We start from the raw sequence: 56059 nt of genomic DNA on the forward strand, positions 1-56059 counted from the left end.
ATGGCGCATTTCATAGCGCAAGCCGTTTCCAATGACTGGTGCGGCGGATCTGATTAACCTGCTTCTGAGGAGGGACACCCTTGAAAAAGCAACTTCTGAGCACCAGCGCGATTGCTCTCGGCGTGGCATTTGCCGCTCCCGCATCGGCACAAGAATGGAACATGGATTGGGGCGGGTTCTACGACTCGCACGTTGGCTATGTGACTGTCGACTCGAACACTGCTGCCCAAGCCGGCGCAGATTTCGACGGCGTTGACGTATTCACGGACGCTGAAATCCACTTCACCCCGTCGGTGACGCTGGACAACGGCCTGACCTTCGGTATCAACGTTCAGTATGAAGCACTGAACGCTGGCGGTGGTGCAGACGGTATCGACGAATCGTACCTCTCGATCTCCGGCGACACGCTGGGCCGTATCGACCTCGGCGCCGAAAACTCGGCTGGTTACAAAATGAGCATTGGCGCACCGCAAGTTTCTGGCGGTATCGACATCAACTCTCCGTGGGTTTCGGGCTTCGTTCCGATTTCGATCGCTGCTGGCGGCAACCTGCCCTTCGCATTCCGTGACTCCGGCATTTCGTCCTATGCTGAAGTTCTCGGCAACAACGACGTGCAGCGCATCACGTACTACACCCCGTCGTTCAACGGCCTGACACTCGGCGTGTCCTATGCAGCTAACGCTGCTGGTAATGCCGTGAACAACTTCGGTGTGAACCGCAATGCGGGCGTCACCGACGTGTTCGACATCGGTCTGGCCTACAGCCAGTCGTTCAACGGTGTTGACGTTGACTTCGCTGCTCGTTGGGGCACTGCAGAGTCCAACGTTGTTGGCACCAGCGATCCCGAAGTGTGGAACATCGGCCTGAACGTCGGCTTCAACGGCTTCGTCATCGGCGGTGGCTACGGCGAGAACGACAACGGCGGTCTGCGTGCATGGGACTCCGAAGGCTGGAGCCTCGGCGTGACCTATGACATCGCTGGTCCGTGGTCGGTTGGTTTCGACACCTACCAGGGTGAGTACAGCGGTATTGGCGCCGCATCCGGCGACAAAGCCGAATACGAAGCCTACCAGCTGGTCGGCAGCCGTTCGCTCGGCGCTGGCGTGACCTGGGCCGTGTACGCAGCCTATGTTGAAGGTTCTGTGAACGCAGACGTTGGCGCGACCTTCGGCAACGCAAACACCACTGTCGAAGGCACTGTCATCGGCACCTCGGTGAACCTGTCGTTCTAATCGACCGGTTAAAAGACAAGGGGCGGGGGGTGACATTTCCCCCCGCCTTTTTTATGTCTTGCGTCCAAGTAACAACGTTGTGGAGGCTGACAGGGCATGAAGCGAAGTATCATCTGGCTGGCCTCTTATCCGAAGTCTGGCAATACGTGGACGCGGCTTTTCCTTGCCAATTACCTGATGAATGCCCAAGAGCCGGTGCCGATCAATCAGGCGCATCGGTTCGCCGTGGGCGATGCCGTGGTCAAGATGTACAACCGCGTTGCAGGGCGCGAGATTGACCCCACGGACCTTTCGCTGTGCCTGCGGCTGCGTGAGGGTGTGCTGCGCGGGATCGTCGCCAACAATGCCGATGTGAATTTCGTCAAAACCCATAACGCGCGCGTGGCCCCGGAGCGGATCGATCTGATCCCCGATCGCTATACGCGCTCGGCCATTTATATCATCCGTAACCCGCTTGATATGGTGCTGTCCTACGCGCGCCATTACGGCATCACGCAAGAGGACGCGGCGCAGAAGATTTGTCATCCTGACAATGGCAATCTGCCGACCGAGACATCGGTCGCCCAATACCTCAGCACCTGGGACTTGCACGTCAAGAGTTGGATGGCCTATGCGCCGTGGAAGCGGCTGATCGTGCGCTATGAGGATTTGCTCGACGATCCCGAAACGCATTTCGCCAAGGTGCTGGATTTGGTTGGCGTGCCGGTGGACAAGACGCGTTTGCAGAGGGCCATCCGCTTTTCCAGCTTTGACGAATTGTCGCGTCAGGAAGAGGAACAGGGGTTCATCGAGCGGCCAGAGCAAAGCGAGAAATTCTTTGGCAAGGGCCAGAAGGATCAGTGGAAAACCGATCTCGACCCGGCGCTGGCGGAGATGATCCGATCCAAGATGGGCGAGACGATGAAGCGATACGGGTATCTGGAATGAGCGATCTGCGGCGGATTATCTGGCTGGCGAGCTATCCCAAATCGGGCAATACATGGATGCGCAGCCTCTTGGCGCATTACTTCATGCCGCTGGGAAAAGCCCCGGATATCAACAATTTGCGGCAGTTCACCACAGGTGACACGCGGCAGGATTTCTTTGATGCGGCCAATGGCGCGCCGTTTCGCGGGCAGGGGTTGGAGGATTGGATGCGGGTGCGTGGCCGCGCGCTACGGCTGATTGCGGCCTCGAAACCCGACCATCATTTCGTCAAGACTCATTGCCAGACGGTGCGGATTTTCGATCAGGATGTGATCCCGCCCGAACTGACCGCCGCGGCGATCTATATCATTCGCAATCCGTTCGACCTGGCCCCGTCCTTTGCCCGGCACCAGAATTGCGATCTGGATCTGGCGATCGAGCGGATGTGCAACCCCGATACGATCACCGGCACGCCGAGCGGCATCATCGACCTGTTGGGGCGGTGGGATGATCATATCCGGGTCTGGACCAACGCGCCGGGCCTGCCCATTCATGTGGTGCGTTACGAGGATCTGTTGCACAATCCCGGCCGCACCATGCGCGGGCTGCTGGAGAAATTCCTCAAGGTCAAGGTGGACGGGCCCAAGCTGGCGCGGGCGATCAAGGCCACGAGTTTCGAGGCGATGAAGCGGCAGGAAGAGACGCTAGGCTTTGCGGAAAGGCCCAAGGGCATGACCGCGTTCTTTGCCAAGGGGCAGGCGGGGGTCTGGCGCGAGGATCTGACACCGGCGCAGGTGGCCAAGCTGCGCACGGCGTTCCTGCCGACGCTGGAGCGGTGGTATCCCGAGATGCTCAAGGATACGGGGGCCGTGGCCGCACAGGTCTGAGGCCATGCTGGCAATCGCGGGCCGGAGGGCTATGCTGAGCGTTATGAAGGCGCAATCGGAGGGCCGGAGATGACACGCAAGGGAATGATGCTGGCCGCGCTGGTCGTGGCAGGCTGCACGGCGACGGGGCCGCAGACGGTGGCGCGGTTGGGCGCGGAACCGGTGGTTTCGGGCGGAAGCTATGATTCCGGCGGTGGGCTGAGCGTGGCGGTGGACATTCGCGAGGCGCAGGGCCGGGTTCTGCTCTGCGGGGTCTGGGCGCAGAGCCATCAGCAATCGGTGCTGACCAAGGGCAAGGCCGTCGATGTGATGGGCACGGGCGCGGTGTATCTGGGGGATCGGGCGCTGGTGCGTGGGCTGGTGTTCATGCGCGAGGTGCCGCCCGCGCATGACTATGCGGGCCAGGAAGCGGGCTGTGTGCTGACCGACCGGGCCTGGCAGGCAAGCTATGCCGAGGCCAGGCCGGTGATCCGCCTGCCGCGTCAGGTGGTGCATGTCGAGGGGGATCTGGGGCATTTTGTCGTGACTTTCCGTCAGACTGGCCCCGGCGCCGGGGCACCCAAAACCGCGAAGTAGACGGGAAACAGAGAGTTTCGTCGGGAAAGAAATTGACAGGGTGCGGTTATGTCATACCATCGCGCCAATAATGTCCTTGTTTTTTCGAGAGGTTTCCCATGTCCCTGCGCATATCGACCCTGATTTCCGCCCTGGCCCTTGCAGCCCTTGCAGCCCCGGCCATGGCCCAAAGCGCCAAGGTCTATGCCTATGAGAGCAAAGCCAATTACTGCCCAGCCGGATTGCAGCCGGTGACGCTGAACGGGGTGATTTGCTGTGGCCAGCCCAACCAGACGCAGACCTATCAGCAGGTGATGCGCCATCCGGTCGCCAAGGTGCGGCACCGGTCCTATACGGCCACGTCGCATCTCAACTGCCCTGAGGGTGCGAAGGGCTGTTACTGAGGCGAAAGCCTCTGAAACAGGGCGCGGCGTGGCGCCCTGTTTTGTGTTGACTGTGATCTTGGTTCAACCTGCGGCGCAGTCGCGCCACGGGGCTAACGCCGAAGCTGACGCGTCAGAGCAAACGCAGATCCGAGGCCATTTGTCGGCCGTCGCGCCCTTCCTGAAGCTCGAACCCGACCTTTTGATTGTCGGCGAGCCCTGTGAGCCCTGAGCGTTCGACCGCAGAGATGTGAACGAACACATCCTTGCCGCCGCCATCAGGGGCGATAAATCCATAACCTTTGGTGGTATTAAACCATTTCACGGTGCCGGTCGGCATGCCGCTTCTCCTTTTGCGTCGCTTCCCCGGGAATATGCCGGGCCATGTCATGCCGAGCCCTCAGGGACCGGCCAAGCGTTGCAAAGGCGGCTTCTGAATGCCCATCGTGACGGGCGTCATGATTGCATTGCCATTGTAAAAATCAAGCGAAACTCCGTGACGCGCGGGATTTTGCCCGATAAAAGCGCAGAAATGACGGAGTATGCGATGATCCTTTACGGTATCAAGACCTGTGACACCTGCCGCAAGGCGTTGAAAGCATTGGGTAATGTGACGTTTCACGATGTTCGGGCCGAGGGGCTGCCCAAGGATTTGGCACAGGCGGCATGGGTGCAGTTTGGCGAGGCGCTGGTGAATCGGCAGTCTACCACCTGGCGCGGGCTGAGCGAGGAAGAGCGTGCGCAGGATCCTCTGACGCTCTTGGCCGCGCATCCGACGCTGATGAAACGGCCGCTGATTGACGCGGGCGGCACGCTCTATCTGGGATGGGGCAAGGATACGCAAGACGCGCTGCTTGGATAAGCAGGCAAGAGGCCCCATATCGGGCAGAAGTTCAGGAGGCGGGCATATGCGCAGCGCGGCAATGGTATTGGGTGTGATCGGCGGCTGCCTGGCGGTGCTGGTCGGGTTTTTCAGCTATGGCTATACCGAGGTGGTCAACCGGGTTGGCGAGGTGGATGGCCTGCTGACGCAGGTGAGTGACCCCGCGCTGATCCGCAGCGCGAGCTTTCTGGCCCCGCTTCTGGCGATTGCCGGGGGGGCGATGGCCAAGATGCGCGCGTTGTGGGGAGGGGTGTTGTTGCTCGTTTCCGCGGGGCTGATGTATTACGCCTTCGGCTTCAACGTCTTTACCATGTTCCCGTTGGGCTTTACCGGGCTGGCCGGGGTGTTGGCCATCGCGGCGGGCAAGCCGGATGAGCCAAAGGCGCATTTCTGAGGGCGGTCACAGCGCGGGCAGGCGATACATGCCGGAGCTGGAAAAGGCGATGGAACTGCCGTCTGATATGTCTTCGGCAAAGCGTTGGGCGATGACGCGCAGGGCGGTTTGACGGCCCTTGACCACCAACGCACGGCGCGAGGGCAGCGCGGGCGTCAGACCGGGGCTGAGCAGGGTTTGCGACCAGATCAGCGGGTGCAGTTCCTGCAGATGGTTTTCCAAGAGCCAATCCAGACAGTCGTGGATGCGGCGGCGGGCAGCGTCCAGGGACGGCGAAAGCCGGTCCTTGCCGGTCTTGGGTGCCATGACGATGCCGCAAAAGGCCGAAAGCTGGTTGATCACATGCTGGTCACGGCGGCGGGTCACGATGTCGCGCAACCCGTCCACGAAGAATTCGGCGTCAAGCCGCGTCATCGCGCCGGGGTCGAGCGCGAGGGCGTCGAAATAGACCCAAGCATAGGCCCCTGCGCCCCAGATTTCGCCGGTGCGCGCAGCGGTGCGGCGCGCTTCGAGATCGAGCATCTCGTAGCTGCCATAGCGCGCGGGCAAGAGCGCCTCGCCAAGCGCGCGCATGTGGCGGGGGCTGTCGGGATCAAGGTCGATCAGCCGTTCGTAATCATCGGCAACCCGCATCCGGGGCTGTTGCCGCGCCGCCAGAAGGGCGCATTGCGCCGCCGCCAGCGAGGGCGCATCGAGATCGACGCCATCGAAGGGGGCAAGAATATCGTCGGCGCGTTTGAAATGTTCGAGAAAGCGTAGTTCATGCGCCGCGCGGGTGCGGTCGGTGGCGGTGGCACGCCACGCCCAGCCGATGTCGATATGCGCGAGCGCGGCGATCAGCGCGCAGGGGTAGCTGTCGGGGTATTCCGCCCGCATCTCTTCCAGCGCGTCGATGCCGAAGGGGTCCGGTTCTGCGCCGTCATGGAGCGCGTCTTCGGCGGCGGCCACGACATCGGCGCGTGCGCCGACAGCCAGCAGGGTGGTCGCAGTCTCGCCCCCCGGTGTGCGCAGCCGCGCGGCATCGGTGTATTCGATCACCTGCGCCAGTTCGGCCCACATTTCCTGGCGGGCAAGTTTCTGACCCCGGTCCTGATGCATGGCCCGGGCCATTTCCTCGTCCGTCACCGGCAGAGACGGGAGCAGGATACGTTTGGAGAGGCTGTCGATATCCGTTTCGGGCTTGCGCCGCAGGAGGCCGAGCAGATCGGGCCAGAGGCGTGTCGCCTGCGCCCGACGCTTGCGCGGGGCCGGGTCGGTGGGTTCAGGTGTGGCGAGCGGTTCAAACGGCATGGTGGCTCCGGCAGTGCTGGTGCATCCAAGGGTGCCGCCGGATTTCGACCAAAAGAGGGCGATGCTTGGGTGAAGGCAGGGAATATGCTCGGCACCATCTGGGGCGTTGCCATACCCCGGGCCTTGCGTCAGAATTGCCGGATGAAGGGATTATTGTGCATTGTTTTTATTTTGTTTTTTTCTCTTCCGGCGGCAGCGCAGGACGGGGAGAGCGGGGATTTGACCCTTAGCCCGCCTTCCAGAGACGGCAATATTCCGCGCACGCGGTGGGAACATCGCACGGAGTCTGCACTCTGGACGCGCGCCGCGCTCTCGGCGCTCAAGGCGCATGGCGCGCCGCTTGTGCAGAGCGTTCCGCGCGATATTGCGCGCTGGTGCCCCTCTTATGCCACGGGAGGAGAGGCGCGACGGCGCGCGTTCTGGGTTGGGTTCCTGTCGGCGCTGGCCAAGCATGAAAGCACCTATAATCCGAGGGCCATCGGCGGCGGCGGGCAGTGGCACGGGCTATTGCAGATCCTACCTGCCACCGCGCGCGGCTACAAATGCCGGGCGGGCAGCGGCGAGGCCTTGCGCCACGGGCCTGACAATCTGTCCTGTGCGATCCGGATCATGGCCCATACCGTGCCGCGCGACGGCGTGGTGTCGGAGGGGCGGCGCGGGGTGGCGGCCGATTGGGGGCCTTTGTCGAGCGCCGCCAAGCTGGAAGACATGCAGCGCTGGACGCGGGCGCAGAGCTATTGCAAGCCGCTATCCTCGGTGCGGCCAAGGGCGCGACCTGTGCAGGTCGCGCGGGCGGCGGAGTAGGGCCGCGCGACCTCGGCGATGTCCCGGGGCAAGCCCGGGATGGGCGTGGTTTTGATGGGGCGCACCACGTTCAGGCCCCGCGTATGCGGCCCACCATTTCCGTCGTGTCGCGGCTGAGGTTCGGGGTGGCAAGGATCCGGTCCAGTTCTGCCGCGATCATGCCCTGGCGCACCGGATCGTAACGCCGCCATGTCTCGAAGGCCGAGCACATCCGCGCCGTGGTCTGCGGGTTGAGCGGATCGAGCCGGATGAGCATATCCGCAAGCAGCCGATAGCCGCGCCCCGACGCGTGGTGAAAGCCCGCGGGCGACATGGTGAGCGCGCCCAGCGTGGCGCGAAAGCGGTTGGGATTGCGCAGGGTGAAATCGGGGTGGTGTGTCAATGTCTCGGCCACCTCAGCCGCCCGTTCGGGCGCGGCGTGCATGATCTGCAGGCTGAACCATTTGTCGATGACCAGCCGGTCGTGTTGCCATTGGGTATAGAAGGCCTCGGTCACGCGGTCGCCCGTTCCCGCCTGCAAGAGGCAGGACCAGGCCGTCAATTGCTGCGTCATGTTATCGGCAGAATCATATTGGGCCTGCGCGCGCGTGCCGCCATCGCGGCGGCTGAGCATCGCCAGTGCGGCATTGGCCAGCGCCCGCGCGCCCGTCTGATCGGGGTCGGGGCGGTAGGGGGCCGTGACCTGATGGCGGGTGTAGAGATCCTGGGCGATGCTATCGAGCGCCTCTGCGCGGGTGTCGCGGAGGGTTTCGAGCGCCTCCCATATTGCTTGCGGGTCGGGGGTATGGCCCGCGTCAAAGAGCGCCTGCGCCAGATCATCCTCGCTGGGCAGGCCAAGCGCCAGCGCGCGAAAGGCGGGGTCGAGCGTTTCATCGCGCGCCACGCGGGCGATGGCATCGAGATAGGCGGCATCGGGGGCCGCGCCCTCGGTGATCATGGCGATGAGGCCGGCACGGGCCAGTGCGCGCCCCGCCTCCCATTTGTTGAACGGGTCGGTGTCATGCGCCAGCAGGAATGCGCGCTCGGCATTGGTGGTCTCGCGTTCGAGGATCACGGGGGCGGAAAAATCGCGCAGGATCGACGGGATAGGCCGCGATGCTAATCCGTCGAAGCTGAAGCTCTGCTGCGCTTGGGTCATTTCCAGCACGCGGGTTGGCAGCACTTCGTCGCCATTGGGGCCGAGCAGGCCCACGGCGATCGGGATGACGCGTGGCGGTTTGTTCTCCTGCCCGGGTGTGGGCGGAGTTTTCTGTTCGAAATGAAGCGTATAGCGGCCATTGTTGAACGCTTCGGTGACGCGGAGCCTGGGGGTTCCGGCGTCGGAATACCAGCGTTTGAACTGGCTGAGGTCGCGGCCAGTGACATCTTCGAACACCTTGAGCCAATCCTCGATGGTGCAGGCCTGCCCATCGTGGCGGGTGAAGTAGAGATCGAGCGCCTCTTTATAGGCGGCATCGCCCACCAGACGCTTGAGCATGCCGATCAGCTCGGCCCCTTTTTCATAGACCGTCGCGGTGTAGAAGTTGTTGATTTCAATGAAGCTCTCGGGGCGGACGGGATGCGCCAGCGGGCCGTTATCCTCGCGGAACTGGCGGGCGCGCAGCGCGATCACATCCGAGATGCGCTTGACCGGGGCGGAGCGCAGATCGGAGGTGAACTGGCTGTCGCGATAGACGGTCAGCCCCTCCTTGAGGCAGAGCTGGAACCAGTCGCGGCAGGTGATGCGATTGCCGGTCCAGTTGTGGAAATACTCATGCGCGACAATCGCCTCGATACGTTCGAAATTGGCATCTGTGGCGGTCTCTGCTGTGGATAAGACGCAAGAAGAGTTGAAAATGTTCAAGCCCTTGTTCTCCATCGCGCCCATGTTGAAATCGTCCACGGCGACGATATTGAAGAGATCGAGATCATATTCGCGCCCGTAGACCGCTTCGTCCCAGGCCATGGATTTCTTGAGCGCCTCCATGCCAAAGGCGCATTTGTCCTCATCCCCCGGTCGCACCCAGATGTTGAGCGCGACCTCACGGCCCGAGCGGGTGGTGAACGTGTCGGGATGCGCCACCAGATCACCCGCGACGAGGGCAAAGAGATAGGCGGGTTTCGGCCAGGGATCGTGCCATTCGGCCCAGCCCGCGCCAGAGCCGGTCGGGTTGCCGTTGGAGAGCAGGACCGGCATGTCGCCTTCGATGCGCACGGTGAAGGTGGCCATCACATCGGGGCGGTCGGGGTAATAGGTGATCTTGCGAAAGCCTTCGGCCTCGCATTGGGTGCAATACATGCCGTTCGACATATAGAGCCCTTCGAGGGCGGTGTTGCCTTCGGGATCAATCTCGACCTCGGCCTCGAAAGTGAAGGGCGCGTCGGGGACCTCGGCCCGGAGGCCCTGCGGCGTCACCTCGGCTGTGATGTCGGCCCCGTCGATACGGGCCGAGACGAGCGTAAGCGCCTCGCCATGCAGGAAAAAATCGCGCGATGCGGCCTCGGGGTTGGGGCGGAATTCGATGCGGCTGAGAACGCGCGTGGATTTGGGCGCAAGCCGAAAGGTCAGATGCACCGCGTCCACGAGATAGGCGGGGGGCGTGTAATCTGCGAGATAAACGGGCTGCGGGGCTGCATCTTTCATGGCGCTCTCCTTTGACTTTGGCGGGAAGGTAGGCGTTGGGGAAGGGGGCTGCAATGGGCTTTCCTTTGGGGCGTGCGCCTCTATTTCCGGGGTTATGGAACGCCCGGTCATTCTCTGGTTCAAGCGCGATTTGCGGGTGCAGGATCACCCGGCGCTGCACCATGCCGCGCGGTTGGGGCCGATCATCCCGCTCTATATCGTGGAGCCGGATCTATGGGCCGAGCCGGATGCCTCGGGGCGGCAGTATGCGTTCGTCCGCGACTGTCTGGAGAGCCTGCGGGAGGACCTGGCGGGGCTGGGTCTGGGACTTGTGCTGCGCGTCGGGGATGCGGTGGCGGTTCTGGAGGCGCTGCGCGCCCGTTACAAGGTGGCGCATCTGGTGAGCCATGAGGAAACCGGCAATCTCTGGAGTTATGCGCGCGACCGGCGGGTTGCCGCGTGGGCGCGCGGGCAGGGGGTGCGGTGGCACGAGAGGCCGCAATCGGGCGTGGTGCGGCGGCTGGGCAATCGCGACGTCTGGCAAGTTGCGCGCGACGGGTTCATGCGCACGCCGGTTCCGGGGCCGCCCGAGGGCGCGCGGGGGCTGGTGCTGGCGAGTGATGATCTGCCAAGCGCCGAGAGTTTGGGGCTGAGCGATTTTTGCCCGTTGCGGCAAAAGGGCGGGCGTGGCGCGGCGCGGCGCGCGCTCGAGTCGTTCCTGACGACACGCGGCGAGCACTATCAGCGCGCCATGTCTTCGCCCCTCGACGGCGCGCGGGCCTGTTCGCGGATCAGCCCGCATCTGGCCTTTGGCACGCTGTCGCTGCGCGAGGCGGTGCAGGCGGGGGTAGCGGCGCCGGGCGGGCGCGGGCCGGATTGGGCGCGCGCCATGCGGTCGTTTCAGGCGCGTTTGGCCTGGCGCGATCATTTCATGCAGAAGCTGGAGGATGAGCCGGAGATCGAGCGGCGGTGTTTGCATCCGGCCTATGAGGGGCTGCGCCCGCGCGCGCCAGATCAGGCACGGCTGGCGGCGTGGTCGCGGGGCGAAACGGGGCTGCCTTTTGTCGATGCCTGCATGCGGTCGCTCTTGGCGACGGGATGGCTCAATTTCCGCATGCGCTCGATGCTGATGGCGGTGGCGTCCTATCACGTCTGGCTTGATTGGCGCAGCACCGGGCCGGTGCTGGCGCGGGCCTTTACCGATTACGAGCCGGGGATTCACTGGCCGCAGGTGCAGATGCAATCGGGCACCACGGGGATGAACACCATCCGGATCTATAACCCGGTGAAACAGGGGCTGGATCAGGACCCGACGGGGGCATTTACCCGCCGTTGGCTGCCGGAACTGGACGGGGTGCCGGATGCCTATTTGCAACGTCCTTGGGAGTGGCCGGAGGCGGCGGCGCTCTTGGGGCGCGCCTATCCGGTGCCGATTGTCGATCCGGTCGCGGCGGCGCGGGCCGCGCGCGAGGCGGTCTGGGCCTGTCGGCGCGCGCATCGCGGGGATGAAATGACGGCGCAGATCGTGCGCCGCCATGCCAGCCGCAAACGCCCCGGGCGGGCCCGTCCCAAGGCGACCTCGGCGCAATTGAGTCTGGACCTCTGATATGCCGCGCGCGCCCCGCAAATCCGATCTGCCGGTCAAGACCTGCGCCACCTGTGGGCGGCCGATGGTATGGCGGCGCAAATGGGCGCGCGTCTGGGACGAGGTGCGCCATTGCAGCGAGCGGTGCCGGCGCAGTCGCAAGACCGCTGGTGTGGACGAGAACGGCCCGGCTGGTCGGGATGCGTTTGACCGGTGACGGAGCAGCCTCGCCCACGGCGTCAGGATGCCGCCGAAAAGTGAAGAAGCTTGCAAGAAATTCGGGCAATTTCGCATCATCGCACGAAAAGATGTGCGCGATTTGATGTTTTGTTATTCCATTCTGCGCTATATCTAAGACAAATGTGTGAACGTCAGGCGCAGTCCGGAAAGACAGAAATGAAACGTCCGGTTGTTGGCGTGATTGCCAACCAATACCAGATCGAAAACCGCTATCCGACCCACGCGGGGGGCACCATCAATTCTTCGGCGGTGGCCGATGTGGCGGGGTGTATGCCGCTGATCATTCCCGCCGATCCGCGCTATGTCTCGGTGGCGGAATTGCTGGACACCTGCGACGGGTTTCTGCTGACCGGCGGGCGGCCCAATGTGCACCCCGAGGAATATGGCGAGGCCGCAACCGAGGCGCATGGCGCGTTCGACCGCGCGCGCGATGCGATCACCCTGCCGCTGGCCCGGGCCTGTGTCGAGCGCGGGCAGCCGATCCTGGGCATTTGCCGGGGCTTTCAGGAGATGAATGTCGCCATGGGCGGCACGCTGCACCCCGAGATCCGCGATCTGCCGGGGCGAGACAATCATCGCATGCCGCCCGAGGGCACGATGGAAGAACAATTCGCCCTGCGCCACAAGGTGCGCTTTACAGCGGGTGGCGTGTTTCACCGGCTGATGGGGGCGGAAGAGGTGATGACCAACACGCTGCACGGGCAGGGGATTCTGCGTGCGGGGCGCAGTGTGGTGATCGACGGATGGGCCACGGATGGCACGCCCGAGGCGCTCTATATCGACGGCGCGCCGGGGTTCACGCTGTCGGTGCAGTGGCACCCGGAATACAATGCCGCGCATGATCCGGTCAGTCGCCCGCTCTTTGCCGCCTTTGGCGATGCGGTGCGGGCCTGGGCCGCGGGGCGCACGGCCCCGCTGCTTCGCTCGGCCTGAGCGCGGTCAGGCCGCGTCTTTCTCTCCCAGAGCAGTCAGGAGTTGCGCCTCGTGGCGGCGCAGGCAACTGCGCACGGTGTCGCGATGGTGGCCGGGAGCGGTGCGCAGTTCCGGGAAGATCGCAAAGAGTTCCTCGCGCGCTGCCGCGTCGATCGCCCCAAGCGCCATGTCGCCGGCATAGAAGCTCTCGGTGCCGATCCCGTCGGCATAGATGATCTCGTGCCGGTCGAACATGATGTGGATATAGGTCACCTCGTCGCGCGGGCTGATGGTCACGTCGCGGCCATTGACCATATGCTTGGCGGCAATCAGCACCTCGCTTTCGCCAAAGAGCAACTCGGCCTGATAGCCGGTAAAGAGCAGACGGTGTTGCGGCGACACGAGAAGCGGCGCTTGTCCGCCCATCACGCTTGAGGCGATGGAAACGGGGGCGAAATCGCCCAGACCCGGCACGCTGCGTTTGCCGATCCAGCGGATCGGCTGCAACCCGTGATCGCGCGTCACCACCATGTCGCCCAAGCGCAGGCTCTCGACCGGGCGTTCGCCCCATTGGGTGAGAATGCGCGCACCGGGGGTGAAACAGATGATGTTCTCGATTTCCGAGAAGGTGACGATGGTGCCGTCGGTCATGGTGAACGTGCCCGCAAGCCCGCCCGCCGCATCGTCGGTATTGGTAAAGTTGATGTCGGCCTTCTTGGCGAACTCGCCCAGCCAGAGGGTGTCACCGGCGGTTTCCGCGCCCTCACCACCGAGGATGGTGATGGTATCGGTTGCGGCCTCGCCCAGTGTGGTCAGGCGGAAGAAATCGTCGCCATCGCCACCCTCGGCGCTGTCGCCCTGGCTGACATTGATCGTGTCGTCGCCGGTGCCGCCAAAGAGCGTGTCGGCGTCGATGCCGCCATCGAGGCTGTCATTGCCCGCATCGCCATAGAGAACATCGGTGCCGTCGAGGCCAAGGATCGTGTCATTGCCGTCGCCGCCCATGACCGTATCAGCGCCAAGCCCTGCGGACACAAGGTCATTGCCTGCACCGGCGTCGATGACATCGTCATTGCTGTTGGTGCGGCTGTCGGCATTGTCCACCCGGTCGCCGTCGGGGTCGCCGGTATAGGCGCTGTCGATGGTGTCGTCGCCCGCCGTGCCCTCGACCACGTAATCGGGCTGGAAGATGCCCATGGCCGCGAGCGCGTCGTGAGAGGAAATCGAGGCCGGAGCGACCCCGATGAGCGTGAGGCTCTCGCCGTTCGGAAAGCTGAGAACGGCGTTGCCGCTGCCATCGTCGCTGACCGTGACATCGGCCACGTTGACCGGATCGCCATTGGCGTCGGTCAGGCCCGAGAGGTCAAGCTGATCCTGCCCGGTAAAGGTGCCGTCGCCATTGTCGATGGGACCGGCAAATCCGGTGATGGTATCGGCCCCGTCGCCATCGGCAAAGACGACGGTATCGACCGCGCCATCGCCTGCGCCAATGTCGAAGCTGTCATCGCCCGCGCCGCCATCGACGGTATCGGCGCCCGCGCCGGTGCTGACAGAGTCGTTGCCGCTGGAGCCGAGCACAAGGTCGTCGCCAGAGCCGAGGATGATATTCTCGATCTCGACGAACTGTGCCGTCTGGGTGCCGTTCGAGAGCGTGCCCTGTTCGGGCTTGCCCGGATCGCCCGCTGTCAGGTCAAGCACGGTGTTCTGTGTAACCGCGCTGGCATCCAGCGTGTCGCCGCCTGCGCCATTCGACCAGCCGTCGATCGTGTCATTGCCGAAATCGTCGGCCATGACGATGAGGTCATCACCTTCGGCGGCGAAGATCACATCGTCGCCGGTGCCGCCCAGGAGCGTGTCATTCCCGTCGCCCGCGCTGAGGCTGTCATTGCCTGCGCCGCCGTCGAGATAGTCGTCGGCCAGGTCGCTGCCCGCAAGCAGCGTGTCATTGCCATCGCCGCCGATCAGCGTGTCGGCCTCGGTTCCGCCGTCGAGATAGTCGTCACCCGCGCCGCCCGACAGGCTGTCGGAGCCGGTGGACCCCTCCATGCTGTCATTGCCGTCACCGCCCGCGAGCGTGTCGTTGCCGTCGGCACCAAAAAGCGTGTCATCGCCCGCGCCGCCGTCGAGACTGTCATTACCAGCCTCGCCGTGAATTTCGTCATTTCCGGCGCCGCCCAACACGGTATCGTCGCCCAGCCCGGCAAAGACGAGGTCATCGTTGCCACCATCTGCGGCATCGTTGTTGTCGATGCGGTCGCCCTCCGGGTCGCCGGTATAGCTGGCGTCGATGAGGTCTGCGCTGCTGGTGCCTTCAACGATGAAATCGCCCTTGAAGCCGGGGATTCCCATGGCGACCAGCTGATCCACGCTCTGGACCGCCGTGATCGGCACGCCGACGAGTGTCACGCTCTCGCCGCCGGGGAAGGTGAGGACGGCGTTGCCGACCCCGTCCACCGACACGGTGACATCCTCGGTCGTGACCGGGTTGCCGCTGGCGTCGGTGAGGCCGGTCACATCGAACTGATCGCGCCCGGTGAAGGTGCCATCGCCATTGTCGATGGGGGTCTCGAAGGCCGAGACCACGTCATTGCCCGAGCCATCGGCCAGCACCAGAACGTCGCGTTCTCCGTCCGCCGGTCCAAGGTCGATCTGGTCGTCGCCCGCGCCGCCCACGACCGTATCCGCGCCCGAGGAGGACAGGATCGAGTCGTTGCCCGCGCCGCCATCGACATAGTCGCTGTCGAAGCCGGAAAAGATCGTATCGTCACCGCCGCCCGCAAAGATGACGTCATTGCCGTAGTTGCCGATGATCTCCTCGACGCCGTCCGAGCCGATGACGGTATCCGCCCCGGTGCCCATCTGGAAACGCTCGATTTCCGAGAATTCGGTGATGGCGGTGCCATCGGTGATCGTGCCGGTGCCCTCGGCGGTGAAATTGATCAGCAGGCCGTCGGAAATGGCGGAAAAGTTGATCCGGTCGCCTTCTCCGGCTGTCTCTTCGGTCTCGCCGCCGATGATCGTGTCGTTTTGCAGGCTGCCGTCGAGGAAAATCTCGTCATCGCCCGCGCCTGCGAGGATGAGGTCATTGCCGAGACCCGAGTCGATGCTGTCATTGCCCGCGCCCGCGTCGATTACATCGTCATTCGAGCCGTTGGCGGCATCGTTCGCGTCTACCAGGTCGCCGTCGGGGTCGCCGGTGTAATCGACGTTGATGAGATCGGCCCCTGCCGTGCCCTCGACCACGAAGTCGCGCCCGTCGGGGATGCCCATTGCCACGAGGGCGGGGACGCTGTTGACATCGCTCATCGGCACGCCGACGAGCGTCAGGCTCTCGCCGCCGGGGAAGGTGAGGATCGCATCGCCCGTGCCGTCGCCATTGGTGTCGGTGACGGTGACATCGGCGGTGGTGACAGGGGTCGTGCCATCCGAGGTGAGGCCGGTCACATCCAGCAGATCGCCGCTGGCATAGGTGCCATCGCCATTGTCGGTGGGGGCGGCAAAGCCGCTGACCGTATCGCGGCCGGAGCCATCGGCAAGGACCAGCGTGTCGGTGCCCGCGCCGAGGATGATATTCTCGATCTCGGAGAAGGTGGCGGTGGATGTGCCATCGCTGACGGTGCCGGTTTCGGCATCGGCGGCGGTCAGGTCGAGGGTGATCGGGCCGGTTGTCGCGGACAGATCGAGCGTGTCGCCCAGGGTTTCGCCGGTTTCGCCGCCGGTGATCGTGTCCGCGCCAAAGCCATCCTGGAGGACAAAGGTATCGTCGCCGTCATCGCCGAACATCTGGTCGGCGCCGGTGCCGCCCGCGATCAGGTCATTGCCCGTCCCGCCGACCAGCGAGTCGTTGCCGGCGCCGCCGAGGATGGTGTCATTCCCGCCTCCGCCGAGGATCGTATCGTCGCCTGAGCCGCCTTGCAGCCCGTCACTGCCGGAGCCCGCGAGGATCGTGCCGGAGGTGTTCGACAGGGTGATCGTGTCGCCGAAATTCGAGCCGATGACATTCTGGAAATTGCTGATGACATCGCCATCGGCATCCGATCCGAAGGCGGTGTTGGTTTCCAGGTTGACGGTGAAAGAGCCTGTCGAGCCCGAGTAATCGAGCGTGTTGTTGCCGGTGCCGCCATCCAGCGTATCGGCCCCTGTGCCGCCTGCGATGGTGTCGTCGCCCGCGCCCCCGAGCAGCGAGTCATTGCCCGCGCCGCCGATGATCACATCGGCCCCGTCTTCACCCAGCACGGTATCGTCACCCGCGCCGGCGTTGATCGTGTCGTTGCCTGCCCCGGCAAGCACCGAGTCGGCATTGGTGCCGGTGGCATTGTCGAGCGCGTCGATCCGGTCGCCATCCGGGTCGCCGGTGTAATTGGTGTCGATCAGATCGTTTCCGGCGGTGCCTTCGACGAGGTAGTCGCGCAGGATGATATTCTCGATATCGGTGTAGTTGATATTGACTGACTCAACCCCGCGAATGAGGGTGATCTGGCCGCTGAACCCCGGATTCCCGTTGGTCTCGGGGTTCTGGGTCATGTTGGAGACGGTCCAGCCATCCGCGATCAGCGTCGAGAGGTCGAGCGTGTCGTTGTCCACGCCGCCAGAGCCGCCATCCACGTTGAAATTGTAGACGCCGCTGGGATCGGTGGCCGTGGCGACGATTACATCCGCCCCGTCGCCGCCTTGAATGCTGTCGTTGCCGCCCGAGGTGAGGATCGTGTCATTGCCTGCGCCGCCCAGAATGGTATCAGCGCCCGCACCCCCGTCGATGAAGTCATTGCCGCTCTCGCCGCCGATGGAGTCGTTGCCCGCATCGCCGCGCAAGACGTCGCCCGCGGAGGAGCCGAAGATCGTGTCGTTGCCGTCACCGCCCGAAACGGTGCTGGCATCGGCGGTCGAGTCAAAGCCGCCGGCATCGTCGATGTAATCGTTGCCCGCGCCCCCTTCGACCGAGTCGTTGCCGGTGCCGTAGTAGATCGTGTCGTCGCCGCCGCCGCCAAGGATCGTGTCATTGCCGCTGCCGCCGATCAGCGTGTCGGCCCCGTCGCGCCCGTCGATGGAGTCGTTGCCCGCGCCGCCGTCGATATAGTTGGTGGTGGTGCCGCCGTCGAAGATGCCGTCGTAGCCGACCAGCGTGTCGTTGAAAGCTGTCCCGATAAAGCCGTCGATGCCATCGTTGATCACATCCCCGGTGGCATCGCCCCCAGAGGTGGCCCCGGTCGAGAGATTGACATTTACCGCCTCGGAAGAGCCCGAGTAGTCGACGATGTCGAGTCCCGTTCCACCGATCATCGTATCGGCCCCGGCACCGCCGATCAGCGTATCGTTGCCGTCTCCGCCCAGAAGCGAGTCATTGCCGGCGCCGCCATCGAGAAGATCGTTGCCGCCTTCACCATAGACGGTATCGTTGCCGGCGCCCGCGCGCACGGTGTCGTTGCCAAGACCGGCCGTGACCAGATCATCGTTGGTCCCGGCGAGATTGTCCGTGTCGTCGATCCGGTCGCCCTCGGGGTCGCCGGTGTAATTGGTGTCGATCAGGTCGCTGCCTGTCGTTCCCTCGACCACGTAATCCGAGAGCGTGAGGTCGTAGCGGTCTGCCGTCATGGCATAGACATCGGTGCCGTTGGATGGCGCGGCAGTGCCCAGGGTGACCGAGAGAATCGGCTTGGCCTCGAGCGCGTCTGAATAGGCGTTGGGGCCAGTGGGCGGCGGCAGCAGGTAGAGGTTGCCGGCGGTGTCCTGCATGACGATCGCGTTGACGGTCGCGGTCGTGCCATCGGTATAGGTGATGATCGTGTTGTTGTAGATCATCGTGGCGTCATGCGTGTAACGCACGCCGCCGATGACGAATTCTTCGTTGCTCAGGAAGTTGTTGGAATCGTAGGCGTTGGACGTGGCCCCGCCGATGTAGTCGGGAAACAGCAGCAGATCGACATCGGGGGAGAGCGTCGCAACATTCCCCGCAAGCGGATCGGTGGTGCTGCCGAAAACGAGCCCCTCAAGGGCCTGATGATTCTCGGAGGTGAGATTGCCCTCGACCGTGTCGATTTGCGGGGCGGTCCCGAGGAGGAAGAGATCAAATGTCGTGGCCATGCTCGGTCTACTTTTATCGTTCGGGTCTAGTCTGGCCCTTGCGGGGGCCGCGGCGGCAGTGCAGGCCGATCAGGCCGGTGGGCAGTCAAAGGGGGGCTATAGCCCGTGTCGCCCCCGTCGTGTGCGCGAGCGCGGTGAAGAAATGCTTTTCTTTATCAATCTGATTTTAAACATAAAAAATGCCTTCTGCGTAACGGAACACCCGGGCAGGACGTGGTTTTCAATCATACGACTTACCCTTTGAGATAGACTTAAAGCCGCAGCGTGCTCGTACTTGGACTGGATTCAGGCATTTTAACGGCTCGTGCGCGGCGGAATTTAGGGGGCTTATCCGCAGGGTTGCAAAAGCCGTGCCTCGTGCCGCTTGAGGCAGGGGCGCGCGGTGCCGCCATAGGCGTTGGGATTGCTGCGCAGTTCCGGAAAGACGCTGAACATTTCTTCCCGTGACTGATCGGAAATGGCCGATATGCCGATGTCGCCTGCGTGAAAGCTCTCGGTGGCAGCCCCTTCGGCATAGATCACCTCGTGCCGGTCGAACATGACATGGATATAGGTGACGGCGGCCTGTTCCTCTTGGGTGACGGCGCGGCCATCGACCAGATGGCGCGCCGCGACCAGAACCTCGTCGCAGCCAAAGAGCAGCTCGGCCTTGTAGCCGGTGAAGAGAAAGCGGTGCTGTGGCGAGACCAGAAGCGGCGCGCGCGCCCCGTCGAGCACATGGGCGGCCACGCGCACCGGGGCAAACCGGTCAATGCCCGGCACGGTGCGCCGCCCGATCCAGCGGATCGGTTGCGGGCCATGATCGCGGGTGATCACCAGATCGCCCGTGCGCAGGGATTCAACCGGGCGCTCGCCGCGCGGGGTCAGGATGCCGATGCCAGGCGTGAAACAGATGATGTTCTCGATTTCCGAGAAGTTGACGAGGGTGCCGTCGCTGAGCGTGAAGCTGCCCGAGAGGCCGCCCGCCGCATCGTCTGTATTGGTGAAGGTGATGTCGGCCTTGCGCGCCTCGGGCGAGAGAAAGAGCGTATCGCCATTGGTTTCGCCCCCTTCGCCGCCGACGATGGTGATCGTGCCGGTGCCGGTCTCGGCGGGCGGTTCGATGACGAAGAGATCGTCGCCATCGCCGCCAAAGAGCGTGTCATTTTCGCCCACGATCAGCGTGTCATTGCCGCCCTCGCCAAAGAGCAGGTCGGCCCCTGCGCCGCCGTCAAGAAAATCGTTGCCCGCAATCGCATCGCTGCCCACGATGAGCGGGCTGCTGGCCAGATCCTGCACCGTGCCGCCGGGCAGGGTGACGGTGCCCGAGAGCACGTTGCCGCCAAGGTTTTCCCAATAGCGCACCTCGATGGTGTAGCTTTGCCCCGCCTCGAGCGTGACCTCGCCCCAGCGGGTCGTCGCGGCCTGATGAAAATCGTTGTCGAGGAACGAGCCGGTCGTGCCGTTCTGGTTGGTAAAGGTCAGCGGGTTGCCGTTGCTGTCCAGGATACGAAGGGTCGAGCCATCGTCCGAAGTGGTGGCAAAGCGGTAGACCCCATCCGCGGAGGCGATGAGATTGGAGGTATAGATGATGCCGTAATCGTTGGGATCGTTCTGGCCCGTGGCCTGCTGGCCATGTCCCGTGACGTCAAAGCCCGCAGAGGTGCCGGACCCCGCCAAGGTGCCGCTCTCGATGGTGAACGCCTGACCGTTGGCTGAGGTGAAATCGCGGGTATAGACCTCATAGCTCCAGCGTGCGGCGGTGCCGCCATCGCCATAGAGCACATCGTTGCCGGCGCCCCCTTCGAGGCTGTCGTCGCCCGTGCCGCCGATCAGCGTATCCGCGCCGCCCTGACCCAGGAGCGTGTCATTGCCGCTCTCACCGCTCAGGCTGTCGGCGCCGGTGCCGCCCAACACGGAATCGTTGCCCAGACCCGCGAGCACGGTGTCATTGCCTGCGCCCGCGTTGATGACATCGTCGTTGAAGCCCGGACCGCTCAGCCCGTCGCCATTGTCCACCCGGTCAGAGCCATTGGCGACAGGTTCGATATAGCTGCCGTTGATGAGGTCGGCACCGGCGGTGCCCTCCACGATCCCGTTATCCCAGGCCTGCGCCACGCGGTCCGCGCCGAGGTTGGTATTGGTGCTGGCATTCACGCTGTCGAGGGTGATGGAGACAATCGGCCCGGCCTCGAAGGCGGTGACATCGGCGTTGAAGCCGATTTCGGGCGCCAGAAACAATTCGCCGGTGGTGGATTGCGCCAGAACCGCCGTGACCACGGCGGTGGTGCCATTGGCATAGGTGATGGTGGCGTTGAAAACGCTGAGCCCGTCAAAGATGAAGGTCTGCGTGCCCGCGCCTATGTCGGTGGTAAAGGCGTCATTGGCCGCGGTGTTGTTCATGTCGAGCGCACCGGCCGCGCCACCGTTGTTGATGGTGGTTGCGCTGGTGATGTGCTGATAGAGCGGGTCGAGGGCGCTGCCGTAGGTGCGGTTTACGAACAGGCTGGCGTTTTCGGCATTGCTGTTGCCTTCGGTCGGATCAAGAAAATCCGTCTCGGTCCCTAAAAAGATCCAGTTGAAGGTCGTTGGCATCGTTACAGCACCCTGTTGTTTCCAAACTGGATACACAGCGTGTGCGGCGGCAATGGGCGCGCATTCGGGAGAATTTTAGACGATTGTGTCTAAAACCGGATCAATCATGTCCGGCGTAAGGCGGGGGCGCTGCCCCCGGACCCCCGGAGTATTTTCGCCATGAAGAAAGCGGGCAAGCCGGGCGGCGACGGATCAGACCTGACCGCCTGCGATCTCGATGGTCTGGCCGTTGATGCTGTTCGATCCCGGACCGCAGAGCCAGAGTACGGCTTGGGCCACTTCCTCGGGGGCGATCAGGCGTTTGTGGCGGTTGGCCTCGATCATCATGGCGCGCGCGGCCTCTTCCGAGACGCCCGCGCGCTGCGAAATGGCGGTGGCATTGCGGCTGACGATGTCAGTGTCCACATATCCGGGACAAATCGCGTTGAAGGTCAGGCCGGTGCCAAGATAATCCTCGCTCAGCGCGCGGATGAGGCCGATCATCCCGTGTTTAGAGGCCGTATAGGCGGCCGCGCCCTTGAGCCCCTTGATCCCGGCAATCGATGAAATGGCGATCACCCGGCCCCAGTCGGTCTGGCGCATGCCGCCCAGACATTCGCGCAAGGTATAAAACGCGCCATCAAGATTGGTGGCCATGATCTGACGCCAGAAGGCGGCGTCGGTCTTGTGCAGGGCGCGCCCTTCGGCGATGCCGGCATTGGCGATGCAGATCTGCACCGGGCCGCGCGCGGCGACGGCCTCGGCCACGCCTGAGACCACCTGCGCCTCCTGGCTCACGTCCATCACGAGGGGATGCAGACCGGCCCCTGCCGCGGCCTCAAGCGTTGCGGCGCGGCGTCCGGTGATTGTCACCTCTGCGCCCGCCCCGGCCAGCGCGCGGGCAATGGCAAGGCCAATGCCGCTGCCGCCGCCTGTCACCAATGCGTGTTTGCCCGCGATTGTCATCTTGCCTCCGCCCTGTCACGCGCTACTCTACGCGCTCTTGTGTCAGAGACAACCGTCAGAGGGGAGGCGCATGGTGAAATGGATTGACATGCCGCCGGTCTGGCTGGCGGGCTTTCTGGCGATTGCCTGGCTGCAATCCGGTCATTTTGCGCTGGGCCTCGGCTTTGGAGAGGGGTGGGCCGATCTCTTGGGCGGGCTGCTCGTGGGTGGGGGGATCTTGCTGGTGGTGATGGCGGCCCTGGAATTTCGCCGCCACAAGACCAGCATCGTGCCGCATGAAACGCCAGAGCGCCTGATCCAGTCGGGGATTTTCCGGCGGTCGCGCAATCCCATCTATCTGGGGGATACGCTGATTCTCGCGGGGCTGATTCTGCGTTGGGACGCGGTTCTGGCGTTGCCCCTGATTCCCATTTTCGTCTGGGTGATTGAAAAACGCTTCGTTATACCGGAAGAGGACAGGATGCGGCGCAAGTTCCGCATGGATTTTGCCCGATATTGCGAAAAAACACGACGTTGGTTGTAGAAACCGCGACAATCTTGATCTCGTCACTCACGAAATAGTGTGAAATAACGACGTTCGGGACAAGGAAACCGGCATGCCGCGCTGCGGGGCCATCAGAACACGTCATCTGCCAAAGGGGGAGACAGCATTGAAGATCGGAACGCCAAAGGAAGTGCATGAGGGTGAGAATCGGGTCGCCATGACACCCGATTCGGCCCTGCAATTGCAAAAGCTGGGCTATGACTGTGCCATCGAAAGCGGCGCGGGGGCCGCTGCGGGGTTCTCGGACGCGGCCTATGAGGCCGCTGGCGTCGAGGTGATCAAGACCGCCGCAGCACTCTACAAGGCCGTGGATATCGTGGCCAAGGTGCGCCCGCCCAGCGAGACGGAGGCCAAGCGCCTGACCGAGGGCCAGCTTCTGATCTCCTTCTTCTGGCCTGCGCAGAACGAGGCGCAGATGAAGCTGCTGGCCGAGAAGGGCACATCGGTCATCGCCATGGACATGGTGCCGCGCATCAGCCGCGCGCAGAAGATGGACGCGCTCTCTTCCATGGCCAATATCGCGGGCTATCGCGCGGTGATCGAGGCCGGCAACAACTTTGGCCGCTTCTTTACCGGGCAGATCACCGCGGCGGGCAAGGTGCCCCCGGCCAAGGTTCTGATCGTCGGCGCGGGCGTGGCGGGTCTGGCCGCCATCGGCACATCGACCTCGCTGGGCGCGATCACCTATGCCTTTGACGTGCGGCCCGAAGTGGCCGAGCAGGTCGAATCCATGGGCGCGCAATTCGTCTATCTCGATTTCAAGGAAGAGCAGCAGGACGGGGCCGCCACCGGCGGTTATGCCTCTGTCTCGAGCCCGGAGTTCCGCGAGGCGCAACTGGCCAAGTTCCGCGAGCTGGCCCCGGAGATGGATATCGTCATCACCACCGCCCTCATCCCCAACCGCGAAGCGCCCGAGCTTTGGACCGAGGACATGGTCAAGGCGATGAAGCGGGGATCGGTCATCGTCGATCTGGCCGCCGAAAAAGGTGGCAACTGCAAGCTGACGGTGATGGACGAAAAGATCGTCACCGAAAACGGCGTCACCATCATCGGCTATACCGATTTCCCGAGCCGGATGGCGGCGCAATCCTCGACGCTCTATGCCACCAATATCCGCCACATGATGTCGGACCTCACGCCCGAGAAGGATGGCAAGGTCAATCACAACATGGAGGATGACGTGATCCGGGGGGCCACAGTGGCCCATGCGGGTGCCGTTACCTTCCCGCCGCCGCCGCCCAAGGTTGCGGCGATTGCCGCGGCCAAGCCCAAGGAAAAGGCCAAGGAACTGACGGCCGAGGAAAAGCGCGCGGCGGAAATGGCGGCGTTCAAGGCGCAGACCAAGCAACAGGTCACGCTCCTGGTGGTCGGTGCTGCGTTGCTCCTGGGGGTGGGTCTGGTGGCCCCGGCCAGCTTCATGCAGCATTTCATCGTCTTCGTGCTGGCCGTTTTCGTGGGCTTCCAGGTGATCTGGAATGTGTCGCACAGCCTGCACACGCCGCTGATGGCCGTGACCAACGCGATCTCGTCGATCATCATTCTGGGCGCGCTCATGCAGATCGGATCGGGGTCTTTCCTGGTCATCCTGCTGGCGGCGCTGTCGGTCTTCATGGCCGGGATCAATATTTTCGGTGGCTTCCTCGTCACCCGGCGCATGCTCGCCATGTTCCAGAAGTCATAAGGAGTAGAGGATCATGGATTACGGTTTCACGACGGCTGCCTATGTGGTGGCGGCCATCCTGTTCATTCTCTCTCTGGGCGGGCTCTCGGGGCAGGAAAGCGCCAAGCGCGCGGTGTGGTATGGCATGGCCGGCATGGCGCTGGCGGTGGTTGCCACGCTGATCGGCCCGGGTGCCGGGCTCTGGCTCTTGTCGCTGGTGCTGATCGCGGCCGGTGGCGCGATTGGCTATGTGGTGGCCACGCGGGTGCAGATGACCGAGATGCCGCAGCTTGTGGCGGCGATGCACAGCCTTGTGGGCCTTGCCGCGGTCTTTGTCGGCTTTAACGCCGATATCGAACTGGGCCGCGTGCTGGCGATGGACGACACCGCGCGCAAGGGGCTTGAGGGCTTTGCCGCCGTGCTGGCCAAGAAAACCAGCGTCGAGGTGGCGATCCTGCGGGTCGAGGTGTTCCTGGGCGTCTTTATCGGCGCGGTGACCTTTACCGGCTCGATCATCGCCTTTGGCAAGCTGGCGGGCAAGGTCGATACGGCCGCCAAGAAGCTGCCGGGCGGGCACATGCTCAATGCCGGGGCGGCCATCCTGTCGACCGTGCTGGGGATCATGTATTTCAATGACGCGGGCATCTGGACGCTGGTGGTGATGACGCTTCTGGCGTTCTTCATCGGCTATCACCTGATCATGGGGATCGGCGGCGCGGACATGCCCGTGGTCGTGTCGATGCTCAACAGCTACTCGGGCTGGGCCGCGGCGGCGATCGGGTTCAGCCTTGGCAATGACCTCTTGATCGTGGTGGGGGCGCTGGTCGGTTCCTCTGGTGCGATCCTGAGCTACATCATGTGCAAGGCGATGAACCGTTCGTTCATCTCGGTCATTCTGGGCGGCTTTGGCGGCCCGGCGGGCGAGCAGATGGCGGTCGAGGGCGAGCAGGTGGCGATTGACGTCGATGGTGTCGCCACGGCGCTGAACGAGGCCGACAGCATCATCATCATTCCGGGCTACGGCATGGCGGTGGCGCAGGCGCAGGGGGCGGTTTCCGAACTGACCGCGAAACTGCGGGCCAAGGGCAAGAACGTGCGTTTCGCCATCCATCCGGTTGCGGGGCGTCTGCCGGGGCATATGAACGTGCTCTTGGCCGAGGCCAAGGTGCCCTATGACATCGTGCTGGAAATGGACGAGATCAACGAGGATTTCCCCGACACGGATGTGGCCATCGTCATCGGTTCGAACGACATCGTGAACCCGGCGGCGCAGGACGATCCCAACAGCCCCATCGCCGGGATGCCGGTCTTGGAATGCTGGAAGGCCAAGCAGGTGTTTGTCTCGAAGCGCGGGCAGGGCACCGGCTATTCGGGGATCGAAAACCCGCTCTTTTACAAGGACAACACGCGGATGTTCTATGGCGACGCCAAGGCGAGCCTGTCGAGCCTCTTGCCCAAGATCGACTGATCGTTTCGGGATGTGAAGATGCAGAGGGCGCGGCCGAGAGGCTGCGCCCTTTCGCGTTCTGCTTTCCCTTTGGCAAAGGTTGGAATTTGAGTATCTTGGGACCGGTGAAGCCCAAACCTTGCGCGGTATACACTTGTGTTCCGCTAAATCATTGGGTTTGAACGAAAAACCTCTTTTTCGCGGGCGCGGCACGCGGTATGGAGCGCGGAGGAACAGGAGAACGGCGCATGCCCCCCATTCAGGACCACCCGCTGCGCTATGAGTTGGCCAATGAGCTGCATGCGCGCCCCTTTCCCTCGCTCAGTGCGCCCTGCACCGCCGTTTATCTGGCGGTCAAGCAGCCGCATGACGCGGCCAAGCGGGACCGGGCGGCGGATCTCGCGCATCTGATCGCGCTTCTCGATCGCTACGGGGCCAAGCATCCGCAGCCGGGGGCCACGCATTATTCCGGTCAGATCGGACGGCACAGTCTGAAATGGGAAAGCCATACCGAGATGGTGACCTATACCGTGTTTACCGACGGGGTCAGCGCACGGCCCTTTGATCCGGCGGATTTCGAGGTGTTTCCGGCCGATTGGCTGGCGGACGCGCCAGGGCTGCGCGTCACCTCGGCGATGATCCGGGTGATCCCGTGGAAGAGCCGCGAGGCAACGCGTGACGAGATTGATCAGTGGTTCGTGTCCGAAAGCGTGGCAGTGGCGCGCGTGCTGGATGATGCGGCGGTCATGGCCGGGGATTTCCGGATTGATCCGGCGGGGCATTTGCGGTTTTCGCTGCACGTGGCCCCCAGCACCGGCGCGCGCCGGATTGGCCGCGTGGTGCAGCGCCTCTGCGAGATCGAGACCTACAAGGCGATGTCGATGCTGGGCTTTGCCCGCGTGCGCGAAATGGGCCGCCAGATGGGCGAGACCGACAGCCAGTTGAGCCGCCTGATCAACGACATGACGGCGGGTAGCCAACCGGCGGAGGAAACATTGCAAAGCCTCTTGCGGGTCTCGGCGGAACTGGAGGCATTGGTGGCGCGCTCGTCCTTTCGGTTTGGGGCGACGGCCGCCTATGAGCAGATCGTCAACCAGCGGATCGCGGTCTTGCGCGAGGAACGCTTTGAGGGGCGGCAGACCTTCGCGGAATTCATGATGCGCCGGTATGATCCGGCGATGCGCACGGTGCGCGCCACCAAGGACCGGCTGGCCGCCATGGCCGACCGGGCGATGCGGGCGGGCGAATTGCTGCGCACACGGGTGGATGTGGAGCGCAGCGCGCAGAATCAGGCGCTGTTGGAGAGCATGGACAAGCGCGCCGATCTGCAACTCCGGTTGCAAAAGACGGTCGAGGGCCTTTCGGTCGTTGCGATCAGCTATTACGCGGTGTCGCTGGCCTCTTATCTGCTTTATCCGCTGGCCGAGGTGCTGGGCATGAGCAAGGGCAGCGTCACCGCTGCCGTCACCCTGCCGGTTATTGCCCTCGTGTGGTGGATGGTGCAGCGTATTCGCAAGAAGCTGCATTAGCGTTGCGCCCCATCAAACCATACCCGTCCCGGACCTGATCCGGGACCTCGCCGAGGCAGGGTAGAGGCCCCGGATCGGGGGCCGGGGCGATGTGAACCCGCTCTAATGCGGTTCAGGTGATGTAATGCAGCCGGTCGAAGCTCTGACGCCAGCCTGAGACCTCGGGCAAGAGCGCATCGGGGTCATTGCCGCGCAGCGCCCGCGCGATGAGCGCCGCCATGCGCGGGGCATGCTCTGTTGTGACACCCCAGCGGACAAGCTCGGGCGTGCCGATCCTGAGCCCGTTCATATCGCCCGCCACGGGCGCAATCGGCAGGCCTATACCACAGGCGAGAAAGCCCGCGCGGCGCAGCGTTTTCGACGCCGCCTGACCGCCGCCGAACCCCGCCGCCGCGATGGCGAATTGGTGCGAGGCGGTGGCGATTCCCCCGGCCTTGAAGACGGGCAGGCCTTCGGCCTCAAGTGCCGTTGCCAGCGCCTGTGCCGTGGACACCATCTGCGCGGCATAGCTGCGGCCATGGGTGCGCCAGTCGCAGAGCGTGATGGCAAGTGCTGCGGATTTCGCCGCATCGAAATTGGCCGTCATGCCGGGAAAGGCGATGGCATCCAGACGTTCCGCGAGATCAGCCTCGTTGGTGACGATGAGCCCCCCGGCAGGTCCCCCAAGGCTTTTGTAGGTGCTCATCGTCATCAGATGCGCGCCCTCATCGAGCGGGTTCTTCCATGCCCCGCCCGCGATGATCCCGCATTGATGCGCCGCGTCAAAGAGCAGCTTGGCGCCCACCGCATCGGCAATCGCGCGCACCTCGCGCACGGGGTGTTCCTGCAGGTTGAGGCTTGCGCCCAGTGTGATCAGCCGGGGGCGTTCGGCCAGGGCCAGCGCGCGCAGACCCGCGACATCGACCGTGTAGCCATCGGCATTCACCGGGGCCTCAAGGATACGCAGGCCATAAAGCCCGGCGCAGCCCGGCGCATGATGGGTGACGTGGCCGCCGACCGAGGCGGGCGGCGCGATGATCGTGTCGCCGGGGCGGCAGGTGGCCATGAAGGCGTAGAGATTGGCAATCGCGCCAGAGGGCACGCGGATTTCAGCGTATTTCGCACCGAACACCTCGGCGGCGAGTTCCGCCGCGATGACCTCGATTTCCTCGATCGCTTCGAGCCCCATTTCGTATTTGTCGCCCGGATAGCCCAGCGACGGGCGCGAGCCTATCCCCGAGGCCAGAAGCGCCTCGGCGCGTGGGTTCATCACATTTGTGGCGGGGTTGAGGTTGAAACACTGGGCCTCGTGGATGCGGCGGTTGTCACTTGCCAGCGCCTCGATGCGCGCGGCGATGGTGCCCGCGTCCTCGTGCGCGGTACGGGTGGCAAGGGTCTGGATCAGGTCTTCGCAAAGGCTGGGCACCCAGGTGCGGCGGGCAAGTGTCATGGCGGTCTCCTCGACAGGCTTTGCGGCAGGATGCGGCGGCACGGTGGACGGCGCAAACGAGAATATGTAAAAATGAGCATAGAAAAACTAAGGCTAGAAAATGTCTGTATCTCCACCCCGCCCCAAGGGCCCACCGCTCAATGCACTCCGCGCGTTCGAGGCGGCGGCGCGTCTGGGTGGTTTTGCCAATGCCGCCGAAGAGCTGTGCGTGACCCCCGGCGCAATTTCGCAGCACATCCGGACGCTTGAGGACTGGCTTGGCGCCGCTCTGTTCGAGCGCCGGTCGCAGGGGGTGCGGTTGACCGCGCTGGGGGCCGAGGCGCTGCCGGGCTTTGCGCGGGCCTTCGATGCGATGGGGGCGGCGGTGCATGGCATGCGCTCCGCCGCGCGCCATGAAACCCTGCACATTGCGGCGCTGCCCAGCGTGGCGCAACTCTGGCTCTCGCCGCGATTGCCGGCGGTGCGCGCGGCGTTGCCCGATCTGCGGGTTTCCGTTTCGGCCATCGAGACGCCGCCCAACCTCGCGCGGGATCTCTTTGATCTCAGTCTCTTTATCCGGTCTCCGACCGGGGCACGGGGAGAGCAGGTATTGGCGCAGGATATGATCCTGCCGGTTTGTGCCCCCGAGATCGCCGCGCGGCTGCGCAACCCTGCCGATCTGGCAGGAGAGACCCTGTTGCACGATGCACTCTGGCCCGAGGACTGGGCGCTCTGGGCGCGGGTGATGATGTCGGATCTCCGCCTGCCCACCGACGGGCCGCGCTATTCGCTCTATGCCATTGCGCTGGAAGAGGCGCGGCACGGGGCCGGGGTGCTTATGGGGCATCTCAGCCTTGTGAACAGCGCGCTGGAGGATGGCAGTCTCGTTGCGCCGTTCGCCGCGCCTGTGCCCACGGGCAAGGCGCTGGTGCTGGAACATCCCGCCTTTGCTCCGCCCCGTGCCGATCTGGCGCAGGTGTTGACGCTGCTTGCCGGACAGGTGACGAGCTGATCCCCTCTGGCCATTGCCGCGCGGCTGCGGTATCCGGGCGGGGCTTGCAACACCCCGGAGGGCGCGCCCATGTCCGACACCGTTCCGTTCGAGAAACCCGGCCCCGTCGAGGCCGATCTGCGCCATGCCATCGCGCCCACCGAAGAAATCATCAAAGAGGCGCGCGCGGGCCGCATGTTCATCCTCGTGGATCACGAGGATCGCGAGAACGAGGGCGATCTGGTGATCGCCGCCGAGTTCGCCACGCCCGAGGCGGTGAATTTCATGGCTACGCATGGGCGCGGCCTTATCTGCCTGCCGATGACCGCCGAGCGGATCGACCGGCTGGGCCTGCCGATGATGGCGGTCAACAATTCCTCGCGGCATGAGACCGCCTTTACCGTGTCCATCGAGGCGCGTGAGGGCGTGAGCACAGGCATTTCCGCCCATGACCGGGCGCTGACCATTGCCACCGCGATCAATGAGCAGAACACCATGGCGGCGATTGCGACGCCGGGGCACATCTTTCCCCTGCGGGCGCGGCGCGGGGGCGTGCTGGTGCGGGCAGGCCATACCGAGGCGGCGGTGGATATTGCGCGGCTGGCGGGGCTGAACCCCTCGGGGGTGATCTGCGAGATCATGAAAGAGGATGGCAGCATGGCGCGGCTGCCAGATCTGATCGAATTTGCCGCCAAGCATGACCTCAAGATCGGCACGATTTCCGATCTCATTGCCTATCGCCACAAGCATGACAACCTGATCACCGAGGTGGGGCGGGACTCTGTCTCTTCAAGCCATGGGGGCGATTGGGAGATGCGCATTTTCGCCGATCAGATCACCCAGACCGAGCATGTCGTGCTGACCAAGGGCGATGTGACCGATGGCCGCCCCGTGCTGGCGCGCACCCACGCGCTCAACGCGCTGGAGGATGTGCTGGGCATCGGCCTGAGCAAGCGCGCCCAGGGTCCCACGGGCAAGCTGCCGCGCGCGATGGAGATCATCGCCCGCGAGGGGCGTGGCGCGGTGTTCCTGTTTCGTCAACCCCGGCCCAAGCTGGCGGGGGAGATGGAGGACGAGGATGCGCCGCGCACCATCAAGCACACCGGCCTTGGCGCGCAGATCATGGCGACCATGGGCATTCGCGAGTTGATCCTGCTGACGGATAGCCCGAAAACCCGTTATCTGGGCCTTGATGCCTACGGGATTTCGATCACCGGCACCCGCCCCCTGACCGAGGAGTAAGAGCATGGCCGAGCACGAATATTCCCTGCCGCGCGCCGAGTTTGACAAGCCCGTCAAGGTCTTGATCGTGGTGGCGCCGTTCTATCGCGACATCGCCGACAACCTGATTGCCGGGGCCACCGCGGAAATCGAGGCCACGGGCGGGACCTATGAGATTGCCGAAGTGCCCGGCGCGCTGGAAATCCCGACCGCCATCGGTATCGCGGAACGCATGGCCAATTTCGACGCCTATGTGGCGCTGGGCTGTGTGATCCGGGGCGAGACCACGCATTACGACACCGTCTGCAATGACAGCTCGCGCGGTATCACGCTGTTGGGCCTGCAGGGCCTGTGCATCGGCAATGGGATCCTGACGGTGGAAAACCGCGCCCAGGCCGAGGTGCGCGCCGATCCCGCGCGCATGAACAAGGGTGCGGGTGCGGCGGCGGCGGCCTTGCATCTGGTGGCGCTCGCCCGTAAATGGGGCGGCCCGCGCAAGGGCGTGGGATTCAAGCCCGCGGCCGAGGAAATCCAGATCGCGGGTGCAGCAAAAGGCAAACCCGTCGCATGACCACCGATCCCGCCCTCTCTGGCAATCGCAAGCGCCAGATGAAATCCGCCGCCCGCCTCTACGCGGTGCAGGCGCTGTTTCAGATGGAACATTCCGGCCAGAGTGTGGACACGGTACGCGAGGAGTTTCTCGACTTCCGGTTCGGGGCCCAGGTGGACGAGGGCGTCGACATGGCCGAGGGCGATGTCGATCTCTTTCGCAAGCTGCTTGACGATGCGGTCAGCTGGCAGGCCAAGATCGACCAGATGACGGACCGGGCCCTGGTGGCGAAATGGCCGATCGGGCGGATCGATCCCACGCTGCGCGCGCTCTTTCGCGCGGCAGGGGCGGAACTGGTGCAATCCGACACGCCGCCCAAGGTGGTGATCATGGAATATGTCGATGTCGCCAAGGCCTTCTATCCCGAAGGACGCGAGTCCAAATTCGTCAACGCCGTGCTGGATCACATGGCGCGCGAGGCGCGGCCCGAGGCGTTTTGATCCGCGGGCAGCACAAATTGGGGGCCAGCCCCCAAACCCCCGAGGTATTTTTGGCCAGATGAGGCCGCGGCGCGAAAGGGTCGCGGGCCGTTCACTTGTATTCCTCTGGCAAAGGCGTAGAATCGGGACATAAGCAAAGGAGTCGTCAAATGCCCAAGCTTGTCCGCCTCTATATCACGCAGGTCGCCATCGGATTCGGCATTGCCGCGGCCTTTGTGGCCATGCTTTTGTGGTTCAATGTCGCGAACCTGTGGCATCTGGTGACGCATTCCGACAAGGGGCTGTTGGCGGTGGTCGTGCTGTGGTTCGCCAATGGCATCATCTTTGCCGGGGTGCAATTTGCCATCGCCGTGATGCGGATGAAGGATGACGATGACGACGAACCGCGCGGCGGGCATCGCCAGCGGATGATGGTGCGGGATTATGTGGCGATTCCGGTGCGGGTCGATGACAGGCGGCACCCGATTCGGCGGCGCTGAGCGCGGCGCGCGGCCACGCGGGACAATGGGTGTGACGGGCCCGTAGCAACCGTTCGGCGTTATGATTCCCGAGGACCTGTTTGTACAGGTGGGCATCGGGTAACTGGACCAGGGTCCAGACAGAGCCAATTCCCTCGGAATTGCTTAAGGCCACTGGAATACAACCGGTATCGAGAAGAACAGCACCCGTCACAGCCCTCAGGTAAGTCTTTCCCACGCCGTCGACAAGGGGTTGCGCACGTTCGTGGTTTGTTCATAATTCCGGCCATGGAATTCGGAACCGATCAGATGCTGCAGCCGGGGCAGGTGCTGGCGCGGGGGGTGTGCCGCCATCTGCGCAGCCATGATTTTGATTCGATTGTTGAATTCGTGCCTGAACGGGGGCGGCGCGTCGATGTGATGGCGCTTGGCCCCAAGGGTGAAATCTGGGTGATCGAGTGCAAGTCGAGCCGGGCCGATTTCATGGGCGACGCCAAGTGGCAAGGCTATCTGCAATGGTGCGATCGCTATTTCTGGGCGGTGGATGCCGAATTTCCGGTGGATCTGCTGCCTGAGGGCACCGGGCTGATTCTTGCGGATGGGTATGGCGCGGAAATCATTCGCATGGGGCCGGAGACCCGGTTGGCCGGAGCGCGGCGTGCGGCGCTCACGCGCAAGTTTGCCCGCCATGCGGCGCGGCGGCTGCAATCGGTGCTCGATCCGCGGTTATGAGCCCTTGGCCCGTGCCGCCTGGGCGGAGGCAATGATTTCCTGCGCGATTTCCTCGGCCTCTTCGGGGGTGAAATCCATCGGCAGGTCAATGCCTTGCGCCTCGATGTAGAGACGAACCATGCCTTGATCGGTCGGCCCGATCTGGAGGTTGGCCTCGATGTCGCTCTCTGAATTGATCCCCATGGCGCTCTCCTTGCAACAGGGGGCGTGCTATCCGTTTCCCCCTTGATTGACAAGCGCCTTGGCGCTTTGCTGGGCGCTATGGATGAGATCGCGTTGCGCCTGTTTCGAGCGGAAGACGCCCCCTGGCTGACAGAGCGCCACGGGACACTCTACGCGCGTGAGGCGGGGTTTGACGCCACATTCGCGCCGCTGGTGGCCGAGATCATCGCGGATTATCTGGCGCGCCATGATCCTGCGCGCGAGGCGGGGTGGATCGCCGAGGCGGATGGGCGGCCGCTTGGCTCGATTTTCTGCGTGGCGCAGGGCGCGGAGGTGGCCAAGCTGCGGCTCTTTCTCCTGGAGCCAGAGGCGCGGGGGCGGGGGCTTGGCCAGCGGATGCTGGCGCGTTGCATGGATTTCGCACGCGCCAAAGGCTATGCGCGCATGACGCTGGCCACCCATGAGAGTCATCGCGCCGCCTGCGCGCTCTATGCGCGCAACGGCTGGCAGATCGCAGAGGCGCGTCCGGTGCATGCCTATGGCTGTGATCTGGTGGAACAAACCTGGGAAATCGCGTTGCATTAGACTTGCAATCCCAACACGGTAAAGCTAAATCGCCCCCCAGTGCCGCCTTAGCTCAGTTGGTTAGAGCGCTGGATTGTGGATCCAGAGGTCCCCTGTTCAAGCCAGGGAGGCGGTACCATCCCCCAATCAGTCCTGCGTCTCGATCGTCACTGTTTGCCGCAGCGTGCCATTCTGGCGGTCGTAGATGAGGATGCGGTTGTCCTCGGTCACGATGGCAAACCAGTCCGCCCCTTGGGTCACGGCGGTGGCGCGCGTGCCCGCAGGCATCGTGACGCTGTCGGGCAGGGCCAGCGTACCCGCCTCGTCGCCCCAGAAGCGGGTGACAAAGAGGCCGATCATCACTATGAGGCCGACAACCATCGTGGCGGTCAACAGCGTGACCAGCCGCGCCAGAAACTTCAGTGTGGCCGGGGCGACCGGCGGAGAGTTGTCATCCATGGGATTGGACCCGCTTGTTTTCCGGATCGGGGATGATCCGCCTCAGCGCCTTGATAAGGCGCTTGTCCGGGATGTGCCAGAGGCGGCGGTCCTGTCGCGCACGCGGCTGGCGCGGCTCTTGGAAGAGGGGGCGGTGCGGGTCAACGGCGCGGTCGTGACCGAGGCCAAGGCGCGGGTGCAGGCGGGCGACCTGATCGAGATTGCCATGCCGGAGGCGCGCGAGAGCCACATGATGCCAGAAGCCATCGCGCTCGAGGTGGTCCATGAGGATGACGATCTCATCGTCATCAACAAGCCGGCAGGCATGGTGGTGCATCCCGCGCCGGGCAGCCCCGAGGGCACGCTGGTCAATGCCCTGTTGCATCATTGCGGTGACAGCCTCTCGGGGGTTGGCGGGGCCAGGCGGCCGGGGATTGTCCACCGCATCGACAAGGATACCAGTGGCCTCTTGGTGGTGGCCAAGTCGGATGCCGCGCATCAGGGGCTGGCCGCGCAATTCGAGGCGCATAGCGTCGAGCGTCAGTATCGCGCCGTTGTTCACGGCGTGCCGGATGCGGGCGATCCACGGCTGCGCGGGCTGCCGGGGATCAGTTTCGAGGCTGGCAATGTCCTGCGCATCGCCACCCGCCTCGCGCGGCACAAGACCGACCGGCAGCGGCAGGCGGTCCTGTTCGAGGGCGGGCGACATGCGGTGACGCGGGCGCGCGTGATCGAGAGTTTCGGCACGCCCGCCGTTGCCTCGCTGATGGAGTGCTGGCTGGAGACCGGGCGCACCCATCAGATCCGGGTGCATATGGCCCATGCGGGCCATGGGCTGATCGGGGATCCGGTCTATGGCGGGCGCCGCAAGCTCAAGGAAAAGGCGTTGTCGCCTGCGGGCGTGGCAGCGGCGCAGGACTTTCCCCGTCAGGCCCTGCATGCGGCTGTGCTGGGGTTTACGCATCCGGTCAGCGGGGCCGCGCTCAGGTTCGAGGCGGAGCTGCCCGAGGACATGCAAGCGCTGCTCTGTGCCTTGCGCGCTGCGTGACAGCGGCGCAAGATCGCGTGACTTTCTGTCATAAAACGAGCGCCGCGACGGAACCATCCTAACTCTGCGTTAGTTACATCAGTGTAAGCACCTTGAAAGGGTGCCCGCATCTACCTAGTTGAATGTTAACGATGCAAACATCTGGAGGGACGACAGCGTGGGAAATTATAACAATCTGCCAGCCCCGACGCCGGAAGGCGGTCTCAACCGCTATATGCAGGAGATCCGCAAATTCCCGCTCCTGGAGCCGGAAGAGGAATATATGCTGGCCAAGCGCTGGGCCGAAGAGCAGGATACCGAAGCCGCCCACAAGATGGTCACGAGCCACCTGCGTCTCGCGGCCAAGATCGCCATGGGCTATCGCGGCTATGGGCTGCCGCAGGCCGAGGTGATTTCAGAGGCCAATGTGGGCCTGATGCAGGCGGTCAAACGCTTTGACCCCGAGCGCGGCTTTCGCCTGGCGACCTATGCGATGTGGTGGATTCGCGCCTCGATTCAGGAATACATCCTGCGGTCCTGGAGCCTTGTGAAGCTGGGCACCACCTCGGCCCAGAAAAAGCTGTTCTTCAACCTGCGCAAGGCCAAGGCCAAGATCGGCGCGCTGGAAGAGGGCGATTTGCGCCCCGAGGTGGTCAAGAAGATCGCGACCGATCTGGGCGTGACCGAGGCCGAAGTCATCAGCATGAATCAGCGCATGGCGGGGGCCGATGCCTCGCTCAATGCGACGGTCGGCTCCGAGGGCGAAGGTTCGATGCAATGGCAGGACTGGCTCGAGGATGAGGATGCCGACCAGGCTGGCGATTTCGAACGGCGCGACGAGCTTGACGCGCGGCGCGAGTTGCTGGTGCAGGCGATGGATGTGCTGAACGAGCGCGAGCGCGACATTCTCACCCAGCGGCGGCTGAGCGACGAGACTGTGACGCTCGAGGATCTGAGCGCCGAGTATGACGTGAGCCGCGAGCGCATTCGCCAGATCGAAGTGCGCGCCTTTGAAAAACTGCAAAAGCGCATGCGTGCGCTGGCGCAGGAAAAAGGCATGCTGCCCTCGGCCTGAGATCCCTTGGCGCGGGCGGTCTTTGCGCGTATCTCTCACTTGGCAATGCGTGCGGGTGAGGTGGCGGATGGGACCGGGTGAAAACTGGGCAAGCGGCGTCAGGCGCGCCGCTCTGGGCGGCGCGATGATTCTGCTCCTTGCGGCCTGTGCGCCGCGCGTGACCGCCGAGCGCGCGGCCCCGGATCCCAGCGCCACGATCCAGCCGGTCTATGTGGCCACGGGGCGCAAACTGGATCAGACCGGGCCCATCTTTGGGCTGGAGCGGCCCGAGGGGATGCGGTTTTTCCGTGCGGATGTGTCGGTGCCGCCAACCCATGCGCCGGGACAGATCGAATGGCCCGAAGGTCCGGCCGATGCCGCCACCGATTTTGTGGTAACCGGCACCGAGATCTTTGACGGGGCGGCTGCCCTGCACCGCGCCATGCGGCGCGACCATCCCCAAACGCGCGAGACATTGCTCTTCGTGCATGGCTATAACAACACCCTCTCCGAGGCGATGTATCGGCTGGCGCAGATCCAGACCGATTTTGACACGGCGATGCCGGGGGTTCTGTTTTCCTGGCCCTCGGCGGGGGATCCGCGCGGCTATATCTACGACCGCGATTCGGTGCTCTATGCGCGCGACGACCTGACGGCGGTGCTGCGCCAGTTGACCGGCAGGCCGGGCGACAAGGTGTTTCTGCTGGCCCATTCGATGGGATCGAGCCTCGTGATGGAGGCGCTGCGCAGCATTGCCCTGAGCGAGGATCGCGCTCTGCTCAACCGGATCAGCGGTGTGGTGCTGATGTCGCCCGACATTGATCCCGATGTCTTCGACCGGCAGGCCGAAGCGATTGGCCGTCTGCCGCAACCCTTTCTCATTTTCATCACCAAGGCGGATCGTGCCCTGTCGCTCTCGGGCTTCATCACCGGGCGCAAGCCGCGCCTTGGCATGATCGACCGCGCCGACAAGGTGCAGCGCCCCGATGTGATGGTGATCGACTTTACGGCGCTCTCGGATGGGTCAGGTCTCAATCATTTTGTGCCGGTGACCTCGCCCGCCGCGATCGACTTTCTGCGGGACATCATGGCAGGCACCAACGGTGTCAGCGGGGATTTCGTGCGGGACATGACGCTGAGCTTGCCCAAGCCCCGTGTGCTGCTGCCCTGAGCGGCGCGGAATTGACGGACCGCGCACAAGGCGTAAACTGAGCCGTGTCAGAGGAGCAAGGCGAGATGGCCGGTGGATGGGCGCGCGACGGCGCGGTGAGCGAACAGATCGAGGCGTCGATTTCGGATGAATTGGCGCGGCTCAAGGCGCGGCGCGGACCGCAGGGCGAGAGCCTGACCCATTGCGCGGAATGCGAGGAACCCATTCCCGAGGCGCGGCGCGTGGCCATTCCGGGTGTCAAGCTCTGCATCGACTGTCAGCAGGAACGCGACTCGGCCCAAGCCCCGCGCGGCGGCATCAACCGGCGCGGATCAAAGGACAGCCAGTTGAAATGAGGCATCGGCGGGGGGCGCTGCCCCCCGTGCCCCCCGAGGTATTTTCAGCCAGATGAAGGCGCTGGCGCTTCTTTATGGCTCAAATACTCATTCTTGCCGGGGCTGAGGCTCAGCCCTCCATCGCCTCCAGCTCGTCGATCATGCCCGAGATCATGCTGAGGCCCTTGTCCCAGAAGGCGGGGTCGCTGGCATCGAGGCCGAAGGGCGCCAAAAGCTCCTTGTGGTGTTTGGAGCCGCCCGCCTTGAGCAGGTCGAAATACTTGTCCTGGAAGCCGTCGGGGTTTTCCTCGTAGACCGCGTAGAGCGCATTCACGAGGCCATCGCCAAAGGCATAGGCATAGACATAGAAGGGCGAGTGGATGAAATGCGGGATATAGGCCCAGAAGGTCTCGTAGCCCTCCATGAAATCAAAGGCGTCGCCCAGGCTCTGGGCCTGCACGCTCATCCAGAGGGCGTTGATGTCCTCGGGGGTCAGTTCGCCCTCGCGGCGCGCGGCGTGGAGTTTGCATTCGAAATCGTAGAACGCGATCTGGCGCACGACCGTGTTGATCATGTCCTCGACCTTGCCAGCCAACAGCACCTTGCGTTCGGCCTGGGTCTTGGCCCCGTCGAGCATGCGGCGGAAGGTCAGCATTTCGCCGAAAACACTGGCGGTCTCGGCCAGCGTGAGCGGTGTCGAGGACAGCAATTCGCCCTGATCCGCCGCCAGACGCTGATGCACGCCATGCCCCAGCTCATGCGCCAGGGTCATCACGTCGCGCGGTTTGCCAAGGTAGTTGAGCATCACATAGGGATGCACGGTCGTCACGGTCGGATGGGCAAAGGCCCCCGGCGCCTTGCCCGGTTTCACACCGGCGTCAATCCAGCCCCGTTCGAAAAACGGCTGCGCCAGATCGGCCATGCGTGGATCAAAGGCGGCGTAGGCACCCATCACCGTGTCGCGCGCCTCGTCCCAATCGACAAGGCGTGTGGTCTCCATCGGGAGGGGCGCGTTGCGGTCCCAGACCTGCATCCGCTCCAGCCCCAGCCATTTGCGCTTGAGCTCGTAATAGCGATGCGACAGTTTCGGATAGGCCGCGACCACCGCATTGCGCAGCGCCTCGACGACCTCGGGCTCGACATCGTTCGAGAGGTGGCGTGCGGTCTGGGCCGTGGGCATCTTGCGCCAGCGGTCGATCACCTCTTTTTCCTTGGCCTGCGTGTTGTGGACGCGGGCAAAGGTGCGGATGTTCTCGCCAAAGACCCGCGCCAGTTCGCGCGCGGCGGATTCGCGCTTGGAGCGGTCCTGTTCGGTCAGAAGGTTGAGTGTGCCCTCGATGTTCAGGTCATCGCCATCCACGGTAAAGGTCAGCCCCGCGATGGTCTCGTCAAAGAGCCGCTCCCAGGCGTCGCCGACAACGCCCAGATCATGCAGGAATTTTTCCAGCTCATCCGAAAGCTGATAGGGCTTCATCGCGCGGATGCGGTCGAGCACCGGCTTGTAGCGGGCAAGATCGGCATTCTCGGCATACATCGCCGTCAGCGCGCCCTCGTCGAGCCGGTTGAGTTCGAGCGAGAAAAAGACCAGCGGCGTGGTCGAATTCGTCACCTTCTCCTGACAATCGGACATGAATTTCGCCCGCCCGCCATCGGTGGTCTGCTGGTAATAGCGCAGGCCCGCGTAGGACATGATCCGCCCCGCCGTGGTGCTGATCGCCTCGTCGCGGCGAATACACTCCAAGAGACCTGCCGCGTCGAGCGTGGCCAGCTTGCCTTCGTAATCGGCGGCGAAATCGGCGCAGGCCTTGTGCAGCCAGTCGAGGTCGCGCTTGAGTTCGGGCGCGGTCTCGGAGGTGTAGAGATCGCTCAGGTCCCATTCCGGCAGCTGTCCCAGGTTCTTGTTGCCAGAGCTGGCATTGGCATCGCGGACGGGAAACGGCAGGTTGAGCATGGGGCACCTCGTGTTGACATGGCCCAGACATAGGCCGGGGGGGCGGGGGCCACAAGGGGCGCGGTGCTTGCACTTCGTGTGCGGCTGGCTAGGGTGAAGCGCACTACGAGAGGGGACGCGCACATGAAGTTTGCACGATATGGAGATGTGGGTCAGGAACGCCCGGCGGTTCTGGACGATCAGGGGCGTTTGCGGGATCTATCGGGTGTGGTGCCCGATCTGGCAGGGGCGGTGCTTGCCGATCTGCCCCGGATCGACCCCGAGAGCCTGCCGCTCGTGGCGGGCAATCCCCGGATCGGGGCACCGGTGGGGCAGGTGGGCAAGCTGATCTGCATTGGTCTCAACTACACCGACCATGCCGAAGAGCTGGGCGTGGACGCCCCGCCCGAGCCGGTGGTGTTTCTCAAGGCGACCTCGGCCATTTGCGGGCCCAACGATACCGTCCGCCTGCCGCGCGGTGCACAGAAGGGCGATTGGGAGGTGGAATTGGGCGTGGTGATCGGCCGACGCGCCAAATATGTCACCGAGGCCGAGGCGCTGGATCATGTCGCAGGCTACACAATCGTCAACGACGTGTCCGAGCGCGCCTTTCAGATGGAGCGGGCGGGGCAATGGACCAAGGGTAAAAGCTGTGACACCTTTGCACCGATGGGGCCGTGGCTGGTGACGCCCGATGCGGTGGGCGATGTGCAGGCGCTCGATCTGTCGCTCGACCTCAGTGGCGCGCGGATGCAGACCGGCACGACGGCGCGCATGATCTTTTCGGTGGCGCATATCGTGGCCTATCTGAGCGCGCTGATGACGCTCGAGCCGGGTGATGTGATCGCGACCGGCACGCCGCCGGGTGTGGGCATGGGGCGCAAGCCGCCGCGCTATCTGACCGAGGGCGATGAAATGCGGGTGCGGATCAGCGGGCTTGGGGAACAGCGCTCGCCCGTAATGCGCGATCACTAGCCGAGGGGCGCCGCGCGCCGCCATAGAAATCGCAGAGCTGGCGCATCAGCCGCCCGCGCATGTCGGGCGTATCCATCAGCGTTTCGTGCCGTCCGCCGGGGACCGTTTCGAGATGCCCGCCGGGCCAATGCGCCATGCGGTCGATCACGCGCGGCACATCCACGATCTGCTCGTCGCTGCCCAGAATGGTGAGGCAGGGCAGGGATGGCGAGGGCTGCCGCGCCAGAATGCGGGTCTCGCGCAGCGCCTCGTGCAGCCAGCGCAGGCTGGGCCCGCCCAGCCCGAGTTCGGGATGGGCCTTCAATTGCTGCGCCATGTACTCATACATCTCGCGGTCATTGGTCAGCTTGTTGGTCTCGAACGGTTCTTCGAGCACGTAATGCGCGCCTGCGGTGCCGGGGGCGTAATGATGGCTCATCCCCAGCCGCCGACTGCCCCAGGACAGCGACCACGCCACCGGGCGCAGGGCCTGCGCCATCTGGATGCCCCACATCGGGCTGGAAAAGGCGCAGGTTTGCACGTCGAGCCCCTGCATCACCGCGCGCAGGCCGATGCAGCCGCCCATCGAATGGGCCAGAAGGTGCCAGGGGCGCGGCAGGTCAAGGCGCGCCGCCGCCTCGACCATCGCGGCCACGTCGCGCTGATAATCCGCGAATTCATGCACATGGCCTGTCATGGCATCGGTGGTCAGGCGGTCCGATAGCCCCTGACCGCGCCAGTCAATGACCATCGTGGCCAAACCGCAGCCCGCGAAATGTGCGGCGGCACGGCCATATTTCTCGATATATTCGGTGCGACCGGGAAAGAGGAGCACCGTGCCCCCCTTTGCATCCCGGTTCCAGAGGCCTGCCCGCAGGCGCACCCCGTCCGAGGCCAAAATCCACCATGCGCTGCCGCCCTCCGGCCCTTGGGCCACATCGTCAAAGAGCGGCGCCGCGTGCATCAGGCGAGCACGCTGCCCAGTTTCATCGCCATGCCCATATCGCCATCCACGCTGAGGCGGCCCGACATGAAGGCGGCGGCGGGATCAAGATCGCCCGCGAGAATCGCTTCGAACGTGTCGCGGCTGGCGCTCAGGGTCACATCGGTATCGTCATCGCCTGCGCGCGCGCCCCCTGCGTCGATCACGATGGAGCCTTCGTCCTCGATCACGAATTTCGCGCTTCCCTCCAGGCCCTCGCCACCCAGTTTCTCATTCAGGGCGGTTACGGCCGCGGTGATCACGTCGCTCATCTGCGCTTCCTTTCACATTTGCGATGCCGGGGCTGTGCAACCGGACAATCTGCGCTAAACTCTGCCTTGTTATGGGCGCAGCAATTCGCAATCTCAACCGTATCGTCGCGGCATTTTTCGCGATAGTCACGTTTTCCCTACCTGCGCTGGCAGAGCAGACGCGGCTGGATGGGCTGTTTGCCCAGCTTTCCGGGGCCGAAGCGCCCGAGGCGCGCAAAATTGCCGCAGAGATCGAACTCGAACTGTCGCGGTCCGGGTCGCCTGCGATGGATCTCTTGTTGCGGCGCGGGCAGGACGCGATCGAGGCGGGGGACATGACGGCAGCCATCGCGCATCTGAGCGCCGCGATCGATCATGCGCCGGACTTTGCCGAGGCTTGGCATTTGCGGTCGGTCGCGTTTTTCCGGCAAGAGCGCTATGGTCTTGCCCTGCATGACATAGAGCAGGCGCTGGCGATCGAGCCACGACATTTCAACGCGATCTACGGTTTGGGTGTTCTGTTCAAGGAACTGGGCCAGCCCGATCTGGCAGAAGGGGCGTTTTCGCGCGCTCTGGCTATACATCCCCATCACGAGGACGTAACCAAGGCCCGGGAGAGCGTTGCCCGGGATTTGGGCGGCGCGGATCTCTGACAGGATCAAGGAGCAGGGCGGATGTCCGAGCAGTCAAGAACCTTCGCGGTTCTGGGCCCGACCAATACCGGCAAGACGCATTATGCCATCGAGCGCATGCTGGGCTATCGCACGGGCATCATCGGCCTGCCGCTGCGCCTGTTGGCGCGCGAGGTCTATGACAAGATCGTCGCGGTGCGCGGACCCTCTGTCGTGGCGCTCGTCACAGGCGAAGAGCGGATCGTGCCCGAGCGCGCGCAATACTGGGTCTGCACCGTCGAGGCGATGCCCGAGGGGATGGGTGCGGATTTCGTGGCGGTGGATGAAATTCAGCTTTGTGCCGATCCCGAGCGTGGCCATGTCTTTACCGACCGCCTCTTGCGGATGCGCGGGCTGCGCGAGACGCAGTTTCTGGGCAGCCACACCATGCGCCAAACCATTGCCGCGCTGGTGCCGGGGGTGGAGTTCCTGAGCCGCGAACGCATGTCGCAACTGACCTATACCGGCCCGCGCAAGATCGCCAAGATGCCCGCCCGCAGCGCCATCGTGGGTTTTTCCGTGGAAAACGTCTATGCCATGGCCGAGCTTTTGCGCAGGCAGAAGGGCGGCGCTGCGGTGGTCATGGGGGCACTCAGCCCGCGCACCCGGAATGCGCAGGTCGAGCTCTATCAGAATGGCGATGTCGATTATCTCGTGGCGACCGACGCCATCGGCATGGGGCTCAATCTCGATATCAGCCACGTGGCCTTTTCCTCGCTCAGCAAATTCGACGGGCGTCGGATGCGCTATTTGCAGCCCAATGAGTTGGGGCAGATCGCCGGGCGCGCGGGGCGGGGGATGAACAACGGCACCTTTGGCGTGACCGGCGAGGCGCCGGACCTCGATCCCGAGTTGGCCGAGGCGATCATGGAGCATCGCTTTGCCCCCATCCGCAAGCTGGAATGGCGCAATGCGCGGCTACAATTCGGCACCACGGCCGCACTCATCGCCAGCCTCGAGGCGCGACCGGATCACGACTTGCTGGTTCGCGCCCGCGAAGCGGACGATCTGGGCGCGCTCAAGACGCTGGCGGAACAGCCTGACGTGGCACAGCGCGCGATTGGCGGCACTGCGGTGAAACTCTTGTGGGATGTGTGCCGCATTCCCGACTTTCGCGGCATCAGCGCCGCCGAACATGCCAGCCTGCTCGAGCGGATTTATTGCGATCTCACCGACTATGGCCGCGTGCCCGATGACTGGCTGGCACAGCAGGTGGCGCGCATCGACCGCACCGATGGCGATATCGACACGCTGTCCAAACGCTTGGCATATATCCGCACATGGACCTATGTCGCGCAGCGAAAAGGCTGGCTCGATGACGAAAACCATTGGCGCGGCGCGACACGCGCTGTAGAAGACCGCCTGTCGGATGCGCTTCATGGCGCGCTGACCCAGAGATTTGTGGATCGGCGCACCTCGGTTCTGTTGCGCCGGCTCAAGCAGAAGGAAGCCATGGTGGCCGAAGTAAACGATCAAGGTGATGTGACCGTCGAGGGCGAATTCGTCGGACGGCTCGAAGGGTTCCGCTTCATGCAGGACCGCGCGGCGGCGGGCAAAGAGGCCCGAACGCTGCAACAGGCGAGCGTTGCGGCCCTGGCCCCGCACTTCCATCTCAAGGCGGATCGTTTCTACAACGCCCCCGACACCGAGATCGACTTTACCGAGCAAGGCGGCCTCTTGTGGGGCAAGGAGGCGGTGGGCAAGCTCACGCCCGGTGCCGATCCGTTGAAGCCGCAGGTCGTGGCCTTTGTCGATGACGAGGCGGGCGCCGATGTGGCGGCCAAGGTGCAGCGCCGCTTGCAGCATTACATCGACCGCCGGATTGCCACGCTGTTCGAGCCGCTCCTGAACATTCAGCGCGACGAGACGCTGAACGGTCTGGCGCGGGGCTTTGGCTTTCGCATGGTCGAGGCGATGGGCCTGATCCCGCGCGGCGAGGTGGCCGACGAGGTCAAGGCGCTGGATCAAGAGGCGCGCGGTGCGCTGCGCAAGCATGGCATCCGCTTTGGCCAGTTCACGGTGTTTCTGCCGCTCCTGCTCAAGCCTGCGCCGACGCGCCTGCGTCTGGTGCTGTGGTCGCTGGCGCAGGGGATGGACGAGTTCCCCGAGGCGCCGCCGCCCGGTCTGGTGACGGTGCCGGCGCGCAGCGACGCGCCCAAGGGATATTTTACCATGGCGGGCTATCGCGCCGCGGGCGAGCGCGCGATCCGGATCGACATGCTCGAACGTCTGGCCGACATGCTGCGCAGCGAGGATACCCGCGCCGGGTTCGAGGCCAAGCCCGACATGCTCTCGATCACCGGCATGACGCTCGAGCAATTCGCGTTGCTCATGCAGGGGCTGGGCTACAAGGCCGAGCGCGGGGAGCGTGAAAAGGTCAAGCCGGTGGATCAGGCCATCGTGGATGCCCCCGCCGATGCCGCACAGGCCGTAGAGGCCGAAACGGCGGGCGATGTGGTTGCGGATATTCCCGATGAGGGGGTTGCCCCCGTCGCGGCAGAGCCTGTCGGCGAGGTCGAGGTGCCTGCCGCGCTCGACGAGACCCCTGCCGAAGAGCTGGCTCCCGGTGAGACACCAGAGGTCGCGGCCGCTGAGATCGAGGTCTATTACACCTTCACTTGGGCCCCGCGCGCAAATCGCCCCCGTGGCGAGCGCCCGGCGCAAGGCAGAGGGCAGGGCGGGCGCGGCCCGCGCGGCGCTCAGTCCGGTGACGGAGCAGCAAGCGAGGGTGCCGGCGGGCAAAAGCGGGACCGTCCGCACCGCCAGGGAGGCAAGCCGCGCGGCAAGCCCGGCAAGGGCAAACCGCGCGACGCCCGCGATGAGCAGCCCAAGACCTATGCCGCCAAGCCCGAGAAACGCAATGACCGGATCGACCCGGACAATCCCTTCGCCGCAGCACTGATGGGGCTGAGGACCAAGGGCTGAGGTCTTGGACGGACCTGCACCCAAGATCCGCCTCGACAAATGGCTCTGGCAGGCGCGGTTCTTCAAGACGCGCACGCTCTCGGCCAAGGAAATCTCTGCCGGGCATGTGCGCGTCAACGGTGTGCGTGCGACCAAGCCCGCGCAGGCGGTGGGGCCGGGCGATGTTCTGACCTTTGCGCAGGCAGAGCGGGTGCGCGTGGTGCGGATTCTGGAGCTGGGCACCCGGCGCGGCCCCGCGCCCGAGGCGCAGACGCTCTATGACGATCTGAGCGACCCGGTGACGCAGGACAGTGTTCCGCCCGCGCCCAAATTTGAGGGAAAAGGGCGCCCGACCAAGCGCGACCGTCGCAAACTCGACCTCAATGAATCGGGACCGCTTGATTGATCCGCCCCACTGGATTAGGTGAGGCGCAATTCGGCAAGAATGAGAGACGGCAATGACCTATATCGTGAACGACGCCTGTATCGCCTGCAAATACACCGACTGTGTCGAGGTCTGCCCGGTCGACTGTTTCTATGAGGGCGAGAACATGCTGGTCATTCATCCTGATGAATGCATCGACTGTGGTGTGTGCGAACCGGAATGCCCCGCCGATGCGATCCGCCCGGACACAGAGCCGGACATGGAAAAATGGGTCGAGTTCAACCGCAAATATGCGGAAATGTGGCCGGTGATCATCACCAAGAAAGACCCGCTGCCCGAGGCGGAAGAGCGCGACGGCGAGGCTGGCAAGCTCGAGAAATACTTCTCCGAGGCTCCCGGTCAGGGCGGCTGAAACCTGATTCGCGGCGCTCAGCCGTCAAAGCGGGCCGCGCGCGAAAACGTGAAGCGGATAAACCCTTGATTTGCGGGGGTGAATGACACGCACCAAAACACCGCCCTTTCATTGGGCGGTTTTTTGTGATACAGTTTCATGACAAGATCAAATGTGCCTGATATCCATTCACCCGCGTTGCTGCCCGGGGGTGGATTTCTCTGCGACAGATACACATATACCGTGGACCGCATTGGCCCTTGGCATGTGTTTTTGTGCGTCCGAGCTGGCAGCCCTGCGAGGAAGACCTGAATGTCGAAGACCAAGAAGTCCGAATTTCGCCCCGATGATTACGTTGTATACCCCGCCCATGGCGTGGGCCAGATCGTTTCGATCGAAGAGCAGGAAATCGCCGGCATCAAGCTGGAACTGTTCGTGATCTCCTTTGAAAAGGACAAGATGACCCTGCGGGTGCCCACCAACAAGGCCACGGAAATCGGTATGCGTGGGCTGTCCAGCCCCGATGTCGTGTCCAAGGCCATGAGCACGCTCAAGGGCAAGGCCAAGGTCAAGCGCGCCATGTGGTCGCGTCGGGCGCAGGAATACGAGCAAAAGATCAACTCTGGCGATCTGATCGCCATTGCCGAGGTGGTGCGCGACCTGCACCGCTCGGACGATCAGCGCGAGCAGAGCTATTCCGAGCGTCAGCTCTACGAGGCCGCACTCGAGCGTCTGACGCGCGAAGTCGCTGCCGTTTCGGGCGGTGACGAGGTTCTGGCCGCGCGCAAGGTGGATGAGGTGCTGGTGTCGCGCGCCGCGTGAACCACGCCACAAAGATTTGGAAAGGGCCGCGTTCTCGGACGCGGCTTTTTTCGTCAGTCAGGGCAAGAGGCTGATCAGCACCGCGATTTCCGCCAGTTGCTGCGTGGCCCCGAGGATGTCACCCGTCTGCCCGCCGATCTTGGCGCGGGCAATGAGGGCGATTGCACAGGTGACGATCCCGGCGGCAACAAGGGCGCCCAGCCCCGCCGCCCCGACAAGGCCAAAGGTCAGCGCCACCGCTATCGCCAGCCCCAAGAGGGCCGTGGTCCGCGGCGGACGGCCCTGCGCCTGCGACAGCCCATTGGCGCGGGCATGGGGCAGGGCGCACATGACCCCCGTCATCATCGCGCGCGACAAGAGGGCGGCCGCCAGAAGGGCGGTTGTCGCCGTGGCCGGGCTGGCCTCAAAGAGCAGCCAGAGCGCCACGCCGCGCGCGCCCAGCGACAGGACGAGCGCGATCACGCCATAGCTGCCGATATGGCTGTCCTTCATGATCTCGAGCCGTCGTTCGGGCGTCCAGCCGCCCCAGAGGCCATCGGAGGTATCGGCCAGGCCATCCTCGTGCATCGCGCCGCTCAGAATGATGGGCAGGGCCAGCGCGATCAGCGCCACAAGCGGTGTGGGCAGCCCCAGCGCCAGGGCCATCAAACCGCCCAGGCCCGCAATCCCGCCCAACACCAGCCCTGCCAGCGGATAGGCCCAGGCCGCGCGCGCGCCCCGATCAAACCGCCGCAGCGGCACCGGCAAACGGCTGAGCAGGCTCAGTGCAAGGGGCATATCCCTCAGGCGGATCAAGGCCTTGTCGTTTTCTGCCATGGGCGTGCCCTTTTTCATCTGGGGCGGGGGCTCTGCCTGCGATACAGAAAGGGCGGATCACAATCAATGAGGCTTTGCATGGTGCCCGCCTTCTCTTCGCTCTCGGATTTCGGCGCACTCTTGCGAGAGGCACCCGGCCCCGATGCGGCGGCCACGGGCGCCGCGCAAGCCCGCGATGCGCAGCTCACCAAACCCCCCGGTGCCTTGGGGCGGCTCGAGGAGCTGGCGCTCTGGTATTGTGGCTGGCGCGGCGATGCGCGGGCGCGGGTAAGGGCGCCACAAGTGATTGTTTTCGCGGGCAATCACGGGGTGGTTGCGCAGGGTATCTCTGCCTTTCCCGCCGAAGTCACGGCGCAGATGGTGGCCAATTTCCGCGCCGGGGGGGCTGCGGTCAATCAATTGGCGGCGCAGGTCGGCGCGCGGATGGATGTGGTGGCGCTCGATCTTGATCGGCCCACGGGCGACATCAGCCTCTGTGCGGCCATGTCCGAGGCAGAGGTCGTCGCCGCGCTCGACAGCGGTTGGGCGGCGGTCGATCCAGCCTCTGACCTTTTGGTCGTGGGTGAAATGGGCATTGGCAACACCACCTCTGCGGCGGCGATTGCGCTGGCGCTCTATGGCGGCGACGCCGTGGATTGGACCGGGCGCGGCACCGGGCTTGCCGACGGGGCGCTGGCGCACAAGGCGCAGATCGTGGCGCGCGCGGTGGCGGTCAATGACGCCCGCGGCGCGGGCGGGCTGGAGATCTTGCGCCGCTTGGGCGGGCGCGAATTGGCGGCGATGGCGGGGGCCATGGCACGGGCGCGACAGTTGCGCATTCCGGTGGTTCTCGACGGCTTTATCTGCACTGCCGCCGCTGCCTGTCTGGAGGTGCACTGCCCCGGGGCGCTGGATCATGTGGTGGCGGGCCATGTCAGCGCCGAGCCGGGACATGCGCGCCTGCTTCAGGAACTGGGCAGGGTGCCGCTCTTGTCGCTGGGCCTGCGTCTGGGCGAAGGGTCGGGCGGGGCGCTGGCCATCGGCGTGGTGCAGGCGGCGCTGGCCTGCCATTCCGGCATGGCCACCTTTGCCGAGGCGGGCGTGTCCGGGGCGTGAGGGCCGCATCGGCTTGACCCGCCTGCCGCCCCGGAATACTGATAAAAACCGTCGGATTATGCCGGAGCATCAAGCCCATGAGTGAAACCCTATTGCACCGCCTCGCCTGGGTCGTGGTCGCGCTCTGTCTCGCGCCCATCCTCGCGGCGGCGCTTGCGGCCTTTGCGGGGGATTTGCAGACATGGCGCGAGGTGCTGTCCTCGGTCCTGCCGCGCTATACCGCAACGACGCTGACCTTGGTGGCGATCGTTGGTGTCAGCACGGCGGTGATCGGATCGGTCACGGCCTGGCTGGTGACGGTCTACCGTTTTCCCGGTGTGCGAGTGCTGGAGGTGGCGCTGGCGCTGCCGCTGGCCTTTCCGGCCTATGTCATGGCCTATGCCTATACGCACTTCCTGGATCATCCCGGCCCGGTGCAGACCGCCCTGCGCGCGCTCACTGGCTGGGGGCCGCGCGATTACTGGTTTCCGGAGGTGCGCAGCCTGGGCGGGGCGGCCCTGATGCTGACCATCGTGCTTTATCCATATGTCTACTTGCTGGCGCGCGCCTCGTTCCGGCAGCAATCCGGCAATGCGTTCCTTGTGGCGCGCACGCTCGGGCGCTCGCCGATGCAGGCCTTCTGGCGCGTGGCCCTGCCGATGGCGCGCCCGGCGATTGCGGGCGGCGCGCTCTTGGCGATCATGGAGACCATCGCCGATTTCGGCACGGTGGCGTTTTTCAATGTCCAGACCTTTGCCACCGGCATCTATCAGGCGTGGTTCAGCCTGGGCGACCGGGCAGCGGCGGCGCAACTGGCGCTCTGCCTGCTCAGTTTTGCGCTGCTTCTGGCGGGGTTGGAGCGGGCAAGCCGGGGGCGGTCGCGCACCGCCGGACGCGGCGCGCGGTTCGAGACGATGGAGCGCCCCGAATTGCGCGGGCCTGCGGGCTGGGGGGCCTTTGTGCTCTGTTTTCTGCCGGTGCTGCTGGGGTTCATCATCCCGGTGATCATGCTGGGGGAAATGGCCATCGGCTCGGGCCAGAATATCCTCTCGGCGCGCTACCTGGGGTTCATGTCCAATTCCGTGCTCCTGGCCAGTGTGGCGGCGGTGCTGACGGTGGCGGGGGCGATCCTCGTGGGGTTTCGCGCCCGCACCCGGCCAGGGCGCAGCGCCCGCTGGTTGGTGATGGGGGCGGGTCTGGGCTATGCGGTGCCGGGCGGCGTGATTGCGGTGGGCCTCATGGTGCCGATGGCGGGGCTGGACAACGCCATTGACGCCTTCATGGACGAGACATTCGGCATCCGCACCGGGCTTTTGATCACCGGATCAATCTGGCTCATGATCATGGCCTATGTGGTGCGGTTCATGGCGGCGGCGCTCAACGCCTATGACAGTGGCATGGCGACGGTGCCGGGGCATCTGGATGCGATTGGCCGTTCCCTGGGTCAGCCGGGACCCAAGCTGTTGACACGGGTGCATCTGCCGGTGGCGCGCACTTCGGTTCTGACGGCGCTGTTGATCGTCTTTGTCGATGTGATGAAGGAATTGCCTGCCACGCTGATCCTGCATCCCTTCGACTTTCAGACGCTGGCAGTGCAGGCCCATCGCCTTGCCGCCGATGAACGTCTGTCCGAGGCGGCAGTGCCCTCGCTGGTGCTGGTGGGCTTTGGCCTCATTCCGGTGCTCATTCTTTGCCGCACGCTGGGCCGCGAGAGCATGGGGCGGCGTGCAGCCAAGATTGGCACGGCGATTTCGGCAGGGTGACGGAATTTTTAAAAAATTCCGGTCAGGAAAGTTTTAAACTTTCCTGAAACCAATGGTGTGCGGCCTTACTCCCCCGGTCGCTTCAGGCTGAAGGTCTCGCGGATCACGGAATAATCCTGATACCCGAGCCGCGTCAGCGGATTGAAGCGCGTCACGTCGAACCGGCCCTCGACCATGCAGTCATCGCGCATGTGCACGCCCGTGACCTCGCCGAAGACCACGAAATTCGCCTCGCCGGGCAATTGCACGATCTGGGTCAGCTTGCATTCCAGACTGGCCGGGCTGGCCGCGACACGGGCGCAGGCGATGGTTTCGCAATCCGCCTTTTCCAAACCTGCATCGGTGAATTCATCCACCTCACGCCCCCATGCGCCCGAGGTCCTGTTCATCGCGTCGCGCAGCGCCTCGCTCACGATATTGACGCAAAAGACACCTGTTTCGCGGATATTGGCGACGCTGTCCTTGGTGTCGCCGCGATCCGGCTTGGCGCTGGTCGAGGCAAACATCACCTGCGGCGGCACATAGGCCACCGCGTTGAAGAACGAATAAGGCGCCAGATTGTCCTGCCCGTCGGCCCCACGGGTCGAAATCCAGCCGATCGGGCGCGGTGTCACGATGGCATTGAACGGGTTATGCGGCAGGCCATGGCCCTCTTCGGGTCGGTAAAACATCCGCTTCTCCTTGGTCATCGGGTTTGTGCCTGTCGTAACGTCGTGCTACGCGCATGGCCAGTCGATTTTTGGCAAGGGCAACGCGCGGCATGTTCACCCTCGAGACGGAGCAACCCGTTGATTACTGGGAGGTTGAGGCCCTCTATGACCTGTGTTTCGCACCGGGGCGCGAGGCGCTGTCGTCTTACCGGCTGCGCGATGATGTGCCGCCCGTGCGCGATCTGTGCCGCGTCGTGCGTGATGGTGCGGGCATTCTGGCGGGGGCGATCCGCTATTGGCCCGTTCGGATCGGCCCGGCGCGGGCGCTCTTGCTGGGGCCGGTGGCGGTGCATCCCACCCATCAAGGCGAGGGACTGGGCGCGCTGCTGATGCGCGACAGTCTGGAGCGCGCGGCAGCGCTGGGCTGGGAGCGGGTGATCCTCGTGGGCGATGCGCCCTATTACAGCCGCTTTGGCTTTGCCAAGCTGGAAGCGGTGGAAATGCCGCCCCCCACCAACCCCGAGCGCGTTCTGGGGCTGGAATTGCGCCCCGGCGCATGGAAGGATGTGGCCGGGAAAGTGGGCCGCGACGCTTGAATTCAGGCCCTGCCGTGGCCAGTTCAACCTGGGCAACGAGGATGAGGCACGCGCATGGAGCTATTGGGCCGACCGATTGACGAGGCCGAGACCGAGCGGCGCTTGCGCGCGCTGGTGGCGCGCAACGCGCAGGCGGGCAATGGCGTGATCGACCTGCTCAACCTCGTGGGCGGCCGGGCCGAGGGGCTGCTTGACCGTCTGCCGCCTGCCTTGCGCGCGCGGCTCAACGAGACCACCGAAGAGGCGCTGCGCCGTGCCGCCGAAATGGCGCATCGCTCGCGCGGGGTGGTGGGCGATCAGCCCGGCTGGATGGCCCGGGCGCTGACCACCTCGATGGGGGCGGTGGGCGGCATGGGCGGCCTGCCTACGGCGCTGGCCGAGTTGCCGGTCACGGTGACGGTGCTCTTGCGCGCGATTCAGGATGTGGCGGTGGAACATGGGTTCGACCCATCCGAGCCGGGCGTGCGATTCGACTCGGTGCAGGTCTTTGGGGCGGCAGGGCCGCTTGAACGCGACGATGGGGCCAATCTGGGCTTTCTGGGCAGCCGGATGACGGTCACGGGCCCCGCGCTCAATGCGCTGATTGCACGTGTGGCTCCGCGGCTTGCGGCGGTTCTGGGCCAAAAGCTTGCAGCGCAGACGGTGCCCATTCTGGGGGCTGCGGCGGGGGCCGCGACCAACTATGCCTATACCCGCTATTATCAGGACATGGCGCAGGTGCATTTCGGGCTGCGGCGGCTGGCCATCGACTCGGGTCGCGATCATGCGGCGCTGATTGCCGAGTTTCGCGCCTGGGCCGAAGAGGCGCAGGGGCGCGTCACCTGACCCAGACCCCGCCGCGCCGACGCAAAGAGGCAGGGTCGCCCAAATTATTTTCTTGATATTACGGGCGCAACTCATACGCTGACGTCCATTGGTAAATATGGATTTCAGGTATGGCAACGACAGGGGAACATGGTGCCGCGCTGCCCGGATGGTTCGCGTCACCGGGCGAGGGTGACACGCTGGCTTGGGTCTCGCTCGCGCTGATGATTTGCGTTGTTTACGGGCTGGTTACGCTCTACGCGGCTTTCGATCGCTGGGCAGAGCAACAATCGCATGGCACGCCACTGGCCAAGACGATCCCCACCATGCTGACAATCGCCCTGCTCTACGAGATCTTTCCGCTTGGGCATTTCAACATTCTCTTGCCGATCAGCGCCATCCTGATTGCGCTCATGGCGGATTGGTCGCGGTTCAACCTGCGCGGCGCGAACCCCGACAGCGCCCCTGAAGGCAACACCAAAACAGACGGGGGAGACCATGCTTGAACTTCTCCTGACGTCTTTCCCGGTCATCATCCGCTATTTCCAGCTCAAGCGCCGGGGCGAGGCGATGACCGTCTGGAACATGCGCACGGCAGTGTTGATCTGGGCGGTGCTGGCCTTTCTGCTGTTCCTCGTCATCTTCTATTTCCACCCCAAGTCCTATTCGGGCATCGTTCCCTTTCGCACCATTTCCGTGGTGGCGCAGTCCAGCGGGCCGGTGACAGAGCTGAACGTGCAGAATGGTCAGAGGGTCGAAGCGGGCGATCTGCTGTTCCGGGTCGATGACCGCAGCCAGCGCGCTGCGCTGGAACAAGCAAAGGCGGAATTCGGCAAGATCGAAGCCGCCGAGAGCAAGGCCGCAGAGACGCTCAAGGTCGCCCAGGCCTCGGTGGTCGAGGCGCGGTCCTCGCTCGAAAAGCTCAAGGTCGATCTGGACAATGCGCTGACGCTGGTCACGCGCAATGTGGGCACGCGCGATGCGGTGCGCCAACTGGAATCCTCGGTGGCCATTGCCGAGGCCGGATTGGCGGCGGCAGAGGCACAGGTTGCCTTGGCCGAAACCGATATTTCCGAAACCCTCCCGGCGCAGCGGCGCGCCGCCGAGGCCGCGTTGCACAGCGCCGAGGTGTCGCTGGAGCAAACCTCGGTGCATAGCTATTCGGGCGGCATCGTCACGCAGCTTGCGCTGAGCGTGGGCAGCCCTGCCTCGACCCTGATCCTCAGCCCCGCGATGGTGATCATTCCGGATCGCCCCGAGGGATGGCCGGTGCGGACGGTGGCGGGTTTCGCGCAGGCGGCGAACAACACGATCTATCCCGGCATGCCCGCCGAGATTGCCTGCGACAGCAACCTCAGCCTGTCCTTTCACAATGCGGTCCTGCCCGCGCGGGTGGTCTCGGTCCAGCCCGCGATTTCCACGGGGCAGATCGTGCCCGGTGGCCGCCTCATGGACCCGGCGGAAATGCTGCGGCGCGGTTCGATCCTCGTCTATCTGGAACTGGTCCATCCCGAACATGAAAAGATCATGCTCGATGGCAGCGGCTGCATGGTGCAGACCTATACCAACAATCTGCACGGGTTCTTCGGCCATGTCATCGCGGCCACTGGTGTGGTCAAGGCGGTCGGCCTGCGCATCAAGGTCTGGGGTTCGCTGGTGTCGGGCGTGGGTCTTGCCGGGGGCGGCGGGCACTGAGGCCTGTCCAGGCCTCAGCCCCTCACATCTGTTCGCGCAGATAGTCCACCGCCGCCGGGCGCACGCTTTGCGCGCCCCGCGCGCGCTCGGCATGGATGATCTCGCGCAATTCCCCCAGATCAATGCGCCGCAACAGGCTCTTGACCGGACCGATCGAGGCGGGACGCATCGAGAGCGTGCGAAATCCGATGGCGGCCAGACAGGCGGCCTCGATCGGGCGTCCCGCATCCTCGCCACAAAAGCTCAGCGGCGTGCCCAGCGTGGCGCAGCGATAGACGATGCCTTCGAGGAAATTGAGAAAACTGAGGTTGAGCGTGTCATAGCGGCGGCGGACGCGCTCGTTCTCGCGGTCGGCGGCAAAGAAGAACTGCTTGAGGTCATTGCCCCCCACCGAGATGAAATCCACCTCGGAATAAAACGCATCCGGCGCAAAGGCCAGCGACGGGGTTTCCAGCATCGCGCCCACTTCGATCTGTTCGGGGATCGGATGGCCCAGAATACGCTCGCGCTCCAGCGCCTTGTCCATTTCGGCACGGGCGGCGGTGAATTCGTCGTGCTGCGTGACAAACGGGAACATGATCGTCAGGGGCCGGCCTTTGGCCGCGCGAATGAGCGCCTGAAGCTGCATCCGCATGACGCCCGGCTTGTCGAGCCCCACCCGGATCGCGCGCCAGCCCATCGCCGGGTTCGGCTCGTCATTCGGCTTCATATAGGGCAGCACCTTGTCCGAGCCGATGTCGAGCGTGCGAAACACCACCCGCTGTTGCCCTGCGGCATCCATCACCCGCGCATACAGCTCTGACAGCTCGGCCCGCTTGGGCATGTGGTTGCGGATCAGAAACTGCAATTCGGTGCGGAAAAGCCCGACGCCCTCGGCCCCTGATCCGACAAGGCTGGGCAGGTCCGCCATGAGGCCCGCATTCATCTTGAGCTTGATGCGCTGGCCGCAGAGCGTTTCGGCGGGCTTGTCACGGATCGAGGCATAGCGCTGCTGCGCCTCAGCCTGCATCGCCATCTTGTCGCGAAAGGCCGAAACGACCGTATCATCGGGGCGCAGGTGCACGATGCCCTGATCGCCATCGACAAGCACGAGGTCACCATTGAGCGCCTCGGTGCTGATGCGATTGGCATGGATCACCAGCGGAATCGCCAGCGCACGCGCCACGATCGCGGCATGAGAGCCGACCGAACCTTCTTCCAGCACGATCCCCTTGAGGCTGCGGCCGTAATCGAGCAACTCCGCCGGGCCGATGTTGCGCGCGACGAGGATCGGATCGGGGGGCATATCGGCGCCGGTCTCGTTGCCCTGTCCGGTCAGGATGCGCAAC

53 protein-coding genes and 1 tRNA gene (1 of these 54 cut by a window edge) are annotated in these 56059 nt (G+C 64.3%); 39 read left to right on the forward strand and 15 right to left on the reverse strand.

Features of this window, described 5'->3' with window-relative positions:
* Nucleotides 1-80: 80 nt before the first annotated feature.
* From MVC20_RS10710 to MVC20_RS10730, 5 genes are all read left to right on the forward strand, one after another.
* Nucleotides 81-1232, forward strand: coding sequence for a porin (locus MVC20_RS10710; RefSeq protein ID WP_297541152.1), 1152 nt, complete (start codon nt 81-83; stop codon nt 1230-1232).
* A 96-nt stretch (nt 1233-1328) separates the two neighbouring features.
* Nucleotides 1329-2159, forward strand: a complete 831-nt coding sequence (locus MVC20_RS10715) for a sulfotransferase domain-containing protein (protein ID WP_297541153.1) — start codon at nt 1329-1331, stop codon at nt 2157-2159.
* On the forward strand, nt 2156-3025 hold the full coding sequence (locus MVC20_RS10720) for a sulfotransferase domain-containing protein (RefSeq protein ID WP_297541156.1): 870 nt from the start codon (nt 2156-2158) through the stop codon (nt 3023-3025). The genes MVC20_RS10715 and MVC20_RS10720 overlap by 4 nt, the downstream gene beginning before the upstream one ends.
* A 69-nt stretch (nt 3026-3094) precedes the next feature.
* Entirely contained in the window at nt 3095-3601 is a 507-nt protein-coding gene (locus MVC20_RS10725) for a hypothetical protein (RefSeq protein ID WP_297541158.1), read from the forward strand.
* Between the two features lie 98 nt (nt 3602-3699).
* On the forward strand, nt 3700-3984 hold the full coding sequence (locus tag MVC20_RS10730; RefSeq protein WP_297541160.1) for a hypothetical protein: 285 nt from the start codon (nt 3700-3702) through the stop codon (nt 3982-3984).
* A gap of 112 nt (nt 3985-4096) precedes the next feature.
* On the opposite strand, the gene MVC20_RS10735 is transcribed toward MVC20_RS10730, so the two are convergent.
* The gene (locus MVC20_RS10735; protein ID WP_008280689.1) at nt 4097-4303 is read right to left on the reverse strand and encodes a cold-shock protein; all 207 of its coding nucleotides are present in this window, start codon (nt 4301-4303) and stop codon (nt 4097-4099) included.
* Between the two features lie 207 nt (nt 4304-4510).
* On the opposite strand from MVC20_RS10735, the gene MVC20_RS10740 reads away from it, so the two are divergent.
* Nucleotides 4511-4825 (forward strand): ArsC/Spx/MgsR family protein, encoded by a 315-nt coding sequence (locus MVC20_RS10740; RefSeq protein ID WP_297541450.1) that lies wholly within the window; start codon nt 4511-4513, stop codon nt 4823-4825.
* Between the two features lie 46 nt (nt 4826-4871).
* Nucleotides 4872-5240, forward strand: a complete 369-nt coding sequence (locus MVC20_RS10745) for a hypothetical protein (RefSeq protein ID WP_297541162.1) — start codon at nt 4872-4874, stop codon at nt 5238-5240.
* A gap of 6 nt (nt 5241-5246) precedes the next feature.
* Here the strand turns inward: MVC20_RS10745 and MVC20_RS10750 are convergent, their stop codons facing one another.
* The gene (locus MVC20_RS10750; protein WP_297541164.1) at nt 5247-6530 is read right to left on the reverse strand and encodes a hypothetical protein; all 1284 of its coding nucleotides are present in this window, start codon (nt 6528-6530) and stop codon (nt 5247-5249) included.
* Between the two features lie 141 nt (nt 6531-6671).
* On the opposite strand from MVC20_RS10750, the gene MVC20_RS10755 reads away from it, so the two are divergent.
* Nucleotides 6672-7334 carry a transglycosylase SLT domain-containing protein gene (locus MVC20_RS10755; protein WP_297541166.1) on the forward strand — a complete coding sequence of 221 codons (663 nt, stop codon included), beginning with the start codon at nt 6672-6674 and terminating at the stop codon, nt 7332-7334.
* A gap of 70 nt (nt 7335-7404) precedes the next feature.
* On the opposite strand, the gene pepN is transcribed toward MVC20_RS10755, so the two are convergent.
* Nucleotides 7405-9957, reverse strand: coding sequence for an aminopeptidase N (gene pepN, locus MVC20_RS10760; RefSeq protein ID WP_297541168.1), 2553 nt, complete (start codon nt 9955-9957; stop codon nt 7405-7407).
* A 94-nt stretch (nt 9958-10051) separates the two neighbouring features.
* Here pepN and MVC20_RS10765 point away from each other — a divergent pair, with 94 nt between their 5' ends.
* The 3 genes from MVC20_RS10765 to MVC20_RS10775 all read left to right on the forward strand — a co-directional run bounded on the left by MVC20_RS10765 (nt 10052) and on the right by MVC20_RS10775 (nt 12694).
* A complete protein-coding gene (locus MVC20_RS10765; protein WP_297541170.1) occupies nt 10052-11542 on the forward strand; it encodes an FAD-binding domain-containing protein in 1491 nt (496 codons plus the stop codon).
* A 1-nt stretch (nt 11543) separates the two neighbouring features.
* A complete protein-coding gene (locus tag MVC20_RS10770) occupies nt 11544-11738 on the forward strand; it encodes a DUF2256 domain-containing protein (protein WP_297541171.1) in 195 nt (64 codons plus the stop codon).
* A 179-nt stretch (nt 11739-11917) separates the two neighbouring features.
* Nucleotides 11918-12694 (forward strand): gamma-glutamyl-gamma-aminobutyrate hydrolase family protein, encoded by a 777-nt coding sequence (locus tag MVC20_RS10775; RefSeq protein WP_297541173.1) that lies wholly within the window; start codon nt 11918-11920, stop codon nt 12692-12694.
* Nucleotides 12695-12700: 6 nt separating this feature from the next.
* Here MVC20_RS10775 and MVC20_RS10780 read toward each other — a convergent pair whose 3' ends face one another.
* The 3 genes from MVC20_RS10780 to MVC20_RS10790 all read right to left on the reverse strand — a co-directional run bounded on the left by MVC20_RS10780 (nt 12701) and on the right by MVC20_RS10790 (nt 22273).
* The gene (locus MVC20_RS10780) at nt 12701-18754 is read right to left on the reverse strand and encodes a Hint domain-containing protein (protein ID WP_297541175.1); all 6054 of its coding nucleotides are present in this window, start codon (nt 18752-18754) and stop codon (nt 12701-12703) included.
* Nucleotides 18755-19081: 327 nt separating this feature from the next.
* Nucleotides 19082-21328 carry a Hint domain-containing protein gene (locus MVC20_RS10785; RefSeq protein ID WP_297541177.1) on the reverse strand — a complete coding sequence of 749 codons (2247 nt, stop codon included), beginning with the start codon at nt 21326-21328 and terminating at the stop codon, nt 19082-19084.
* Between the two features lie 192 nt (nt 21329-21520).
* Nucleotides 21521-22273, reverse strand: coding sequence for an SDR family oxidoreductase (locus MVC20_RS10790; RefSeq protein WP_297541179.1), 753 nt, complete (start codon nt 22271-22273; stop codon nt 21521-21523).
* Nucleotides 22274-22343: 70 nt separating this feature from the next.
* Here MVC20_RS10790 and MVC20_RS10795 point away from each other — a divergent pair, with 70 nt between their 5' ends.
* The 4 genes from MVC20_RS10795 to MVC20_RS10810 all read left to right on the forward strand — a co-directional run bounded on the left by MVC20_RS10795 (nt 22344) and on the right by MVC20_RS10810 (nt 27453).
* A complete protein-coding gene (locus MVC20_RS10795) occupies nt 22344-22796 on the forward strand; it encodes a methyltransferase (RefSeq protein WP_297541181.1) in 453 nt (150 codons plus the stop codon).
* Nucleotides 22797-22923: 127 nt separating this feature from the next.
* Nucleotides 22924-24498, forward strand: coding sequence for a Re/Si-specific NAD(P)(+) transhydrogenase subunit alpha (locus MVC20_RS10800; RefSeq protein ID WP_297541183.1), 1575 nt, complete (start codon nt 22924-22926; stop codon nt 24496-24498).
* 13 nt (nt 24499-24511) lie between these two features.
* Nucleotides 24512-25945: an NAD(P)(+) transhydrogenase (Re/Si-specific) subunit beta gene (locus tag MVC20_RS10805; protein ID WP_037272693.1), complete on the forward strand. Its 1434-nt coding sequence runs from the start codon at nt 24512-24514 to the stop codon at nt 25943-25945.
* 227 nt (nt 25946-26172) lie between these two features.
* Complete coding sequence (locus tag MVC20_RS10810; RefSeq protein WP_297541184.1) at nt 26173-27453, forward strand: DUF3422 domain-containing protein; 1281 nt, start codon at nt 26173-26175, stop codon at nt 27451-27453.
* A gap of 112 nt (nt 27454-27565) precedes the next feature.
* Here MVC20_RS10810 and MVC20_RS10815 read toward each other — a convergent pair whose 3' ends face one another.
* Entirely contained in the window at nt 27566-28882 is a 1317-nt protein-coding gene (locus tag MVC20_RS10815) for an aminotransferase class I/II-fold pyridoxal phosphate-dependent enzyme (RefSeq protein ID WP_297541186.1), read from the reverse strand.
* Nucleotides 28883-28982: 100 nt separating this feature from the next.
* On the opposite strand from MVC20_RS10815, the gene MVC20_RS10820 reads away from it, so the two are divergent.
* The 6 genes from MVC20_RS10820 (at nt 28983) to MVC20_RS10845 (ending at nt 33313) form a co-directional block, all read left to right on the forward strand.
* Entirely contained in the window at nt 28983-29873 is an 891-nt protein-coding gene (locus MVC20_RS10820) for a LysR family transcriptional regulator (RefSeq protein ID WP_297541188.1), read from the forward strand.
* A 69-nt stretch (nt 29874-29942) separates the two neighbouring features.
* Nucleotides 29943-31094 carry a 3,4-dihydroxy-2-butanone-4-phosphate synthase gene (ribB, locus tag MVC20_RS10825; RefSeq protein WP_297541190.1) on the forward strand — a complete coding sequence of 384 codons (1152 nt, stop codon included), beginning with the start codon at nt 29943-29945 and terminating at the stop codon, nt 31092-31094.
* 4 nt (nt 31095-31098) lie between these two features.
* Nucleotides 31099-31644: a 6,7-dimethyl-8-ribityllumazine synthase gene (locus tag MVC20_RS10830; RefSeq protein WP_297541192.1), complete on the forward strand. Its 546-nt coding sequence runs from the start codon at nt 31099-31101 to the stop codon at nt 31642-31644.
* Nucleotides 31641-32123: a transcription antitermination factor NusB gene (nusB, locus tag MVC20_RS10835; protein WP_297541194.1), complete on the forward strand. Its 483-nt coding sequence runs from the start codon at nt 31641-31643 to the stop codon at nt 32121-32123. The genes MVC20_RS10830 and nusB overlap by 4 nt, the downstream gene beginning before the upstream one ends.
* A 149-nt stretch (nt 32124-32272) precedes the next feature.
* Nucleotides 32273-32602 (forward strand): hypothetical protein, encoded by a 330-nt coding sequence (locus tag MVC20_RS10840; protein WP_297541195.1) that lies wholly within the window; start codon nt 32273-32275, stop codon nt 32600-32602.
* 267 nt (nt 32603-32869) lie between these two features.
* The gene (locus tag MVC20_RS10845) at nt 32870-33313 is read left to right on the forward strand and encodes an MmcB family DNA repair protein (RefSeq protein ID WP_297541197.1); all 444 of its coding nucleotides are present in this window, start codon (nt 32870-32872) and stop codon (nt 33311-33313) included.
* Here the strand turns inward: MVC20_RS10845 and MVC20_RS10850 are convergent.
* Nucleotides 33308-33496, reverse strand: coding sequence for a DUF6324 family protein (locus tag MVC20_RS10850; protein ID WP_008280662.1), 189 nt, complete (start codon nt 33494-33496; stop codon nt 33308-33310). The two genes, MVC20_RS10845 and MVC20_RS10850, sit on opposite strands and share 6 nt — an antisense overlap.
* Nucleotides 33497-33574: 78 nt before the next feature.
* Here MVC20_RS10850 and MVC20_RS10855 point away from each other — a divergent pair, with 78 nt between their 5' ends.
* On the forward strand, nt 33575-34060 hold the full coding sequence (locus tag MVC20_RS10855; RefSeq protein WP_297541200.1) for a GNAT family N-acetyltransferase: 486 nt from the start codon (nt 33575-33577) through the stop codon (nt 34058-34060).
* Between the two features lie 41 nt (nt 34061-34101).
* Nucleotides 34102-34178 (forward strand) — tRNA-His (locus MVC20_RS10860).
* A gap of 8 nt (nt 34179-34186) precedes the next feature.
* On the opposite strand, the gene MVC20_RS10865 is transcribed toward MVC20_RS10860, so the two are convergent.
* Nucleotides 34187-34498: a DUF6476 family protein gene (locus MVC20_RS10865; RefSeq protein ID WP_297541201.1), complete on the reverse strand. Its 312-nt coding sequence runs from the start codon at nt 34496-34498 to the stop codon at nt 34187-34189.
* On the opposite strand from MVC20_RS10865, the gene MVC20_RS10870 reads away from it, so the two are divergent.
* The 4 genes from MVC20_RS10870 to MVC20_RS10885 all read left to right on the forward strand — a co-directional run bounded on the left by MVC20_RS10870 (nt 34497) and on the right by MVC20_RS10885 (nt 38064).
* Nucleotides 34497-35525, forward strand: coding sequence for a pseudouridine synthase (locus MVC20_RS10870; protein WP_297541203.1), 1029 nt, complete (start codon nt 34497-34499; stop codon nt 35523-35525). The two genes, MVC20_RS10865 and MVC20_RS10870, sit on opposite strands and share 2 nt — an antisense overlap.
* Nucleotides 35526-35682: 157 nt before the next feature.
* Complete coding sequence (rpoH, locus tag MVC20_RS10875) at nt 35683-36579, forward strand: RNA polymerase sigma factor RpoH (RefSeq protein ID WP_297541206.1); 897 nt, start codon at nt 35683-35685, stop codon at nt 36577-36579.
* A 124-nt stretch (nt 36580-36703) separates the two neighbouring features.
* Nucleotides 36704-37729, forward strand: coding sequence for an alpha/beta fold hydrolase (locus MVC20_RS10880; protein ID WP_297541208.1), 1026 nt, complete (start codon nt 36704-36706; stop codon nt 37727-37729).
* A gap of 65 nt (nt 37730-37794) precedes the next feature.
* Nucleotides 37795-38064, forward strand: a complete 270-nt coding sequence (locus MVC20_RS10885) for a DksA/TraR family C4-type zinc finger protein (protein WP_297541452.1) — start codon at nt 37795-37797, stop codon at nt 38062-38064.
* A gap of 109 nt (nt 38065-38173) precedes the next feature.
* On the opposite strand, the gene MVC20_RS10890 is transcribed toward MVC20_RS10885, so the two are convergent.
* Nucleotides 38174-39994: a M3 family oligoendopeptidase gene (locus MVC20_RS10890; RefSeq protein WP_297541210.1), complete on the reverse strand. Its 1821-nt coding sequence runs from the start codon at nt 39992-39994 to the stop codon at nt 38174-38176.
* A 123-nt stretch (nt 39995-40117) separates the two neighbouring features.
* Between MVC20_RS10890 and MVC20_RS10895 the strand changes: the two genes are divergently transcribed.
* Entirely contained in the window at nt 40118-40948 is an 831-nt protein-coding gene (locus MVC20_RS10895) for a fumarylacetoacetate hydrolase family protein (RefSeq protein ID WP_297541212.1), read from the forward strand.
* Here MVC20_RS10895 and MVC20_RS10900 read toward each other — a convergent pair.
* Together MVC20_RS10900 and MVC20_RS10905 are read right to left on the reverse strand one after the other, a co-directional pair.
* Nucleotides 40902-41891 carry an alpha/beta hydrolase gene (locus MVC20_RS10900; protein ID WP_297541214.1) on the reverse strand — a complete coding sequence of 330 codons (990 nt, stop codon included), beginning with the start codon at nt 41889-41891 and terminating at the stop codon, nt 40902-40904. The two genes, MVC20_RS10895 and MVC20_RS10900, sit on opposite strands and share 47 nt — an antisense overlap.
* Nucleotides 41891-42181, reverse strand: coding sequence for an SCP2 sterol-binding domain-containing protein (locus tag MVC20_RS10905; RefSeq protein ID WP_037272726.1), 291 nt, complete (start codon nt 42179-42181; stop codon nt 41891-41893). Before MVC20_RS10905 ends, MVC20_RS10900 begins: the two co-directional genes overlap by 1 nt.
* A gap of 71 nt (nt 42182-42252) precedes the next feature.
* Between MVC20_RS10905 and MVC20_RS10910 the strand changes: the two genes are divergently transcribed.
* From MVC20_RS10910 to MVC20_RS10930, 5 genes are all read left to right on the forward strand, one after another.
* Nucleotides 42253-42813: a tetratricopeptide repeat protein gene (locus MVC20_RS10910; protein ID WP_297541218.1), complete on the forward strand. Its 561-nt coding sequence runs from the start codon at nt 42253-42255 to the stop codon at nt 42811-42813.
* A 21-nt stretch (nt 42814-42834) separates the two neighbouring features.
* Nucleotides 42835-45756 carry a helicase-related protein gene (locus MVC20_RS10915; protein ID WP_297541220.1) on the forward strand — a complete coding sequence of 974 codons (2922 nt, stop codon included), beginning with the start codon at nt 42835-42837 and terminating at the stop codon, nt 45754-45756.
* Between the two features lie 4 nt (nt 45757-45760).
* Nucleotides 45761-46141, forward strand: a complete 381-nt coding sequence (locus MVC20_RS10920) for an RNA-binding S4 domain-containing protein (RefSeq protein WP_297541222.1) — start codon at nt 45761-45763, stop codon at nt 46139-46141.
* Between the two features lie 52 nt (nt 46142-46193).
* Nucleotides 46194-46532 (forward strand): ferredoxin FdxA, encoded by a 339-nt coding sequence (gene fdxA / locus MVC20_RS10925; RefSeq protein WP_297541224.1) that lies wholly within the window; start codon nt 46194-46196, stop codon nt 46530-46532.
* 291 nt (nt 46533-46823) lie between these two features.
* Nucleotides 46824-47333 (forward strand): CarD family transcriptional regulator, encoded by a 510-nt coding sequence (locus MVC20_RS10930; RefSeq protein ID WP_297541226.1) that lies wholly within the window; start codon nt 46824-46826, stop codon nt 47331-47333.
* Between the two features lie 57 nt (nt 47334-47390).
* On the opposite strand, the gene cobS is transcribed toward MVC20_RS10930, so the two are convergent.
* Nucleotides 47391-48149, reverse strand: a complete 759-nt coding sequence (cobS, locus tag MVC20_RS10935) for an adenosylcobinamide-GDP ribazoletransferase (protein ID WP_297541228.1) — start codon at nt 48147-48149, stop codon at nt 47391-47393.
* 78 nt (nt 48150-48227) lie between these two features.
* Between cobS and cobT the strand changes: the two genes are divergently transcribed.
* Nucleotides 48228-49244, forward strand: coding sequence for a nicotinate-nucleotide--dimethylbenzimidazole phosphoribosyltransferase (gene cobT / locus MVC20_RS10940; protein ID WP_297541230.1), 1017 nt, complete (start codon nt 48228-48230; stop codon nt 49242-49244).
* 77 nt (nt 49245-49321) lie between these two features.
* The gene (locus MVC20_RS10945) at nt 49322-50986 is read left to right on the forward strand and encodes an iron ABC transporter permease (RefSeq protein WP_297541232.1); all 1665 of its coding nucleotides are present in this window, start codon (nt 49322-49324) and stop codon (nt 50984-50986) included.
* A gap of 65 nt (nt 50987-51051) precedes the next feature.
* Here the strand turns inward: MVC20_RS10945 and MVC20_RS10950 are convergent, their stop codons facing one another.
* Nucleotides 51052-51657, reverse strand: coding sequence for a flavin reductase family protein (locus MVC20_RS10950; protein ID WP_297541234.1), 606 nt, complete (start codon nt 51655-51657; stop codon nt 51052-51054).
* A gap of 89 nt (nt 51658-51746) precedes the next feature.
* Between MVC20_RS10950 and MVC20_RS10955 the strand changes: the two genes are divergently transcribed.
* The 4 genes from MVC20_RS10955 to MVC20_RS10970 all read left to right on the forward strand — a co-directional run bounded on the left by MVC20_RS10955 (nt 51747) and on the right by MVC20_RS10970 (nt 54731).
* On the forward strand, nt 51747-52232 hold the full coding sequence (locus MVC20_RS10955; protein ID WP_297541236.1) for an N-acetyltransferase: 486 nt from the start codon (nt 51747-51749) through the stop codon (nt 52230-52232).
* 54 nt (nt 52233-52286) lie between these two features.
* A complete protein-coding gene (locus MVC20_RS10960) occupies nt 52287-53057 on the forward strand; it encodes an EcsC family protein (RefSeq protein WP_297541237.1) in 771 nt (256 codons plus the stop codon).
* A gap of 110 nt (nt 53058-53167) precedes the next feature.
* Complete coding sequence (locus tag MVC20_RS10965; protein WP_297541239.1) at nt 53168-53542, forward strand: hypothetical protein; 375 nt, start codon at nt 53168-53170, stop codon at nt 53540-53542.
* Complete coding sequence (locus MVC20_RS10970) at nt 53535-54731, forward strand: biotin/lipoyl-binding protein (RefSeq protein WP_297541240.1); 1197 nt, start codon at nt 53535-53537, stop codon at nt 54729-54731. The genes MVC20_RS10965 and MVC20_RS10970 overlap by 8 nt, the downstream gene beginning before the upstream one ends.
* A 22-nt stretch (nt 54732-54753) precedes the next feature.
* On the opposite strand, the gene ptsP is transcribed toward MVC20_RS10970, so the two are convergent.
* On the reverse strand, nt 54754-56059 hold the 3' portion of the coding sequence (gene ptsP / locus MVC20_RS10975) for a phosphoenolpyruvate--protein phosphotransferase (protein ID WP_297541242.1). It continues 938 nt past the right edge of the window; the window shows 1306 of its 2244 coding nt (coding positions 939-2244); its start codon lies beyond the right edge, outside the window — the gene reads right to left on this strand; its stop codon occupies nt 54754-54756.

The sequence above is a fragment of the Roseovarius sp. genome (assembly GCF_027019125.1).
Taxonomy (GTDB): domain Bacteria; phylum Pseudomonadota; class Alphaproteobacteria; order Rhodobacterales; family Rhodobacteraceae; genus Roseovarius.

Bases quoted from the DNA above. Each gene is read 5' to 3' on its own strand.
- MVC20_RS10810 (WP_297541184.1), top strand. From the start codon at position 26,173: ATGCCCCCCATTCAGGACCACCCGCTGCGCTATGAGTTGGCCAATGAG.
- MVC20_RS10730 (WP_297541160.1), top strand. From the start codon at position 3,700: ATGTCCCTGCGCATATCGACCCTGATTTCCGCCCTGGCCCTTGCAGCC.
- MVC20_RS10720 (WP_297541156.1), top strand. From the start codon at position 2,156: ATGAGCGATCTGCGGCGGATTATCTGGCTGGCGAGCTATCCCAAATCG.
- MVC20_RS10815 (WP_297541186.1), bottom strand. From the start codon at position 28,882: ATGACACTTGCCCGCCGCACCTGGGTGCCCAGCCTTTGCGAAGACCTG.
- MVC20_RS10750 (WP_297541164.1), bottom strand. From the start codon at position 6,530: ATGCCGTTTGAACCGCTCGCCACACCTGAACCCACCGACCCGGCCCCG.
- ribB (WP_297541190.1), top strand. From the start codon at position 29,943: ATGTCCGACACCGTTCCGTTCGAGAAACCCGGCCCCGTCGAGGCCGAT.
- MVC20_RS10765 (WP_297541170.1), top strand. From the start codon at position 10,052: ATGGAACGCCCGGTCATTCTCTGGTTCAAGCGCGATTTGCGGGTGCAG.
- MVC20_RS10895 (WP_297541212.1), top strand. From the start codon at position 40,118: ATGAAGTTTGCACGATATGGAGATGTGGGTCAGGAACGCCCGGCGGTT.
- MVC20_RS10715 (WP_297541153.1), top strand. From the start codon at position 1,329: ATGAAGCGAAGTATCATCTGGCTGGCCTCTTATCCGAAGTCTGGCAAT.
- MVC20_RS10885 (WP_297541452.1), top strand. From the start codon at position 37,795: ATGGCCGGTGGATGGGCGCGCGACGGCGCGGTGAGCGAACAGATCGAG.
- MVC20_RS10945 (WP_297541232.1), top strand. From the start codon at position 49,322: ATGAGTGAAACCCTATTGCACCGCCTCGCCTGGGTCGTGGTCGCGCTC.
- MVC20_RS10755 (WP_297541166.1), top strand. From the start codon at position 6,672: ATGAAGGGATTATTGTGCATTGTTTTTATTTTGTTTTTTTCTCTTCCG.
- MVC20_RS10865 (WP_297541201.1), bottom strand. From the start codon at position 34,498: ATGGATGACAACTCTCCGCCGGTCGCCCCGGCCACACTGAAGTTTCTG.
- MVC20_RS10725 (WP_297541158.1), top strand. From the start codon at position 3,095: ATGACACGCAAGGGAATGATGCTGGCCGCGCTGGTCGTGGCAGGCTGC.
- MVC20_RS10960 (WP_297541237.1), top strand. From the start codon at position 52,287: ATGGAGCTATTGGGCCGACCGATTGACGAGGCCGAGACCGAGCGGCGC.
- MVC20_RS10820 (WP_297541188.1), top strand. From the start codon at position 28,983: ATGTCTGTATCTCCACCCCGCCCCAAGGGCCCACCGCTCAATGCACTC.
- MVC20_RS10870 (WP_297541203.1), top strand. From the start codon at position 34,497: ATGGGATTGGACCCGCTTGTTTTCCGGATCGGGGATGATCCGCCTCAG.
- MVC20_RS10805 (WP_037272693.1), top strand. From the start codon at position 24,512: ATGGATTACGGTTTCACGACGGCTGCCTATGTGGTGGCGGCCATCCTG.
- MVC20_RS10950 (WP_297541234.1), bottom strand. From the start codon at position 51,657: ATGTTTTACCGACCCGAAGAGGGCCATGGCCTGCCGCATAACCCGTTC.
- cobS (WP_297541228.1), bottom strand. From the start codon at position 48,149: ATGGCAGAAAACGACAAGGCCTTGATCCGCCTGAGGGATATGCCCCTT.
- MVC20_RS10850 (WP_008280662.1), bottom strand. From the start codon at position 33,496: ATGGGGATCAATTCAGAGAGCGACATCGAGGCCAACCTCCAGATCGGG.
- MVC20_RS10790 (WP_297541179.1), bottom strand. From the start codon at position 22,273: ATGACAATCGCGGGCAAACACGCATTGGTGACAGGCGGCGGCAGCGGC.
- MVC20_RS10855 (WP_297541200.1), top strand. From the start codon at position 33,575: ATGGATGAGATCGCGTTGCGCCTGTTTCGAGCGGAAGACGCCCCCTGG.
- MVC20_RS10915 (WP_297541220.1), top strand. From the start codon at position 42,835: ATGTCCGAGCAGTCAAGAACCTTCGCGGTTCTGGGCCCGACCAATACC.
- MVC20_RS10745 (WP_297541162.1), top strand. From the start codon at position 4,872: ATGCGCAGCGCGGCAATGGTATTGGGTGTGATCGGCGGCTGCCTGGCG.
- MVC20_RS10880 (WP_297541208.1), top strand. From the start codon at position 36,704: ATGATTCTGCTCCTTGCGGCCTGTGCGCCGCGCGTGACCGCCGAGCGC.
- MVC20_RS10735 (WP_008280689.1), bottom strand. From the start codon at position 4,303: ATGCCGACCGGCACCGTGAAATGGTTTAATACCACCAAAGGTTATGGA.
- MVC20_RS10900 (WP_297541214.1), bottom strand. From the start codon at position 41,891: ATGCACGCGGCGCCGCTCTTTGACGATGTGGCCCAAGGGCCGGAGGGC.
- MVC20_RS10965 (WP_297541239.1), top strand. From the start codon at position 53,168: ATGGCAACGACAGGGGAACATGGTGCCGCGCTGCCCGGATGGTTCGCG.
- nusB (WP_297541194.1), top strand. From the start codon at position 31,641: ATGACCACCGATCCCGCCCTCTCTGGCAATCGCAAGCGCCAGATGAAA.
- MVC20_RS10840 (WP_297541195.1), top strand. From the start codon at position 32,273: ATGCCCAAGCTTGTCCGCCTCTATATCACGCAGGTCGCCATCGGATTC.
- MVC20_RS10955 (WP_297541236.1), top strand. From the start codon at position 51,747: ATGTTCACCCTCGAGACGGAGCAACCCGTTGATTACTGGGAGGTTGAG.
- MVC20_RS10780 (WP_297541175.1), bottom strand. From the start codon at position 18,754: ATGGCCACGACATTTGATCTCTTCCTCCTCGGGACCGCCCCGCAAATC.
- fdxA (WP_297541224.1), top strand. From the start codon at position 46,194: ATGACCTATATCGTGAACGACGCCTGTATCGCCTGCAAATACACCGAC.
- MVC20_RS10740 (WP_297541450.1), top strand. From the start codon at position 4,511: ATGATCCTTTACGGTATCAAGACCTGTGACACCTGCCGCAAGGCGTTG.
- pepN (WP_297541168.1), bottom strand. From the start codon at position 9,957: ATGAAAGATGCAGCCCCGCAGCCCGTTTATCTCGCAGATTACACGCCC.
- MVC20_RS10890 (WP_297541210.1), bottom strand. From the start codon at position 39,994: ATGCTCAACCTGCCGTTTCCCGTCCGCGATGCCAATGCCAGCTCTGGC.
- MVC20_RS10775 (WP_297541173.1), top strand. From the start codon at position 11,918: ATGAAACGTCCGGTTGTTGGCGTGATTGCCAACCAATACCAGATCGAA.
- MVC20_RS10785 (WP_297541177.1), bottom strand. From the start codon at position 21,328: ATGCCAACGACCTTCAACTGGATCTTTTTAGGGACCGAGACGGATTTT.
- MVC20_RS10910 (WP_297541218.1), top strand. From the start codon at position 42,253: ATGGGCGCAGCAATTCGCAATCTCAACCGTATCGTCGCGGCATTTTTC.
- MVC20_RS10830 (WP_297541192.1), top strand. From the start codon at position 31,099: ATGGCCGAGCACGAATATTCCCTGCCGCGCGCCGAGTTTGACAAGCCC.
- MVC20_RS10845 (WP_297541197.1), top strand. From the start codon at position 32,870: ATGGAATTCGGAACCGATCAGATGCTGCAGCCGGGGCAGGTGCTGGCG.
- MVC20_RS10795 (WP_297541181.1), top strand. From the start codon at position 22,344: ATGGTGAAATGGATTGACATGCCGCCGGTCTGGCTGGCGGGCTTTCTG.
- cobT (WP_297541230.1), top strand. From the start codon at position 48,228: ATGGTGCCCGCCTTCTCTTCGCTCTCGGATTTCGGCGCACTCTTGCGA.
- MVC20_RS10970 (WP_297541240.1), top strand. From the start codon at position 53,535: ATGCTTGAACTTCTCCTGACGTCTTTCCCGGTCATCATCCGCTATTTC.
- MVC20_RS10905 (WP_037272726.1), bottom strand. From the start codon at position 42,181: ATGAGCGACGTGATCACCGCGGCCGTAACCGCCCTGAATGAGAAACTG.
- MVC20_RS10770 (WP_297541171.1), top strand. From the start codon at position 11,544: ATGCCGCGCGCGCCCCGCAAATCCGATCTGCCGGTCAAGACCTGCGCC.
- MVC20_RS10930 (WP_297541226.1), top strand. From the start codon at position 46,824: ATGTCGAAGACCAAGAAGTCCGAATTTCGCCCCGATGATTACGTTGTA.